The following is a 54,742-nucleotide window of genomic DNA, read 5'->3' as shown; positions in this document are numbered from 1 at the left end:
CGTTGCTGAGGGAGCGGGCCGCCCTGGTCGAGGCCTACCGGGCCCGGATCGCCACGCCGGACGAGCAGGCCCTCTACGACAGGCTGGTCGCCACGCAGAAGGCCCAGCACTACGCCTGGGAGCGGCTACGCGCGATGAGCCTCAGCCAGCGCGAGGTGGCGATGGCCTATTATCGCGGGGCCATGAACACCCGTTACCAGGACGCCGCAACGGCCGCGCACGCGCTGGTGGAGCGGCATGTCAGGACCGTCGCGGAGGCCGGCCGATCCGCCCGGGAGAGCCAAGCCAGCGCCGTCTCGACGACCATCGTCATCCTGGCCGTCATGCTGGTGGTCGGCCTGGGAGCCACGCTGTACGCGCTGCTCGGGGTCTCGCGGCCGATCACCGTGATGACCGACGCCATGCGGCGACTCGCGGGCGGCGACACGGATTCGGCGGTGCCCTATGCCGGGCGGCGGGACGAGATCGGCGCCATGGCGGCGGCCGTGCAGGTGTTCCGGCAGAACCTGATCCAGACCCGGACCCTGGAGGCCGAGGCGGCCGGCGCCCGCGCGGAGGCCGAGAATCAGCGCCGCCAGGGCCTGCGCGACCTCGCGGCGCGGTTCGAGGCGGCCATCGGCGGCATCGTCCGCACGGTCGCGGCGGCAGCGACGCAGCTCCAGGCGACCGCGCAAGCACTTACCGCGACGGCGGCCCGGACGGCGGACCGCTCCGGCGATGCGCGCACGGCCGCCGAAGAGGCCGCCGCCAACGTCAACACCGTGGCTGCGGCGGCCGAGGAACTCGGATCCTCGGTGGACGAGATCGGGCGTCAGGTGGTGGCCTCGGCGGACCTGGCGCAGGTCGCGGTCCGCGAGGCGGGGGTGACCACCGATCTGGTGCAGGCGCTGAGCAGCGGTGCCCGGTCGGTTCGGGAGGTGGTGACGCTGATCGCCGCGATCGCCGGGCAGACCAACCTGCTGGCCCTGAACGCGACGATCGAGGCGGCCCGGGCCGGCGAGGCCGGCAAGGGGTTCGCGGTGGTGGCCGCCGAGGTGAAGCAGCTCGCCGAGCAGACCGCGACGGCCACCGGGGAGATCAGCCGCCAGATCGACCAGATCCAGGGTTCGACCGACCACGCCGTCCGCGCCATCGACGGCATCGCCGGGCGGATCCGCGAGATCGACGCCACGGCGACCACGATCGCCAGCGCGGTGGCGCAGCAGGGGGCGGCCACGCAGGAGATCGTCCGCAACGTGGCCCAGGCGGCGGCCGGAACCGGCGCCGTCACGGTCAACATCACGGAGGTGGCGGGTGCGGCCGACGAGACTGGTGCGGCGGCCGGGCAGGTGCTGCGCGCGGCCTCCGAGATGGCCGAGCAGGCGGCCCGGCTGGGGAGCGAGGTGGAGCATTTTCTCGCCACGGTGCGGGCGGCCTGAAGCCTCCTCCCGATCGGTGGCTTTCGAACAGTCATGGTTTCGAAAGGTCTGTGACCTTTTGCGGGTGCAGGGCAGCGCCCTGCTGTCGGGCTTCGCCCGATCTGTCAGGACGTTGCCCTGACGACCCACCAAAGGGCGACGCCCTTTGGAAACCCAACACGCTCTACCGGAATCGGTATCAGGCCTCCCCGGCCTCGGTCCAAGCCCGCAGGCGCTCCAGCCACGCATCCGAGGCCAAAACCGCCACGCCCGGCAGGAGCGCGAGCGGCGTCACCCGCTCCACGCGGTCGCGCTCGCCGAGCCGCAGGCCGCCGCGGCGCGCGTAGAGTCGCAGGATGTCGGCGAGCCGGCCCTCCTCGGGGGGCTCGTTGCGGGCGACCGTCCGGATCTTCTCGACGATCTCGTCGGTGGTGCACTCGACGATCCCGTCCGTGCCGACGCGATGGTCGCGCAGGCCCTCCTCGTAGAGGAGCCGCAACGCCAGCAGCACCAGGGTCTCGTCCTTGCGCAGGCGCTCCGACACGATGTCGTGGCGCGGCGCGTCGGCGGCCGGGCTCAGCGACACCATCTGGTCGCGGTGGGAGACCGTCAGCGCGTAGCCGAGACACGCGAAGTAGTCGGTGAAGAACGGCGCGTAGTGCCGGGCGAGCTCGTAGGAGCGGCCGATATTCGGCGTGTCGGCGTAGATCACCTGCCCCTTCAGCAACACCTGAAGGGCGCGGCTGAGTTCCTCGGCATCCGGCGCCCGGGCGCCGGGGGGCGCGGGCTCGTCGCCGTCGATGATGGCGCGGAACCCCTCAAGCACCGGGACGCCGCTCCAGCAGGAAATCCGGGCAGTCGAGCCAGCCGTTGGCGACGCGCTCGGGCAGGCGCGTGAGGGCGTAGCGCGCGCCGAGTTGCGCGTCGAACAGCACGTCGATCTCGCGCAGGCGCTGGAACACGATGAAGTCGTCCACCGTCGCGATGGCGATCTGGGATCCGCGCAGCCGCAAAGCCTTGCCGAGCCGGGCTTCCACGAAGGCGCTCATGCTCTCCGGCGTCACGGTGGTGCGGCGGCGGAACTCCGCCTTGGCGGCCGCGAAGGCGTCGACCACGGGATCGTCCTCGATGTCGGGCAGGGGCTCCATGTCGATGGCGAGCTTGCGGGCCCGCGGCATCTGGAGATGCGCGTGGCCGATCGGCGGGCGCAGGAGCGAGACGTCGGCCGGCACCTCGGGGGCGATCTCGGCGGCGCCGACCGCGCGCAGCATGGCGGCGGCGCGCTCGACGCCGCCGGGATCCGGCCGGTCCATGACGTGGAGCGCCGCGGCGATCCGGCGCTCCAGGCGGGCCACCACGGCATCGACCGCGTCGAGGTGGTTGTCGAGCCCCTCGAACACCGTCAGGATCTGGGCGAGATCGGCCCGCACCGCCCGCTGGGCGGCGTCGAGATCGGGGCTGCGGCCCTCGCGGATCAGGCCCTCGGCCAGCGCCCGGACCGTGAGGGCGTCGCGCAACGCCCGGCCGGCCTCGCGCACCACGCTGGCGCGGAAGCGGAACGGGTTGAACCGGGTGTGCAGCGTCCGGTAATCGCTGATCAGGTGGCGCTCGACGAAATCCTCGAAGAACAGCCGGAAGGTCTTGGCCCGGTCGGGCTCGCGCAGGATGCGCTCCTCGACCTTGCGCATCCCGGCCGCGAGGCCGCGCACGTGGGCCAGGAAGGCGGCCGACGCCCGGGCGGCGTTCGCCAGGGCCTCCGAGCGGCTGCCGGGATCCGACAGGGCGCTCTCCAGACCGCCCAGCACCTCCAGCACGGCGCCGCCGTAGGAGCGGGTCTCGCCCCGTTCGAGCCGGGACAGTTCTTCCAGGAGGAGCCGCGCCTCGGGGTCGAACTCGACCACCGGCACGTAGCGCTCGCGGCGCTCGATCAGCCAGCCGGTATCGAGGAGGCGGCGGTAGAGGGCGGTGCGGCGTTCCGTGGGATCGGCTGAGATCGGCTCGTCGCCGCTGACCTCCGGATCGCTCCAGCCCGCCGCGAAGTCGCCGATCTCGGCGAGCAGTTCGGCCTTGCGCACCGGCTCGGCGCCGAGGACGCGCCGGTGCAGATGCAGCAGCAGGGCCGCGTTGAAGCCGCGGCTCGGGGAGGCCAGCGGCTTGAACAGCTCATCGGGCAGCTGCGCGAACAGCATGTTTTGGGACTCTCGCGGTCCGCGCAGCCGTGACCTTACTTCGCGCCGAGGAGCTCGACGTCGAAGATCAGGGTGGCGTTCGGCGGGATCACGCCGCCGGCGCCCCGGGCGCCGTAGCCGAGCTGCGGCGGGATGATGAGCGTGCGCTTGCCGCCGGTCTTCATGGTGGCGACGCCCTCGTCCCAGCCCTTGATCACCTGGCCGGCGCCGAGGGGGAACGAGAACGGCTGGTTGCGATCGCGGGACGAGTCGAACTTCTTGCCCTTCTTGCCGCCCTCATCGAGCCAGCCGGTATACTGGACGGTGACCTGCTGGCCGGGCTTCGGCTCGGGCCCGGTCCCGACGACCTCGTCCTGGTACTTCAGCCCGGAGGGCAGCGTGACGGTCTCGGCAGTGGCGGCAGTGCTCATGGCGATCAACGCGGCTCCGGCGATGAGGGACAGGCGAGGCATGGTTTCTCCCTGGAGCCGGCGCCGTTCGCGCCGGCCGTCGCCGCGCCTTCTAGCGACTCGCAAGGGTTGAGGCCAGGGCGGGGGCTGGTGTGGCGGCGCCGCGCGTTTCCCTCCCCCCGCAGAGGGGGGAGGGAGGGTTGCGGAACCCTTCGCGCTCGTCCTCGAACGAAGTTATGGGAATCCGGTAGCAGCCCCTGCGAGGGAGGGAGGGCGCGTGGCAAATCTCGACTGCCGGTTCCATCATAGGAACGATCGCCTTCACCCCGCCACCATCCCCGCGAGATACGCCACCAGCCGCCGGGCGACCTCGTCCTTGCCGAGGCGCGGCCAGGTCTCCACCGCGCCGTCCCGCTGGATCAGGTGGACCGTGTTCTCGGACCCACCCATGACACCGCCTTCCGCCGAGACGTCGTTGGCTACGATCAGGTCGCAACCCTTTCGGGCGATCTTGGCCCGGGCGTGGTCCAGCACCGCGTCGGTCTCCGCCGCGAAGCCCACCACCAGGGGCGGGCGCCCGACCGTCTTGCGGGCGATCGTGGCGAGGATGTCGGGGTTCTCGGCGAGGGCGAGCGGCGCCGGGCCGGTGCCGTCCTTCTTGATCTTCTTGGTGCCGGCCTCGAGCTCGGGGCGCCAATCCGCCACCGCGGCGGCGAAGATCGCGATGTCGGCCGGCAGCGCCGCCTCGACGGCGGCCATCATGTCCCGGGCGGTCTCCACCCGGATGACCGTGACGCCCGGCGGGTCCGGGATCGCCACCGGCCCGGAGACCAGCGTCACGGCGGCGCCGGCCTGCGCGGCGGCCCGCGCGATCGCGTGGCCCTGGCGGCCGGAGGAGCGGTTGGCGATGTAGCGCACCGGATCGATCGGCTCGTGGGTCGGGCCGGAGGTCACCAGCACCCGCCGGCCGGCGAGGGGGCGGCCGGCGCCCCCGCCCAGCATCCGCTCCAGGGCGTCGGCGATCTCGTGCGGCTCGGCCATCCGGCCGGGGCCGGTCTCGGGCTCCGCCATCCGGCCGGCATTGGGGCCGACGACGTGGACGCCGTCGCCCTCCAGGGTCGCGCGGTTGCGGCGGGTCGCCGGATGCGCCCACATCTGCACGTTCATGGCCGGCGCGATCAGGATCGGCAGGGTCGTGGCCAGCAGGATCGTGGTGGCGAGATCCGCCGCGTGGCCGCCCGCCATCCGGGCCATCAGGTTGGCGGTGGCGGGCGCCACCACCACGGCGTCGGCATGCCGGGCGAGCTTGATATGGCCGATCTCGGCTTCGCTGGCCCGGTCGAACAGGTCGGTATGGGCGCGCTCGCCGGCCAGCGCCGCGGCGGCGAGCGGCGTGACGAATTCCTGCGCGCCCTTGGTCAGGACCGGGCAGACGCTGGCGCCCCGCTCGCGCAGGCGCCGGATCAGGTCGAGGGCCTTGTAGGCCGCGATGCCCCCGCCGATGACGAGGAGGACGCGGCGCTCGGCGAGGGTCTCGTTCATGAGAGAAACCCTCTGCGCGCCGCGGCGCGCGCGTCAAGCGGGGGGCTCAGGCGGCCGCGGGGACCGCCGTCTTCAAGCCACCGAACCGGCGCTCCCGGCGCTGGAACTCCGCCATGGCCTCGGCGAGGTCCTCGGGGCCGAAATCGGGCCACATCCGCTCAGTGAAGTGCAGCTCGGCGTAGGCCGCCTCCCACAGCAGGAAGTCCGATAGGCGCTGCTCGCCCCCGGTGCGGATCAGCAGGTCGACCTCGACGGGGGAGCCGTGCATCTCGCCCGCCACCAGGGCCCCGAAATCCTCGCGCGTCACCGCCTCCTCGCTCTGGAGGCGCCGCGCCGCCGCGATGATCGCGTCCCGGGCGGAATAGTCGACGCAGATCCGCAGGTGCAGGCGGGTCCCCGCTTCGGTGGCGGCCTCCGCCGCAGCGATCGCCTCCGGGATGCCCGCCGGGAGCCGGTCGCGGCGGCCGACGACGGACAGACGCGTGCCGGTGCGGGCGAGCCGCTGTGTCTCGTTGCGCAGGTAGGAGCGCAGGAGCCGCATCAGGCCGCCGACCTCCTCGGCCGGGCGCTGCCAGTTGTCGGCCGAGAAGGCATAGAGGGTCAGCGTGCCGATGCCGAGATCCGGGCAGGCCTCGGCGGTCCGCCGGATCGCCTCGACGCCGCGGTGATGCCCGGCGAGCCGGGGCAGGCCGCGCTGCGTCGCCCAGCGCCCGTTGCCGTCCATGATGATCGCGGCGTGCAGGGCCTTCGGCGCCGCCTCACTGTGCATCGTATGGTCTCCCGGCCAGAGCGTATCGGTGGAGTTAATCGGGGCGGCATGAACAGTCTTGGAACGATTCAACAGTCTCACGCCGGTTTCGTGGCCGGATCGAGTCCGCGCCGGCCCGATTCCGGCCCGGGCTCGGCGGCCTCCGCGGCGTCGCGGACGACCTGCTCCAGCACGCCGAGATAGCCGATGAAGCGCTGGCGGCCGCTGGCGGTCAGCCGGCACACCGTCTGCGGACGGTTCTGCGCGAACCCCTTCTGGAGTGTCACGAAGTCCGCCTCGCTCAGAACCGCGAGGTGGCGGTTCAGGTTGCCGTCGGTCAGACCGCACAGGCGCTTCAGATCCGGGAAGGGCAGCCCCTTGGGGTGGGCCACCAGGGAGGTCAGCACGGAGAGCCGGGCCCGCTCGTGGATGATCCGGTCGAGCCCCTCGTAGGAGAAGCGGCCGTCGTCGCGATCAGAGGCCATCGTCGTAGGCCCCGGCGCCGTGGTGGATGATCGCAGCCAGCCAGGTCTGGCCGACCAGGAAGGGCAGCCCCATCGTCCAGGGGGAGAGGACGCGCGTCTCCGCCGAGAAGGCCAGCACGCCGAGGCCGGCGAGCAGGTACCACGCGCCCACGCCCTGGACGCCCCGGGGCAGGATGCGCGCCGAGGCGAACAGGCCGAGGCCGACCAGAACCTGCCAGAGGCCCGGCAGCATCCAGACCTCCTGGGGGGCGAACCGGGCGATCACCAGGGCGAGGCAGGCCCCGGCGCCGGCCGCCGGCAGGAAGACCTCGATGGCGTTCCACACCATGGCGTCGGCCAGGCCGGAATGCAGGCGGCGGGTCCGCCGCACCGCTTTGATGCCGATCATCGCGAAGGCCGCCAGCGCGGCCGCGACCCAGAGGCCGAAGAACAGGCCTGTCCGCACCGCCGGGTCACCGAGCCACAGGGCCTGACCCGCCGCGCAAGCCAGGGCGAGGCCACCGGTGGCTGCGACCGTCGCCGCGCCCACCCCGCGGAAGGTCGTGTCCCGGGCGATCTGCGAGCGGATCGCCACGATGTCGGCCAAGGCCTTGTCCAAGTCCTGCATGCGTTTCACGCCCCAGCCTACATCGTGCTTTGCGCCGCAAAGTAACGGCCCTTGCCATCCGTCGCAAGCCAATTCGATCGGCTCAACGCCCGATTTGCCAGATACGAAATTGGCTTTTCCGGCCATAAATTTCGTGAAGACTACCTAACGGTTGTATTCCGTTGAGTATCTTCATGAATGGCCGCAGCGCGACAGACATCCGCTCCGCCGCTTCGGGGGACGGCCCGGTGCGGGAAAAACTCCCGGCCCGGCAGGCTTTCTCGCGACGCCCGACAGGCCCATATTGGACTCATGCCCGCTCCGAAGAAATCGCGCTCCGTCTCGGCCTCGTCCGCCAAGGCGTCGAAGCCCGAGCTGAAGCCGCTCGATACCTATCTCGCCGCGTTGCTGAACCCGGCGCTCAACCGCAACCGGCCGCCGCCGATCGACGCGCCGCCCGAGCCGCCGGCCGAGACGCCTGCGCGTCCAGGCAAGCCCAAGGGGCGCGGCAAGGCCAGCGGCAACGACACCCGCAACGACACCGGCAAGCGCGGGACCTCGCAGGCCGCCACCCGCCGGGCGGAGATCGCGCGCGACGGCTTCGCGGAGGCGCCGCAGGCCGGCTTCGCCCTGGGCGACGCGGCCGATGTCGACCCGCGCCTCGCCCAGGCGCTCGGCCTGACCCCGCCCGAGGACGGCCCGGTGCCGGAGGGGGCCGACCTGCCCGATCCCGGCGGCGACGGCGGCGCCTCGGCCACGATCACGGCCCTCGAGCGGCTGCTCACCGAGGGCAACCCGCTGTTCAAGGATGGCCAGACCTGGGTTCCGCACCGGCCGGATCGGCCGCAGAAATCCGAGGGTGGCGTCCGGTTCACGCTGAAATCCGAGTTCACGCCGGCCGGCGACCAGCCGAAGGCCATCGCCGAACTGGTCGGCGGCGTGCAGGCCCATGAGCGCGACCAGGTGCTGCTCGGCGTCACCGGCTCCGGCAAGACCTTCACGATGGCCAAGATCATCGAGGAGACGCAGCGCCCGGCCCTGATCCTGGCGCCCAACAAGACGCTGGCCGCGCAGCTCTACGGGGAGTTCAAGGCGTTCTTCCCCGACAACGCGGTCGAGTACTTCGTTTCCTACTACGATTACTACCAGCCCGAAGCCTACGTCCCGCGCTCCGACACGTTCATCGAGAAGGAATCCTCGATCAACGAGCAGATCGACCGGATGCGCCACGCCGCCACCCGCGCCCTGCTGGAGCGGGACGACGTGATCATCGTCGCATCGGTCTCGTGCATCTACGGTATCGGCTCGGTCGAGACCTACACGGCGATGTCGTTCACGGTCTCGCTCGGCGAGCGGATCGAGCAGCGCCAGCTGATCGCCGATCTCGTGGCGCTCCAGTACAAGCGGATCCAGTCCGATTTCGCCCGCGGCACGTTCCGGGTGCGCGGCGACTCGATCGAGCTGTGGCCCGCCCACCTGGAGGATCGCGGCTGGCGGATCGGCCTGTTCGGCGACGAGGTCGAGAGCATCGTCGAGTTCGACCCGCTGACCGGCAAGACCCTCTCCGAATTGAAGTTCGTGAAGGTCTACGCCAACTCGCACTACGTGACGCCGCGGCCGACGCTGCAGCAGGCGATCAAGGGCATCAAGACCGAGCTGAAGGGCCGGATCGAGGAGCTCACCAAGATGGGCCGCCTGATCGAGGCGCAGCGCATCGACCAGCGCTGCACCTTCGACATCGAGATGATCGAGGCCACCGGCGCCTGCAACGGCATCGAGAACTATTCGCGCTACCTCACCGGCCGGAAGCCGGGCGAGCCGCCGCCGACACTGTTCGAGTATCTGCCCGACAACGCCCTGGTGTTCACCGACGAGAGCCACGTCACCGTGCCGCAGATCGGCGGCATGTACCGGGGCGACTTCCGCCGCAAGGCGACGCTCGCCGAATACGGCTTCCGGCTGCCCTCCTGCCTCGACAACCGCCCGCTGCGCTTCGAGGAGTGGGACGCGATGCGGCCGATGACGGTCCACGTCTCGGCGACGCCCGGCAAGTGGGAGATGGAACAGACCGGCGGCGTCTTCGCCGAGCAGGTGATCCGCCCGACCGGCCTCGTCGATCCGGTGATCGAGATCCGCCCGGCCCGCAGCCAGGTCGACGATCTGCTGGGCGAGGTCCGCGAAGTGGCGCAGGCCGGCTACCGGACACTCGTGACCACGCTCACCAAGCGCATGGCCGAGGATCTCACCGAATACCTGCACGAGAACAACGTCCGGGTGCGCTACATGCACTCCGACATCGACACGCTGGAGCGGATCGAGATCATCCGCGACCTGCGGCTCGGCGCCTTCGACGTGCTGATCGGCATCAACCTGCTGCGCGAGGGCCTCGACATCCCGGAATGCGCCCTGGTGGCGATCCTGGATGCCGACAAGGAGGGTTTCCTGCGCTCGGAGACCTCGCTGATCCAGACCATCGGCCGCGCTGCCCGCAACGCCGACGCGCGCTGCATCCTGTACGCGGACAACATCACCGGCTCGATGGAGCGGGCGATGGCCGAGACCGAGCGCCGCCGTGCCAAGCAGCTCGCCTACAACGAAGAGCACGGGATCACGCCGCAGAGCGTGAAGCGCGGCATCGCCGATATCCTCAGCAGCGTGTTCGAGCGCGACCACGTCCAGGTCGATACCGGGCTGGCCAAGGACGCCATCACGGTCGGCCACAACCTCAAGGCCGTGCTGGCCGATCTGGAGAAGCGGATGCGGGCGGCCGCCGCCGATCTCGACTTCGAGGAGGCGGCCCGCCTGCGCGACGAGCTCAAGCGGCTTCAGGCGACCGAGCTGCTGGTCTCCGACGATCCGATGGCCCGGCAGGGCGACGTCGAGCGCGAGGCCGGCAAGTTCGGCCGGAAGCCGCCGCGCGGGGGCAGCCGGATCGCCAAGCCCGACCTCGACAACATGGGGCCGGGGACGGATCGCGAGTTGCCGGTCGGCGGCCTCGCGCCGGCCTGGCAGGAGCGGCCGAAGCCGCGCTCGACGCAGGGGCTCGGCGGGCAGAAGCCCAAGTACAAGGGTGGCGGGGGACGGCGGCGGGGGTGATCGCCCGGCACGTCTCAGGCGGCTTCGTGGTCCCGGCGATAGCCCGATGCCACTTCGCCGGCATCCACGATCGCCTGCGCGATGCGGACGACGAGACCATTGCAGGCCTCGTCGTAGGCCTGCGAGTCCTTCTGGACCGCTGCCTCGACCAGGGTCCCAGCCTGCTCGCGCACGATCTCGCGGGCGGTGCGCAGCGCGTCGGCGTAGGGCTCGAACGGTCGGGGCATCGTTGCACTCCCGAGACGCCGGGTCTTCCGGCATCGGTAGGGGGCTGGAACGAGCGTCGCGGCAAAACTGTTCCCGGGCACGCTGAACCGCAGCGCCGCACCGACACCGATCAGATCCGGCTGTGAGACGAGTTCCCGATGGCTTCAGACCCGAACGCGCGCCCCACCCTCGACGACGACACCCTGGCCTTCGCGGCCCGCGTGTTCCAGTACGCCCGGATGGGCCACGCGGAGGAGTTGGCCGAGCTGTTCGGCCAGGGGCTTCCGGCGAACCTGCGCAACGACAAGGGTGACAGCCTGCTGATGCTCGCCGCCTATAACGGGCAAGCCGAGGCGGCCCGGGTGATCCTGGAGGCCGGCGGCGACCCGGAACTCGCCAACGATCGCGGCCAGACGCCCCTCGCCGGGGCGGCCTTCAAGAACGACCTCGCGATGGCGCGGCTGCTGCTCCAGCACGGGGCCGCGGTGGACGGGACCGGCGACGGCTCCCGCACCGCCCTCATGACGGCCGCGATGTTCGACCGGACCGAGATGGTCGACCTGCTGCTCCAGCACGGGGCCGACCCGAACCGGCGCGACGCCGCCGGCCAGAGCGCCGCCGACATGGCCCGGGCCATGGGCGCGCAGGCGACGCCGGGGCAGCTCGACGGGGCGGGGCGGTGTTAACGCACTTTGCCGAGCGTTGCAGCGTTAAGCCGACATGCACGGGCGCGACAGACGCCCCACCCGGGAGTAGAAGCTTGCCGCGATCCCTGAAAACTGCCGCACTGGCCTGCCTCGTGCAGATCGCGTCATGCGGCATAGCATCCGCCGCCGAGACCCCCTGGCCGGCCTTCGGCCACGATTCCAGCAACCGCAATTTTTCCGCGCTGGCCCAGATCGACCGGAGCAACGTCGCGCGGCTGCGTCCGGCGTGGCTCTTCCAGACCGGCATCACCGGCTACTTCCAGGCCCAGCCCCTGATGGTGGACGGGACGCTCTACCTCTCCACCACACAGAACAACGTCGCGGCCCTCGACGCGGGGACCGGCAAGCCGCTCTGGACCTACACGCACAAGCCGCGCACGGAGAAGATCTTCGGCCCGCCCTCGAACCGCGGGCTCGCGGTCGCCGGCGGTCTCGTCTTCGAGGCGACCATGGACGGGCGGCTGATCGCCCTGGATGCCAAGACCGGCAAGATCGTCTGGGACAAGGAGGCGGTCCGCCCGGAGGAGGGTGAGACCGAGACCGCCTCGGGGCTGGCAGCCACCCTCGGCGGCAAGCCCGTGCAGGGGTCGAGCCGGCTCGGCTTCAAGATGCCGCCGCTGGTCGCCGACGGGCTGGTGATCGTCGGCGTCACCGGGGCGGGCTACGGCCTCCATATCGAGGACGCGGCGGGCGGCCTCGACGGCGGCGCGGTGGTGGGGATCGAGGGCGGCTACGGCCGGCGCGGCTGGCTCGCCGCCTACGACGCGAAGACCGGCGCCGAGCGCTGGCGCTGGTACGTCACGCCCTCCGCGGGCTGGGAGGGCGGTTTCGTCGACAAGACCGCCGACGGCACGCCGCTTCACCGGGACATCCCGGCCGAGAAGGCGGCGGCGCCCGCCAACCGCGATGCGTGGCGGGTCGGCGGCGGCTCGCTCTGGATGACGCCGGCCTACGATGCCGATCTCGGCCTGATCTTCCTCGGCACCGGCAACCCGGCGCCGCAGAATTTCGGCCTCTCGCGGCCGGGCGACAACCTCTACACGATGTGCCTCGTGGCGCTGGACGTGAAGACCGGCCAGCTGCGCTGGTACTACCAGCAGGTGCCGCACGACGAGTGGGGCTACGACGTCGCCGCGCCGCCCTTCCTGCTCGACGGCCCGAACGGCACCAAGGCGGTGGCCTCGGCGAGCAAGACCGGCTGGATCTACGTCCACGACCGCGCGACCGGGAAGCTGCTGGAGCGCTCGGCGCCGCTCCTCGACCAGAAGAACCTGTTCGCGCCGCCGACCGCGCAGGGGACGGTGGTGGCGCCGGGCCCCCTCGGGGCGGTCTCGTGGCCGCCGACCGCGTACGACGGGCGGCTCGCCTACGTGCAGGTCCGCCACGGGGCGACGACCTACACGGTGAAGACCGTACCGGCCGCCGCGGGACGGCCGGAGATCCGCTACACCGAGACCAGTGAGGCGAAGGGCGAGCCGTCCTTCAGCACGCTGACCGCCGTCGACCTGACGAACGGCGGCACGATCGCGTGGTCGGTCCGCGCGGCGAGCCGGCTCTCGGGCGGCACGCTGGCGACCGCCGGAGGCCTCGTCTTCTCCGGCGAGGAGGACGGCCACCTCGACGCCCACGATGCGCGCGACGGAGCGGTGCTCTGGCGCTTCCAGTGCGGCGCGGGGATCAGCGGGCCGGCCATGACGTACGCGCTGGATGGTCGGCAGTACGTGGCGGTGGCGGCGGGCGGCGCCTCCTACACCAAGGCGTCGGGCTTCGGCACCGGCGACGCATTGCTGGTCTTCGCGCTGCCCGATTGACCATGGCCAAGCTTGACGGGAAGGGTTCCAGCCGGAGGCGGGGGCTCTTTCCGGACCATGACAGAGGCGCAGAGCGCGGACGCCGGGACCGGGCGGGCGGAAGCCCAGCCGACCGATCGCGGACCGCCGGTGATCCGCACCATCGCGATGCCGGCCGACACCAATCCGGCCGGCGACATCTTCGGCGGCTGGCTGATGGCCCAGATGGATCTGGCGGCCGGCAACGTCGCGGCCCGGCGGGCCCGGGGGCGCTGCGCCACCATCGCGGTCGATGCGATCACCTTCCACCACCCGGTCTTCGTGGGCGACGAGGTCAGCCTCTACGCGTGGCTGGTGAAGGTCGGGCGCTCGTCCCTGCGCATCCAGGTCGAGGTCTGGCGGCGCGAGCGGGCGAGCGAGGCGACCATGAAGGTCACGGAGGCGACCTTCACCTTCGTGGCGATCGGCGACGACCGGCGCCCGCGGCTGGTTCCGCCCGAGGCGGCCGGGGACTGATCACGACACGGGCGATGCACATCCGATCTGGGACCGCCTGATTGCAGAGTGGGCTGCGGCGGCGCTTGGCGAAAACCAAAACAATCGCCGCTTCCGCACGTTGGCCCGGATCGCGCATGATGTCGGTCAGTCCGGCTGTCGCAGCGGTGCCGATCCGCGGCGCACGTGGTCGGCGGCCGCACGTCCAGGGATCGGAACCACACGATGGCGCAGCGGTCGGGACACGACTTCAAGTTCGGCATCGAGGAGGAGTTCTTCCTGGCTGGCGCCCGCTCGCGGGGCGCGCCGCGCGCGTCGATCCAGGGTTTCCACGACGCGGCGAAACACCTGGGTTCGGTCGAGCGGGAACTCCTCGAGAATGAGGTCGAGATCTGTTCGGAGCCGACGGCGAGCGTCGACGCGGCGCGCGCGGCGCTGGGCGATCTGCGCGACAAGCTCCAGGCGACCGCCCGCGCGCACGGGCTCAAGCTGTTCGCCGCCGGGACGCACCCCACCGCCGTCTGGGCGGTGCAGAAGGAGACCGACAAACCGCGCTACCGCGGGATGATGGACGACCTCCAGATCACCGGGCGCCGCTCCGTGGTCGCCGGCCTGCACGTCCATGTCGAGGTGCCGCGCCCGGAGAAGCGGGTGGATATCATGCGGCGGATCTACCCGTTCCTGCCGCTGCTGCTCGCCCTCTCGACCTCCTCGCCGTTCTACGATCGCCGGCGCACCGGCCTGCACGGCTACCGGTTGCGGGCCTACGCCGAGCTGCCCCGCACCGGGCTCCCCGAGCTGTTCGACGACGAGGCCGATTACGCCCGCTATGTCCGGATCATGACCGCGGCCGGCGCCGTGCCCGATCCGACGTATTTCTGGTGGCACATCCGTCCGTCGATCCGATACCCGACCCTGGAGCTGCGCGTCGCCGACAGCTGCACGCGGCTGGACGACAGCCTGACCATCGCCCAGCTCTACCGCTGCCTCGTCCGTCTGCTCGACCGGCGCCCGGAGATCCATGCCGGCCTGACCGGCGCATCGCGGGGGTTCGTGATGGAGAACCTGTGGCGGGCCGAGCGCGACGGCACGGGCGCGTCGCTGATCGACGAGACGGCCGGGCGCGCCGTTCCCGTGACCGACGCCCTGGATGCCTTGCTCGACCTGATCGCCGAGGACGCGGCCGCGCTCGGCTGCACGGCGCAGATGGCGCACGCCGCGGTGATCGCCCGAAACGGATCGAGCGCGGCCGGCCAGCTCGCGGCCTACGCGACCGCCCGCGATGGCGGCGCCAGCGAGGGCGCGGCGTTGAAGGCGGTCATCGATTGGCTCGCCCGGGAGACGGCGCCCGTGGGCTGAGGGACCGACCGAGGGAGGCGAGCGGATCGCGTTAGATTCGGCTGTTCCCCTCAGCCCGCCGCGAGGGCGTAGCGCGTCCGCAGGCGCAGGCCGAACACCACCATCATGAACATGCAGCAGGTCGCGTTGTTGCCGTTCCACAGCACCGTCTCGAACGAGGCCGAGACCAGCCCGAGGAACCAGAGGCGCAAAAACAGCATCGTCTCCGCGTCGAGCCGGGCGCCGCCGGCCACGCGCTGCAGGTCGCGGACCGGCGCCAGCACGAAGGCCACCACGGTCAGCACCAGGAACGGCAGGCCGCCGATCAGCGCCGTGTCGAGATAGGCGTTATGGGCGTGGTCGACGGTGTTGACCCAGGTCAGCTCCTCGGAGCCGGCATACATGGTCCGCTCGGTCATCCAGAAGGCGCCGATCCCCCAGCCCCGCCAGGGGCGGATCAGGATGTTGTCGATGGCGAATTGCCAGATCTCGCTGCGGCCGGTGAAGGTCGCGTCGGTCAGCAGCGACCCGACCGCCTCCTGGATCGGCGGAATCAGCACCGATCCGATCGAGATCAGCGAGAACCCGACCACCGGGCCGAGCAAGAGCAGGCGCCGGGCGAAGCCGCCGGTCAGCACCTGGCAGAGCCCCGTCACGCCGAGGATCACCGGCAGCAGCAGGATCGCGGTCTTGGAGCCGCTCGCGAGCAGAAACCCGGACGCCAGCAGCACGATGGCCCAGCCGAGGAACCGGTTGGCGGCGGTGGCGACGTAGAGGCCGATGATCACCAGGATCACCATGGCGGCCCCGGCCTCGTTCTTCTGCGGGAAGATCCCGCGCCAGAGGCCCGGATGACTCGGATCGGAATTGACGTCGAAGGCCGAGTGGATGGCGAGGTTCGGCACGAAGGCCACCGCCAGATAGGAGGCGAGCACGATCACCAGGGCCGCCCCGGCGAGGCTGAGCGCCAGCTGCCGCGGGGAGCGGGCGACGATCAGCACGCCGGCGGAGAGCATCGCGGCGATCCCGAACAGCGCCAGCCGGCGCAGCGACAGGCTGGGCTCGATCGAGAGCAGCGTCGTCAGGCCGAGCCAGATTGCGCAGAGCAGGAGCGGCCGGGTCATCAGCGGCTGCAGGTGCCGGATGCCAATCCGGCGGATCGCCAGCGCCATGGCGGTGCCGGCCGCGAGGAACAGCACCTGTGTCAGCAGGCTGCCATCCTCGGAGGCCGCCAGGATCGACCGGTCGGACAGGTCCTTCAGCCAGACGTGGTTCCAGAGGAGGACGAAGACCGCCCCGTTGAGGAGCACGCGCACGACGTCCGGCACGTCGCGGCCCGCGCGGGCGTGCTGCCGTCCGTCAGCCGGGATGCCGATCGCCGCGTCTGCAGAAGCCATGTCGTTCCACCGCCGAGCCTGCGACCCGCGCGGTCCCACCAAGCGGCCGGGTGATCCCACCCATTCCCCTCATCCTGAGGTGCCCGCGTCAGCGGGCCTCGAAGGAGAGCTCCAGTTGGCCGCGCGCTCCCTGGGGATCTCCTTCGAGGCCTCCGCTGCGCTCCAGCACCTCAGGATGAGGGGGGTGGGTTAGACGTTGGTCGCCTCGTTAGGGACGGCGTGGTCAGCCGCAGACTTATCCTAGACCGATGCACGGTCCGCGCGATGGCAAATCAAACGTCACACCCAACGATCGCGCGATAACCTTGACGAAGGCCTGCTGCGCTCAGCGCCGCATCGTGTACTGCGAGCGGCCGGCGGACTGGCGCATCAGGAAGGAGGCCATCTCGGCGAGTTCCGGAGCCTTTGAGCGGAAGGTCACCGACAGAGCGAGCAGCGTGTCCTTGTGGTCGAGGCCGGGATAGAGCCGCTCCTGCACGGGCACGTGCTCGGCCCGCAGCTTCGCGGCGAGGCTCACCGTGTGCCGGGGCTTCACGACGGTATCGGCGTCGCCGGTCGCCAGGAAGGCGGGGGGCGAGAGCGGACCCACGAAGGTCCCCGGCTGGGTCGCCGCCAGATCGGGCGCCTTGCCGAACACCTTGATCGTGGTGTCCTGATCGAGCGGCAGGAAGTCGTAGGGGCCGGACAGGCCGGCCACCGCCTTGATCACCTTGGGATCGACCCCGGCCGCCGTGACGTAGCGCGGGTCGAGACCGAGCATCAGGGCGTTGTAGGCGCCGGCGGAATGGCCGGCCAGGACGATCCGGCGCGGGTCGCCACCGTAGGCCGCGATGTTGTCGCGCACCCAGGCGAGCGCCGCCGCCCCGTCCTCCAGGAAGCCCGGGAAAGCGGTCTCCGGATAGAGCCGGTAATCCGGCAGCACCGTGACGAAGCCCTGCGCGGCGAGCGCGTGGCCGACGAAGGCGTAATCGTCCTTCGCGCCGCTCTGCCAGGAGCCGCCGTAGAAGAACACCAGCACCGGCGCATTCTCGGCCCCCGCCGTGGGCACGTAGACATCGAGGCGGTGCCGGGGGCCTTCGCCGAAGGGCTGATCCTTCGCGGCGAGGCGTCCGCCGGGGTCGCGCGGGCCGATCGCGTCGAACAGCGCCAGCGGCGAGGCCGCGCTGAAGCCGAAGGCCGCGAGCCCGAGGCACAGGAGGCTGGCCAGCGCGGTGAGGAGTCGTGTCATATCCCATCCGGTTATCGCGACCGGGCCATACGGCACCGCTCTCGGGGCGGATTGATGACGGCGGCGCGGCAAAGCGCGAAAAATCAGGTCCGCAGCACGATGCAGGCGCCGCCGACCTTCCGGATGCGGCCGCACAGGTCGTCGGCGGCCTGCCGGCTCTGGGCCGGGATGCGGATCCGGTAGAACGCCCGGGTGCCGCGGTTGCGCAGGCGCGTGCCGATGATCATCGGCCGCACCTCGCCGATCACCCCCGCATAGGCGCTGCGCGCGCGGTTGAAGCTCTGGAGCGCCAGGGACTTGGAGAAATTGCCCGCGAGCTGGATGCCCCAGGGCGCGGCCGGCCCCTCGTTCGGACCCAATGCGAAGCGATCGCCGCGGGACGGGATGCGCAGGCTGGCGGTGACCTGAAGGCAGGTCTGCGGCGGCGTCGGCTTGGCGTCCGGCTTCGCCTCCTTGGCGTCCTTTGCCTCTTTGGCGTCCTTCACCTCGGACTTGGCGGGCGCACCGCCCTCCGGAAACTCGATCGCCTTGGCGGGGCCGGTCCGCCAGTCCTCGGCCGGCCGGCCCGTGATGGCGGCCACGTAGGCGCGGGTTTCCTCGGGCAACCCGCCATCGCCCGCGAGCCACTTGCTCACCCGGCCGGCGCCGCCGTTATAGGCCGCCGCCGCGAGGCCGAGATTGCCGAACTGGTTCTTCAGATCGGCTAGCAGATGGGCGGCGTGCGGGATCGCCTGCTCGGGGTCGAACGGGTCGAGGAGCCCGCGCTCCCGCGCGGTGCCGGGCATGAACTGCGCGACGCCCTGCGCGCCCGCCGGGCTCACCACGCCGACGCGGAAACTGCTCTCGCGCCAGATCAGGCGCGTCAGGAACGGGATGGGCAGGTTCCGGGCCTTGGCGGATTCGTCGATCAGGCGGCAGAGCGCCTGCTCCACGGTCTCGGTCGCCCCCTCGGACGGGACGGCCAGGGCCGGACGCGCCGCGACGAGCAGGAGGATGAGGAGCGCGGCGCGGCGCAGGCGTGAGCTGTTCACACCGGCGTTGTAGCGACCTTCGGTTGCGGATCCATTGATCCTGGTTGCCGCACGGTGCTCGATGATGTGGCCCCGTCGAGTCGCTGACGCGGCGTGTTCCTGTGCCGGATCCCGGATCGGGTTCCGCTTCGCTTCACCCGTCCCGGAAAGGGTGCGGTGAAGGATCGGGCCAACCCTGTCCTGGGCGCATGCAGCGCCGGCGGAATGCGTCCCGGACTCAGCACGAAGAGCGCCGCGCGGCGGCTCCGTCATGGTCCCGCGCCGTCGGCCGCCCAGGCCGGGGCGTCCTCGCCCAGACGGCGGGCCGCCCGCGACCAGCGCATCGGAGCATCCGCCACCTCCACCGGCGCCTGCAACCGCCGGGCCGGTCCCCACGCGGTCGCCTCGATGACGGGCGCGAGATCCTCCGGCCCGGCGGCCGGGCAGGGCGGTTCGGGCTCAGCGGGACCGGCCTCGACCAGCAGGGCCGCCGTGCGCGCGAGGGAGAGCCGCGCCGCGCCGCCGGCCCCGTCGCTGAGCCGGCGCGCCAGCAGCCGCAGGACCGCGGCCGCCATCATGTAGCCGGTGGCGTGATCGAGGGCCTGGACCGGCAGGGGCACCGGCTTGGCGGCCTGCTGCCTCACCTGACCGGCCTGCGCGATGCCGGTGCTCATCTGCACGAGGCTGTCGAAGCCGCGTCGTCCGGCCCAGGGGCCGGTCCAGCCATAGGCATCGAGGCAGACCTCGACGAGCCCCGGCGCCAGGGCCCGCCGGGCCTGCGCACCGTATCCGAGCCCGTCCAGGGCCCCGGGCCGATAGCCGTGGACCAGCACGTCGGCCCCCGCGAGCAGCGCCTCGAACGTCGCCCGGTCGGCGTCTTGGCGCAGGTCGAGCCGGGCGCAGGTCTTGCCGAGGGTCACCTCCGGCTCGATCGGGGCCTCGTTCCAGTCGGGCGGGTCGATCCGCAGCACATCCGCGCCGAAGCCCGCGAGGAACCGCGTCGCCACCGGCCCGGCGAGCACCCGCGTCAGGTCGAGCACCCGCAGGCCGGCGAGCGGTCGCCCGGGCCGGGGGGCCCAGCCCGAGCCCGTCCCGCCGCCGCTCGGACCGACATGGACCAGCGGCTCGGCCGCCACCGCGCGGCCCTGCGGATGCGCCGCCCAATCGGCGAGCCCGCGCATCTCGGCCGCGCAGCCGCCCTCGGCCAGGATCGCTTCCTCCAGCTCACCCTTGGCCCAGCCCGACACGGCCCGCGCCATGCCGGCGCGATCGATCTGCGGCCCGAGCACGCGCTCGGCCGCCGCCCGGTGGTGCGGGGCGTTGGTGTGCAGGCGGATCCAACCGTCCCGGGTCTCGTAATCGCCTGCGACCGGATCCCAGGGATCGGGCATGCGCCACCCTTCGGGCCGCAGCGACCAAGCGAACCAGAACGACGCGAGCCGCCGGTCCACGGTGACGGGGCCCGCCAACCCCGCGACCTCGGCGAGTGCCAGCGCGGCCGCCCCGACCGAGCCGGCCGCGAGGTCGCTGACCGCGAAGGCGGAGGGCAGGGCGCCGGTGCCGGTGATCTGCAGATGGGCGAGCGCGTCGTGCGGCCCGTCGAGCGCCTGCCAGATCCGGGCTGCGAAGGCGTGGGCGCCAGCGGTCATGCCGATCTCCCGTGCAGTCCGCCGACCTCGGGCGGAGCTTCGTCGCAGCAGGATAGACTAGGGCCGCCGGCCGGGCGCGCTATAAGGAGCCGCATGATGGTGGATGAATCCCAGCCGCTCCTCGCCGTCGAGGACCTGTCGGTCGCCTTCCGCTCGCGGGAGAGCGAGACCCGGGCGGTCGATCGTATCGGCTTCACCATCCGGCGCGGCGAGACCGTGGCGCTGGTCGGCGAATCGGGATCGGGCAAGTCGGTGACGGCGCTCGCGATCCTGCGGCTCCTCGACGGGGCCGCGCACCAGGAGGGGCGGATCCTGTTCAAGGGTCGCGACCTCGCGGGCCTGCCCGAACGCGCCATGCGCGACGTGCGCGGCGCCGACATCACCATGGTGTTCCAGGAACCCATGACCTCGCTGAACCCGCTCCACACGATCGAGCGGCAGATCGGCGAGGTGCTGGGCCTCCATCGCGGGCTGACCGGCAAGGCGGCCAAGCGCCGGATCCTCGAACTCCTCAGCCTCGTGGGCCTGCGCGACGCGGAGAGCCGCATGGGCGCCTATCCGCACGAGCTCTCCGGCGGCCAGCGCCAGCGGGTGATGATCGCCATGGCGCTCGCCTGCGAGCCGGACCTGCTGGTCGCCGACGAGCCGACCACGGCGCTCGACGTCACCGTCCAGGCGCAGATCCTGGCGCTGCTCGCCGACCTGCAGAAGCGGCTCGGCATGGCGATGCTGTTCATCACCCACGATCTCGGCATCGTCGAGCGGATCGCCGACCGGGTCTGCGTGATGCTGAAAGGCAAGATCGTGGAGGCCGGAGAGACCCGGGCGGTCTTCGCGAACCCGCAGCACGAATACACACGCCGCCTGATCGCCTCGGAGCCGAAGGGCCGCGCCAACCCGATCCCGCCCGATGCCGCGCCTCTGCTCGAGGCTGGACCGCTGAAGGTCTGGTTCCCCCTGAAGGCGGGCCTGCTCCGGCGGGTCGTCGGCCACGTGAAGGCGGTGGATGGGGTCTCGCTCCGGGTCCGCGCCGGGGAGACCGTGGGGGTCGTCGGCGAATCCGGCTCCGGCAAGACGACGCTCGGCCTCGCCCTCCTTCGGTTGACGGCCTCCGAGGGGCCGATCGTGTTCCTCGGCAAGGCGATCGACGGCTTCGGCGTGGCGCAGATGCGGCCCCTGCGGAAGGACATGCAGGTGGTCTTCCAGGATCCCTACGGCTCGCTGTCGCCGCGCATGTCGGTGGCCGACATCGTGGCCGAGGGGCTGGTGGTGCAGGGCGCCGTGCGCTCCCGGGCCGAGCGCCGGGCCGTGGTTTCCAAAGCACTCGCCGATGTCGGGCTCGATCCCGCCGCGATGGACCGCTACCCGCACGAATTCTCCGGCGGCCAGCGCCAGCGGATCGCCATCGCCCGGGCCATCGTGCTGAACCCGCGCTTCGTCGTGCTCGACGAGCCGACCTCGGCGCTCGACCGCTCGGTCCAGGCGCAGATCGTGACCCTGCTGCGCGACCTCCAGCGGGAGCGCGGGCTGGCCTACCTGTTCATCAGCCACGACCTGAAGGTGGTTCGGGCGCTCGCCAACTACGTGATGGTGATGCAGAACGGCCGGGTGGTCGAGGAAGGCCCGGCCGAGACGATCTTCTCCGATCCGCAGACGGCCTACACCCGCGCCCTGTTCAAAGCGGCTTTCGCCCTCGACAGCGACGCCGCGGCCGAGCTGGAGCCCGCCTGACCGTGCCGCGCGCGCTGCTCATCGTCCTCGATTCCGTCGGCATCGGCGGGGCACCGGATGCCGAAGCCTACGGCGATGCCGGCTCCGACACCCTCGGGCACATCGCGGAGCATTGCGCGACCGGGCGCGGTGACCGGGCGGGCCTGCGCGCCGGACCGTTGCGCCTGCCGCACCTCGCCGCCCTCGGCCTGGGGCTGGCGGCGGCCGGCGCCTCGGGCCGGATCCCGCCCGGTCTCGCGCCCGCGGGCGAGCCGGAGGGGACCTACGGCCACGCCGTGGAGCGCGCCGCCGGCAAGGACACGCCGTCGGGCCACTGGGAAATCACCGGCCTGCCCCTGTCGCAGCCCTGGGGCCACTTCCCCGAGACGCGGCCGGCCTTCCCGCCCGAACTCACGCAGGCCCTCATCGCCGAAGGTAGCCTGCCAGGGATCCTCGGGGATCGCCAAGCGAACGGCGTCGCCATCATCGACGAACTCGGGGCCGAGCACATCCGAACGGGTGAGCCGATCTGCTACACCTCGGCCGACAGCGTGTTCCAGATCGCCGCCCACGAGGACGCGTTCGGCCTGGAGCGGCTCTACGACCTCTGCCGCATCGCGCGGCGCCTGTGCGATCCCTACCGGGTCTGCCGGGTGATCGCCCGACCCTTCGCGGGCTCGGCGGAGGCGGGCTTCCGCCGCACGAGCAACCGCAAGGACTTCGCGGTCGAGCCCCCCGGCCGCACCCTGCTCGACCGTGCCGAGGCGGCGGGCCGCAGCATTGTGAGCGTCGGCAAGATCGGCGACATCTTCGCCCACCGGGCCACGGGGCGCGAGATCAAGCCGGGCCCGAACGCCGCCTGCCTCCAGGCGGGGCTCGACGCCCTGAAGGATCTGCCGGACGGCGGCCTTATCTTCGTCAACCTCGTGGATTTCGACACCGAGTACGGCCACCGCCGGGACGTGCCGGGCTACGCCGCCGAGCTCGAAACGTTCGATGCCCGGGTTCCGGAGATCCGGGCGGCGCTCCGCCCCGGCGACCTCGCGCTCGTCACCGCCGACCACGGCAACGACCCGACCTGGACCGGGACCGACCATACCCGCGAGCAGGTCCCGGTCCTGGCCTTCGGCCCCGGTGTCGCCGGCCGCTCCATCGGCCGGCGGGACAGTTTTGCGGATCTCGGCGCCACTGTGGCGGCCCATCTGGGCCTGCCCTGGGACGGCGCCGGACACCCCTTCCTGTAGGAGGACCTATGCGGGACGACGACGACCGGCCGCGCAAGGCCGTCGCGCACGAGATCGGCCAGCCGCTCGATACCCTGTCGCTTGCGGACCTCGACGAGCGGATCGCGCTCCTGCGGGCGGAGATCGCCCGGATCGAGGCGGCGCGGGCCGCCAAGCAGGCGGCGCAGGGGGCGGCCGACGCCTTCTTCAAGCGGAGCTGAGGCTTGGACCGGACCGACACGCTGGCGGCCCTGCGGCGCGGCGACCTCGCCGGCGCCCGGGAATTGCGTCTGCCCGACGGGCTGGCCGAGGTTCCCCGGGAGGTTTTTGCGCTCGCCGACACGCTGGAGGTTCTGGACCTCGGCCGGGGCCGCCTGACAGACCTGCCGGCGGATCTCGGCCGGCTGCGCCATCTGCGGGTGCTGTTCGCCTCGGGCAATCCGTTCCCGCGCCTGCCGCCGGTGCTGGGTGACTGCCCAAGCTTGAGTCAGCTCGGCTTCCGCGGCTGCGGCATCGAAGCGGTGTCGGCGGACTCGCTGCCGCGCGACCTGCGCTGGCTGACGCTCACCGACAACCGGATCGAGACCCTACCGGCAGCCCTCGGGGAGCGGCCGCTGCTGCAGAAGCTGATGCTGGCCGGCAATCGGATCGCGGCCCTGCCCGACAGCCTGTCGGCGGCCGGCAACCTCGAACTGATCCGGCTCGCCTGCAACCGCATCGACACCCTTCCGGGGTGGCTGACGCACCTGCCGCGCCTCGCCTGGATCGCCTATGCGGGCAATCCCGCCGAGCCCGCGACGGAACCGGCTCCGGCGGCGCGGGTGCCGTGGGCCGAGCTCGAGGTCGGCGACCTGCTCGGGGAGGGGGCCTCGGGCCGGGTCCACCGGGCGGTCTGGCGCGGGCAGGCCGTGGCGCTAAAGCTATTCAAGGGCGCGATGACCAGCGACGGCCTGCCGGCGCGCGAGATGGAAGCCTGCCTCGCCGCCGGCACGCATCCGGCGCTGACCGGGGCGCTCGGTCGGCTCGACGGCCATCCCGATGGCGCCGAAGGGCTGCTGCTCCGGCTCTTGCCGCCGGACTGGCGCGTGCTCGCCGGGCCGCCGAGCCTCGCGAGCTGCAGCCGGGACATCTACGCCCCGGATTTCCGGCTCGATCCGGCGCGAACCCTGCGGATCGCGCGATCGGTGACGGAGGCGGTGGCGCACCTGCACGGGCGCAGCCTGATCCACGGCGACGTCTACGCGCACAACACGCTCTGGGAGGCCGGGACCGGCGCGGCCGTGCTCAGCGATTTCGGCGCCGCCTCGGCCCTGCCGGGGGGGCCGGACGGCGCGGCGCTGGCGCGGATCGAGGTCCGAGCCGTCGGGATCCTGCTCGGCGAGTTGATCGACCGTTGCGATACGCCGCCCGCCGAGCTGCGATCCCTGGAGCAAGCCTGCATGCAGCCCGACCCGGCCCGGCGGCCGGCCCTGGCGGAGGTGGCCGCCGCGCTGGGGCGGATGACGGCCTGAGTTCAGCCGCCGTCGCGACCGTGCAGGCGCCTCAGTCCGGGATGTCGGCCTGCCGGCGCGCCACCACGGCGAACAGGTCGCTCAGCGCGGCGAGGCTTGCGGCCTGGAGCTGGGCGGCGGGCACCACCGCGCCGTCCGGTCCGGGCAGGTCCCGCGTCGCGGTCGTGGAGGCCACGACGGTCGGACGGAAGCCGAGGTTGAAGGCGCTGCGGGCGGTCGAGTTCACGCACATATGCGTCATGAAGCCCGCCAGCACGACGTCCTTCACGCCCGCCACCTCCAGCCGCGCCTGGAGGTCGGTGCCCACGAAGGAGCTCGGATAGGCCTTGGTGATCACCGGCTCGTCGCCCTGGGGCGCCACCTCGGGGCTGATCTGGCCGATCGGCGCGGTGACGTCGTAGGGCGAGCCGGGCCCGGCATCGTGGCGAATATGGAAGACCGGGATGCCGGCCTGCCGCGCCCGGGCCAGCAGATCCGCCGCCTCGCGGATCGCAGGCTCGACGCCGTCGAGGCGCATGACGCCCTCGCGATAGGTCTGCTGCAGGTCGATGAGCACGAGCGCCGAGCCCTTCAGGCCGGCCGGCTCCGGGCTGAGGCCCGAGAGGCCGCGCAGGGTTGCGAGTTCGGACATTCGGCGTCTCCCCGGGCGCCGCTCGGGAACGGCGGCGACCCTTGCGTTCGCGCCGGATGCTACACCGCGCCGATGGATCGGCACCACCCGCCAAAGGTGTATTGCGCGCCCGGCCGGCGTATCGCGTCGCCTTACCGCCCCGGCACCCCCGGATCGATCGCCGGAAGCTCGTTCGCCGGGAGGCCCGCGCCGGCCTGGGCCTGCGCGCCGCCCGCGCCGCGGGCGCGGTTGGCCAGCGCCACCGTCAGGCGCTCGGCGGTCTCGGGCTGCATCACCGCCAGGACCTCGGCCATCTTGCGCGGGTTCATGGCCAGCACGATCGGCACCAGCACCTCGTGGCCGAGCCGGTCGAACACCCGGGCGGCGTCCTTCGGCTTCATCGCCTCGTACATCGTGACGATGTTCTTGAGCCCCTGCTTCTCGGCCTCCTCCTTCGCCTTGGCGACCGTCTCGACCTTGTCCTCGGCCTTCTTGAGGTCGCCGAGCCCGGTTTCGAGCTTCCGCTCGGCCTCGCCGAGCATCTTCTCGCGCAGATCCAGCTCCTCGTTCTTCTGGCGCAGGGCGTCGCGCCGGGCGCCGAGCTTCTCGAGGAGCAGGCGCTCGGTCGGCGGCGATTGCTCCCCTTGCGCGGCCGGCGGAGCCTCCGGGGGCTTTTCGGGCGCCTTCCCGGCCGGCGGCTCCGCAGACGCGGACTTTTCCTCCTTGGCGCCGACCGATCCGGTGGTGACGGGGTCGGGGATGTCGAAGCCGGTGCGGGCCCGGGCCACCGCCCGCCCGAAATCCGGCAGCGCGCCGCTCTCCGGAAGGCCGGCCTGCAGGAGGCTCAGCAGCTTGAGCACGAGGAGCCCGCCGGCCGCCAGGGCCACGGCGTCGACGAGGCGCAGCCGCTTCTGCCGCACCGGCTTGGGACGCGCGCTGCGCAAAGCCGCGCCGGCGCGGCGCAGCTTCTCCTCGGGATCCGGCTTCGGCGGCGGGATCTTCGGGGCCTTGACGCCGGTCACGCGGCGCGGGCCCGGACGCGGGCCAAGGCGCGCTCGCTCATGGCGAGCGCCGCCGCGGCGGCAGCCCCGAGGCGCTCCCCGTTCGGGCTCGCGGGCTCGGGCCGAGGCCGCGCCGGCTCGGGCGCCGACGCTGCGACGGGCGCCGGCTCGACCCGGGCGGGTTCGACCCGGGTCGGCTCGACGCGGGCCGGCACCGCGCGCATCTGCGCCACGATGGCGCCGATCCGGGCCACCACCGTCTCGCCGGCCTCGACCTGCTCGGTCAGTTCGGCGGTGCGGACGCTGGCGGCTTCCAGGCGGGCGTTGAGGGTGCGGTCGGACTCGTCGATCGCGGCGCGCAGGCCCGCGATGGCCCGCTCGGCGGTGCCGGTGGCCACCATCAGGTCGCCGATCGTCTGCCTGAGCGCCGCCTCATCGCCCTTCATCTGGCCGATCCGGCGCGACAGCCGCAGGGAGGTGACGATGGTGGCCGCCAGCAGGACCGCCACCAGGATGTCGGCCGCGAGGGTGACGAAGAGACTCATGCCGGAACCCTCACGCGCTAATTGTCCGACCGGTTGTTCATGGAGGCCTCGTAGGCCTGGATCGTCGTGCGCGAGCGGCGCAGCGGCCTAGTGACCTGCACGGCGATGTGGCCGTCGACCCGGCCGATCCGCCCCTGCGTCAGCGCCCAGTCGCCGCAGCGCACGGTGATCAGGTCCGAGGGCTTGGCGTCGAACATCAGCGTCTCGCCGACCTTCAGGCCCATGACCTGCTTGAGCGGCAGCATCATCTCGTGCAGCACTGCCTCCATGGTCACGTCGGCCTGCCAGATCTCGGTGGCGAGATGGCCCTCCCAGACGTGGTCGCGGCCGAGCTTCTCGCCCATGAAGCTCTGGGTGAGCAGTTCCCGGATCGGCTCGATCGTCGCGTAGGGGAACAGGATCTGCAGCATGCCGCCGCGCCCGTCGACGTCGAGGCGCAGGCTGATCAGGATCGCGGCGTTGCCCGGACGGGTGATCGTGGCGAAGCGCGGGTTGGTCTCGATCCGGTCGATCCCGAAGCTCACCGGCGAGAGCGGCTGGAACGACATCTCCAGATCGCCCAGCACGATCTCCACGAGGCGGCGCACCAGCGTCATCTCGATGGCGGTGAACGGGCGCCCGTCGAGGCGGCTCGACGTGCCGCCGCGCTTGCCGCCGAGCAGCAGGTCGAAGGTCGCGTAGGCGAGGTTGGAATCGACCGTGACGAGGCCGGAATTCTCCCATTGCTCGGCCCGGAACACGCCCAGCAAGGTCGGCAGCGGGATCGCGTTCAGGTAATCGCCGAAGCGCACCGAGGTGATGTTGTCGAGGGTCACCTCGACGTTGTCCTGGAACAGGTTGCGCAGGGAGGTCGACAGCAACCGGATCATCCGGTCGAAGACGATCTCCAGCATCGGCAGGCGTTCGTACTGGACGACGCCCGAATCGACGATGGCCTGCACGCCCCCGGCCCCCGAGGCCGAGAGCTCGCGCATGGAGAAGCCGAGGACGCCGTCGATCTCGTCCTGGTTCAGCACCCGGTCGTTGCCGGCGAGTTCGGGGAGGTTGTCGCTCTCCCCGTCCTCGATCATCGTCGCCCATTCGGCGGCGACGTCACCCGCGTTGCGCGTGGTCCCCTGCTCGGCGAGCGCCGCGCCCCATTCCTCGGCCAGCGAGGAATCGCCGCCCTCGGCGCCCTGCTCCAGCAGGGCCGCGGACCAGTCGTCTTCGGGGAGTTCGTCCTCGGGATCCATCAGGCGCGCGCCGGAACAGTGACGGGATGGGACAGGCTCACTGGACGATCACGTCCTTGAACAGCACGGCCTCGACCCGGGCCGGATAGAGGGCGATGTTGACCCGGCGCAGCAGCTCCTCGCGCAGCCGGAACAGACCCACCGAGCCGGTGAGGTCGCTGGGGCGCAGCTCGCGCATGTAGACCTGCAGGGCGTCCTCGACGCGCGGCATGAGCGGCTTCACCTCGTCCTCGACCTTGGCGTCCTTCAGTTCGAGGGTGAGCCGGACCTTGGCGTACTTGGCCTTGTCCTGCGGCAGGTCCGGGCTGAGATTCAGCAGCATCTCGCGGACATCGACGAACACCACCGGCTTCTTGCCGTCCGGGCCGGCCTTGTCGCCGCCGCCGCCATGCCCGCCGCCGTGCCCGCCGCCATGAGAATCGGCTGCGGCCTCCGCGCTGTCGCCGTGGCCGCCGCCACGCCCCAGCATCAGGAAGGCGCCCCCGCCGCCGCCGAGCACCAGGATCGCGGCGGCCACGATGATCATGAGCTTCTTCTTGCCCTTCGGGGCGGCGTCGGCTCCGGCGTCGCCCTCCTCGGCAGAGGCCTTCTTGGGCGTCTTGGCCATGGAATAATGCTCTCTCGCCGATATCCGCGTTCGGGTACGCCCCGATATCGAAGCATCACGGTTAACGCGCCGTTAAGCCGGCAATTCCTGCCGGGCGAGGTTTGCCGCGGCGCATCCGCGACCGCCCGACAGGGCAAACGGGTCCTCGCTCAAGTCACTCAAATTGCTCGCAAAAACGGCCTCGATACCGGTGGCACGGCGCATGCTGAATGGATCGTTGCCGTCACCGCGGCGGCGAGTCCCAGAGTTCACGATGCAGAATGCCCTCTTCATCGGCGTGTCGAGCCAGATGGCGCTCCAGCGCGAGCTGGACGTGATCGCCAACAACATGGCGAACGTCTCGACCAACGGGTTCAAGGCCCGCAGCAGCCGCTTCCAGGAATACCTGATGCCGGTGGCGAGCGCGGATTCCTTCGCGCGTCCGGATCGGCGCCTGTCCTACGTGATCGATCAGGGCACCACCCTCGACCTCGGCCAGGGCCCGATCGAGCAGACCGGCAACCCGCTCAACGTCGCCATCAAGGGCGCGGCTTTCATCGCGGTGCAGACGCCGCAGGGCGAGCGCTACACCCGCAACGGCGCCTTCGAGATCAATCCGCAGGGCACCCTGGTGACCAGCGACGGCTACCCCGTGGCGGGCGACGGCGGCCCGATCACGATCAACGCGCAGGAGACCGGGCTCGCCATCGGCACCGACGGCACGGTCTCGACCAATCTCGGCATCCGCGGCCGGATCAAGCTCGTCACCTTCGACAACCCGCAGGCGCTCACCAATGAGGGCGGCAACCTCTACGCCGCGCAGGAGGCCGGTCGCCCGGCCGGACTCGAAGGGCGTCTCGAATCCGGGGCACTGGAGCGCTCCAACGTCCGGCCGGTGATCGAGATGACCCGGCTAATGGACGTCAACCGCACCTACACGATGGTGTCGAGCATGATCTCGCGCCTCGACGATCTGCGGGGCTCGGCGATCAGCCGCCTCGCCAACGTCGCATAAGGGGGGCTTCGAGCGATGCGCGCCCTCTACTCCGCCGCCACCGGCATGGCGGCCCAGGAACTGAACGTCCAGGTCATCTCCAACAACATCGCGAACCTGCGTACCACCGGCTACAAGCGCCAGCAGGTGCACTTCCAGGATCTGCTCTACCAGAACCTGCGCCGGGCCGGCTCCTCGACCTCCGAGCAGAACACGCAGCTCCCGGCGGGGCTGGCGATCGGCTCGGGCGTGAAGACGACCTCGACCGCCCGGGTGATGTCGCAGGGTACGCTCACCTCGACCGAGAAGGATTACGACGTCGCCATCCGCGGCGAGGGCTTCTACCGGGTGACGATGCCGGACGGCCGCACCGGCTACACGCGGGACGGCTCCTTCGACCTCTCGGCCTCGGGCCAGCTCGTCACCCGCGACGGCTACCTGCTCGATCCGGCCATCACCGTGCCGCAGACCGCCACCTCGGTGACGATCAGCGCGACGGGCGCCGTGCAGGCGACGCTGCCGGGCCAGACGGCCCCCCAGGCGCTCGGCCAGTTCCAGCTCTCGCGCTTCATCAACAAGGTCGGCCTGGAATCGATCGGCGACAACCTGTTCGTCGAGACCGCCGCCTCCGGCCCGGCGATCAGCGCGCTACCGGGCTCGGAGGGCTTCGGCAACCTCCAGCAGAGCTACCTCGAAGAGGCCAACGTGAACGCCGTGACGGAGATCTCGTCCCTGATCGCGGCGCAGCGGGCCTACGAGATGAACTCGAAGGTCGTCACCGCCGCCGACCAGATGCTCTCCACCGCCTCGCAGATGTTCCGCAGCTAAGCGCGCCGCCGAGAGTCCCGACGATGTATGCCGGTCCGCATCCCGATTCCGCCTTCGAGCCTTCCGTCCTGCCGCTGGTCAGCACCACGGCGGACGAGAGCGACCTCAGCCCGATCGTCCGTCGGCACCGCCCGCGGGTCGCCCCCCTCGGCATGGCGGTGGTGCTCCGCACCGTGCTGGCCGTGCTGGCCTTCGCGACGCTCGGCGCGCTGGCGATTCCCGCCATGGCGCGTGCCGAGGGCCTGCGCCTGCGCGGCGATGTCACCGCCCGCGGCGACGTGCTCACGCTGGCCGACCTCGTGGAGGGCGCGCCGGACGGCCTCGCCGGGCGGCCGCTGTTCCGCGCGCCGGCCCTCGGGGCGACCGGGACGATCCAGAGCCGCCGGATCGTCGAGGCCGCCACAGCCCTCGGCCTCGCCGGCCTGGAGACCGGCGGCCGGATGCAGATCGCCGTCCAGCGCGCCGCCCGCCGCATCGGGCCGCCCGAGATCGAGGCTGCGCTCAAGCGCGGGCTGGAGACCGGCTACGGCCTCGCCCCGGCCAACGTCGCGATCCGCTTCGACGGCGAGGGCCCGACCCTGCTGGCCCCGGCCGATCTAGCGGGCCAGGCGACGGCCCTCGACCTGACCTACGATCCGCGCTCCCGCCGGGTGGCCGGCCTCGTCAGCATCGGCGAGCGGCAGGCTTCCCTGCGCGTCACCGGAATCGTCCTCGAGATGCGCGACGTGGCGGTGCTCACCCGCTCCCTCGAGCGCGGCGAGACGATGAAGGCGGGCGATTTCAGCCTCGAGCGCCGGCCGCGCGACGCCGTGCCGGCGGATGCCCAGGCGAGCGCGGGGGCGGTCGGCGAGGTCGCCCAGCATACGCTCGCGGCCGGCACGGTGCTCCGGGTCAGCGACACCGCCCCGCCCGAACTCGTCGCCCGGGGCGAGAGCGTGACCATCGTGTACGAGACACCCAGCATCAGCCTCGCGATGCGCGGCCTCGCCAACCAGGGCGGCCGCCTCGGCGCCGTGGTCAACGTCGTCAACACCGCCTCCCAGAAGGTCCTGCAGGCGACCGTGATCGGCCCCGGCCGGGTCTCGGTCGGGCCCGGCCCTGCGCCGCAGCAGCAGGCCTCCGCCACCGCCCCGCTCCAGGCGACCGCCTCGTTGCGCTGATCGCCCGCTCCGCCCGTGTTCGAGAGTATCCCGATGGCCCACCGCACCGCCCTGAAGCCGCTCGCCGCCGTGCTGATCACGGCCGCGCTCGGCGCCTGCAACACCGCGGACCGGCTCTCGCAGGTCGGCGCCACGCCGGCCCTGTCGGCGATCGAGGACCCGACCACGCAGCCCGGCTACAAGCCGGTGCGGATGCCGATGCCCGACGTGCAGCCGGTCTCCTACGCGCCGAACTCGCTCTGGCGCACCGGCTCGCGCGCCTTCTTCAAGGACCAGCGCGCCGCCCGGCTCGGCGACATCCTGACCGTGAAGGTCAACGTCACCGATCAGGCCAACATCAGCAACGAGACCAAGCGGAGCCGGGCCAACACCGAGAGCTTCGGCCTGCCGAACGCCCTGGGGCTGGAGAACAACGCGGTCGGCAAGTCCTTCGGCGTCGGCAGCACGGCGCTGCTCGCCGCCACCTCGGCGACCGCCAACGACGGCGCCGGCTCGGTCCAGCGGGCCGAGACCGTGACCACGAACGTCGCCGCGGTGGTCACGCAGGTGCTGCCCAACGGCAACCTCGTGGTCGAGGGCAAGCAGGAGATCCGGGTCAATTTCGAGATCCGCGAGATGGTGGTGGCCGGCGTGGTCCGCCCGGAGGACATCGAATCCGACAACACAATCGACTCGGCCAAGATCGCCCAGGCCCGCATCGCCTATGGCGGGCGGGGACAGATCACCGACGTGCAGCAGCCGCGCTACGGCCAGCAGATCGTGGATATCCTGCTGCCGTTCTGAGGCGGTGATTCGGTTGGCGCATGAACCGGCAGGCATGGAAGAGGCGTGCGGAAGATCACCTCCGCGCGGCGCGGGCGCTTCTGACAACCGGTCATTTCAGTGACGCCTATTATCTGGCGGGCCTTGCGGTCGAATGCGCGCTCAAGGCGCGGATCGCGCGCTCGTTCCGGAGCGGGACATGGCCGCTTCGGCAATTTGCCAATGACATCCACACCCACGACCTGTCGAAACTCGTCGTGCTCGCCGAACTGCGCGACCAGCGGCAGATCGACGAAGCGCAAGATCCTTCGTTTCGCGGGGCTTGGGATCTCGTCGCAAAATGGAGAGTCGAGGCTCGCTACGCCGAGTGGTCACGGCAGGAGGCGCACGATATGGTCGACGCCGTCGTGCGGCGCCCCTCCGGTGTGATGCCATGGATAAGACGTCACTGGTAGACGAAGACATCGAAATCGGCCGCCGCTTCGTCGCCGCACTGGAACGGGCCGGCCTGCCGGTCGCTGCGGCGATGTGGTTCAGGGAGTTCTCCTATGAAACCTGGATGCTCGGGATCGCGAGCCCCAACGTTCAGGTTCATGGTCCTCTGTCAGTCATGAGATTCGCGGACGCAGTTCGTCAGGACGGCTTTTCTGACTGCATCGACCGTGACGCCCTATTCTTTTTCAATACATCGCAGCAGGCTCTCGACGATCTGTCGTCTCTGCCGAGAACGCTGACGGAAGGTGTCCGGGAAGTCTGGAGCTTTCGGCTGAATCATATCGACATCGACAAGGCGTTCTTCTTCCATCTGGCCCTCGACCGGCGCCCGTCTGACGTGGCGCCGAGCCCTCCGGGTCAGAAGCGGAAGGGCATTCCGCGCAAACGCGTGGCCTAAATTCTGGCACCTTCCGGCGCCCTCAACCCGCCTCCTCCGGCTCCGGCCCGCGCGTGACGTCGAGGCCCGAGCCGGCGCCCTCGGGCGGGCCGACCTTCACCGGGGTACCGGTGCGGGCGGCCTCGTAGATCGCCTCCATCAGCACCTGGTCCTGCAAACCCTCCTCGCCGGGGGTGCGCGGGCGCAGGTTCTCCTGAACGCAGCGGGAGAAGTGGTCCATCTCCAGGGCGAACTGGTTCTTCGGGCTCAGGATGCGCTCGTCCCGGGCCGCGTTCTTGCCGTCCCGGTGGCCCACGAACAGCCGCTGGCCCTGGTAGGCGAAGGCGTTCTGCAGATCGATCGCGGCATTGCTCGTGTGCAGCGTCAGGCTGCGGGCCTCGTAGACGCCGTAGCTCGACTGGCACTGCGCGATCACCCCCGAGGGGAAGCGCAGCGTGAAGCTCACCGTCTCCTCGACCTCGCGGTATTTCGGATCGTCGGGCGGCGAGTGGATCTGCGCCTGAATCTGGTCCGGCTCCTCGCCGAGCACCGCGCGGGTCGTGTTGAGGCAGTAGAGGCCGATGTCCGGCAGCGAGCCGCCCCCGGCCAGCGCCTTGCGCAGGCGCCACTGCTCCGGCAGGCCGGTGGTCTGGCCGTTGAAGGCCTGGATCAGCTTCGGCTTGCCGAATTCGCCAGTGCGGGCGAGCCGGATCACCGCGCGGTTGTGCGGCTCGTACTGGCAGCGATAGGCGATCATCAGCTTGACGTTGGCCTTGGCGCAGGCCGCGATCATGTCGCGACATTCCTGCGAGGAGACCGCCATCGGCTTCTCGCAGAGCACCTGCTTGCCGGCCGCCGCGGCCGCCAGGACGTTGTCGCGGTGCACGCCGTTCGGCGTCACCACGTAGACCGCGTGAACGTCCGGATTGGCCTTCAGCCGATCCCATTCGTCGTAGCCGTAGACCGCATCCTCGGGCAGGCCGTACTGGCGCGCCACGAGCTTGGCCTTGTCGGGGGAGCCCGACATCACCGCGGCGAGCCGCGAGCGCTTGGCTTCGCCGAAGGCGGGAAGGATCTCGTCGAGACTTAGGCGCCCGAGACCGACGACGCAGTAGCCCACGCGCTGGCCCGGAGGCTGCGGGGCGGGGGTCGGGGCCGGCGGACGGTCGCCCGAGCCCCGCCAGTTCGGGAACATCACCCGACCGCCCTGGACCGCGCCGGTATCGGCCGGGACCGCGGGCGGTGCCGGCGGGGCCGCCTGGGCGCCGTTGCCTCCGATCGCCGCGCCTGCCAGGGCACTGCCCGCGGCCAGCAGGGTGCGTCGAGAGAGCCGTGTGTCGTCGTCCGCCATGGGCCTCGCCGTGTCGCTGATCAGTGGGGCGCCGCCGGGGGAGGGGCCGTCCGCCCCATCAACGCCGCCGGCACCGGGCCGTTTCCGGACTCGTCCGGTCGCATCGTCACGCCGGGGGCGGCGGATCCGGGGCCTCGACCTCGCCGCGGCGCTGCAACTGGAGGGCGACGAACCAGCACAGGCAAGCCCAGGCGGCGCCGATGCACCAGCCGGCCAGCACGTCGCTCGGCCAGTGGACGCCGAGATAGATCCGGCTGATCCCGACGAGCAGGGTTATGGTCACACCCAGGCCGAGCAGCAGCGCCTTCGCGGGCCGGTTCCGCTCCACCCGCGCCACCAGGGTGGCGAGCGTCAGGTAGGCGATGGCCGACATGGTGGCGTGGCCGCTGGGGAAGCTCGCGGTGAACACCTCCATGCCGTGCGGCACGAGGTCCGGCCGCGGCCGCTGGTAGAACAGCTTCAGCACCGTGGAGACCAGTTCGCCGCTGCCGACGGCGGCGAGCACGTAGAGGCCGATCCTTCGACGGCCGGAGACCGCTAGATAGGCCGCCACCGCGCAGGTCAGGAACAGGACCGTGAAGACGCTGCCGAGGCCGGTGATGTCGCGCATCGTCTCCTCGAGCCAGGGTGGCCCGATCGGGTCGGAGAGATCGGCGGGGTTGCGCAGGGCGAGCAGGATGCGGCGATCGAGGGCCGCCGTCGAGCCCTCGCCGACCTCGTGGGCGAGGTAGAAGAACCCGTAGCCGAGGATGCTGAGGCCGAGGAGCGCCACGAGGGGGCCGACCTCGTTGAGGCGCAGCCGCAGCCACACGGCCGTGGCGGGCTCGATCAGGCGGTTGTGCCGCAGGGTGCCGGGGACCTTCACGGCGCGGTCTCCGGGCGACGGGCGATCGGACGGTCGGCTCGGTATCGCCCCTGCGGCTTTAGGATGAGGCGTGGGTCCCCTCTCCCGAGCGGGAGGGGTCTGCGTTCGCAGAAAGCCGGGTAAGGGACGACAACGTTCCGGAAAAGGCTCGGTCTGAACGCCCGTTGATGACGCGCTCCATCCGGTGAGTTCTCCTCCCTCACCCATACCCTCTCCCGCACGGGAGAGGGGGCCTGTCGCGCGCTGTCACTGGCGCGGAAGACCTGCGAAGGGCGGCAAACATCGTCGGAGCGCGAGGCAGGGACCATCACGCGTTCTCCCCGAAGGGCAGCCGGGCGACGTCCTCCCACGGCCCCCTCAGATAACGCCACAGCAGCGTCGCCGGGGCCGTGAAGCGGAACGGCGCGAAGCCCGCCTGGAGGTCGGCGTGGAGCGCCCGCGCCGTCACGGGGTCGACCTTGTTCTGCACCGTCACGTGCGGGCGCCAGCCCTGCCGGTCCTGCGCGGTGAGATACGGCTCGAACGTCTTCGCGAGGCGGCTGCGGAACCCCGCCAGGGCCTCCGATTCGAGGGCGTAGGCGACGCCGCGGCCGGTGAAGCGGATTCCCGTCACCGCGACCTCCGGGGGCGGCAGCGTCCGGGCGAGGGCCGTGATGGCCTCGATGACGCCGCGCTCCCGGTCCCCCGGCAGGTGGTGGAACAGGGTCGCGTGGGCCGGGATGAAGTTCAACGTGTCCGGGAAATACCGGCGCCGCTCGCCGTCGAAGCGGGCGAAGGTCGGCGCGTCGAAGGCGAGGGTGAGGATCAGGGGGGCTGCGTCTTGCATCCCGCCGAGATGGCGCCCGCGGCCCTCAGGTCCAGTACAGCACCCGCGCCGCCGGCAGGTCCCGGGCGAGGCAGGCGGTGAGATGGCCGCGCATCGCCTGCATCAGCGGCTTCGGGAAGACGTGCTTCACCGAGCCGAACTTGGTGCGCTTCTCCACGCGCTCGGCCTCGTCGAGGGGCAGGTCCGAGCCCGGATACCAGCCGCGCAGCACCGCCTTCGAGCCAGGGGTGAAGCGGTGCGTGATGAGTTCCACGGTCAGGTCGAGATCGGGCGCGCCGGCGAGCACGTCGGCGGCGTCGCGGATCAGCCCGGCATAGGCTGCTTCCCAGTCCGGCACCGGCAGGATGGGCGCGATCGTCAGCCCCACGGGGTAACCCGCCCGCGCCATCTGGCCGAGCGCGGAGAGCCGCGCGTCGAGGGTGTCGGTGCCGCCCTCGTAGCGGGCCGCCGGCCGGGCGTTGACCGAGAACCGGATGCGCGTGCGCCGATTGTGCGGCAGGTCGAGGAGTGGTCCGACCGCGGCGAACTTGGTGGTGAAGCGCAGCTGCACCGGTGCGTCCCAGGCCCCGAAATGCCGGATCGCCGCCGAGAGCGAGCCGGTGAGGTGCTCGATCCCCAGCGGATCGGTGTAGCAGGAGGCCTCGAAGGTGGTCCCCTCCTGCGCCCGCTCGGCCGAGGCCGAAGTCACGGCGCCGCGACCGGCATAGGATTCGAGATTGCCGAGGATCGCGTCGAGATTGGCGTAGGCCCGGGTCACCGGCGGCCCCTGGAGCGAGCCCGCGAGGTAGCAGTACTGGCAATGGGCCGGGCAGCCCTCGGCGAGGTCGAAGCGCCAGTCGGCCGAGGGCGGGATCGGCTGGAGCCGCAGCTTCGTCGGCGGCGCCACCGTGAGCGCGAGGGTCGCCTTGGCGGCCGTGTAGGCGCGGCGCGGGTCCGGTTCGCGCGGGCTCGGCAGGCGGTTGGCCGACAGGCGCTCGACGGCCAGGCCCAGCGCCTCGGCGCACGCCAGCATCGCCCGGCCGTGTTCGTGCTCCAGCGCCGCCGGCGTCACCAGGACCCGGCGCGGACGCCACAGGCGGGACGGGCGTGATGCTTCGACCGGCGGGTCGACGGGATCTTCGAAGGCCAGGGCGGGGGCGGACGACATCCCTGTCGAACGCGCAGCCGCACGGAGCGGGTCCGCCCTAGTCGCCCGGGCGCGGTGCGGCTAAAGCACCGCCATGTCTGCAGGCAGGGAGAGCGTTCATGTCGGCCGTGACGGCTGGTTGTTTCTCATCGGGGGGACCAACCGCGTCCTGGACCGCTATCGCGGCGGCCTGCGGCACTGGCTCCTGCTGCGGAGCTGGGCGCGGCTGATCCGGGCCCGCGCCCGGCGCGCGGAGCGCCTGGGCATCCGCTGCCTCCACGTGATCGTGCCGGAGAAGCTGTCGGTCTATGACGACCGGACCGACGGCCTGCGCTACGATCCGGCCAAGGCCTCGACCCGCCGCCTCGCGCGGCTCCTGGCACGCAACCCCTCCTATCTCGATCTACTGGCTCCGCTCCGGGCCGCCCGGAACGGGCCGGTGCCGCTCTACCTGCGCACCGACACGCACTGGACCGCGCAGGGCTGCCTGCTGGCCTATCGCGCGATCATGCGGGTGCTCGGGGCCGTCCCGCCCGCCGATATCGGCGCCCGCCCGCGGATCGTCTCGGACGAGCTGATGGATCTCGGCGAGAAGCTGCGCGAGCGGCCGCGGGAACACATCGAGCGGTTCGGGCTGCAGCGCGACTCACGCCGGGTCGAGACCGGGCCGCTTCTCGCCGCCTACGAGGCGGAGGGGCGCGACCGGGAGGTGCATGTCGGCGCGCATGTCGTCTACCGGAACGATGCGCCGACCGCCGATCCGCGCCGCCTCGTCCTGTTCGGCGATTCCTGCGCGCATTTCGACCCGTTCATGCTGACCGGGCTCCTCGCCGAGAGCTTCTGCGAGGTTCACTTCATCTGGTCGGCGGGCCTCGACTGGCCCTACATCGAGCGCGTGCGCCCCGACATCCTGCTGTTCGAAGTGGCGGAGCGGTTCCTGGCGCGCCTGCCGAAGGACGATTTCGACGTCGCGGTCGCGGGCCAGCGCGGGACGGGCGGGCGCCTCGCGCAGATCCGGCAGCGTGGCCTGAAGCCGCGGACGGCGCCCGATCAGTAGATCGCCGTGTCCATGGGGGTGAAGTCGCCGATGCTGGCCGCTTGGTACTTGGCGAAGGATTCCGGCGCGCAGGCGATGCCGATCATCAGGACCAGGAGGGTGACGAGGCAGGCCAGCGTCGCCGTGACCACGTCCGCGTGGCGTCTCAGAGCGTGGATCACCAGGCATCCGAACGTGAACAGGGCCGCCTCAGCGACGGGCACCAGCGCGAACGACATCACTCACCTCCAACGCGATTCCGCGCGACCGATCCGTCCGGTCGCGACTGACGATGGAGAAGAGATGACGGATTTTGCTGCACTGCAACAGAAGGGCGCGTGCAAGCCTGCCTTGCGCAGGAATCGCGGGCCGGCGGGAACGCATCGCGCAGGGGACGATGCACACCGGCGTCTTCCCGCAAACGCCGCGCGACCCATCTGAGCCTGGGATCGTTCGCGGACGGGATACGACGATGGGCCTTCTGGTAGACGGCGTCTGGCGCGACCAGTGGTACGACACCGCCTCCACGGGCGGCCGCTTCGAGCGGAAGGCCTCGAGCTTCCGCAACTGGGTCACGGCCGATGGATCGCCCGGGCCGTCGGGGGAGGGCGGTTTTCCCGCGGAGCCCGGCCGCTACCACCTCTACGTCTCGCTGGCCTGCCCCTGGGCCCACCGCACCCTGATCGGCCGCGCCCTCAAAGGCTTGGAGGACGCGATCGGCGTCTCGGTGGTCGATCCGCATATGGGCGCGGAGGGCTGGGTGTTCGGCGACACGCCGGGCGCGACGCCGGACCCGATCCACGGCGCACGGCGCCTGTACGAGGTCTATCTGGCGGCCGAGCCGACCTATACAGGCCGCGTGACGGTGCCGGTGCTCTGGGACCGGCAGCGCGCCACCATCGTGTCGAACGAATCCGCCGAGATCCTGCGGATGCTGAACGGCGCCTTCGGCGGCTCCGGGCCCGACCTCTATCCCGAGGACCTGCGGCCTGAGATCGACGCGCTGAACGCCCGCATCTACGACCGGGTGAACAACGGCGTCTACAAGGCGGGCTTCGCCACCGCGCAGGCGGCCTACGCCGATGCCTTCGAGGCCCTGTTCGCGGAACTCGATACCCTGGAGGCGCGCCTCGATCGCGGCCGCTACCTCTGCGGCGAAAGGCTGACCGAGGCGGATGTCCGCCTGTTCACCACGCTGGTGCGGTTCGACGCGGTCTATGTCGGTCACTTCAAGTGCAACAGGCGCCGGATCGCGGACTACCCCAACCTGTCGAACTACCTGCGCGACCTCTACGCGCTCCCGGGGGTCGCGCCGACCGTGAACCTCACGCACATCAAGCGGCACTATTACGAGAGCCACCCGACCATCAATCCGACCGGGATCGTGCCGCTGGGGCCGGAGCTCGACTTCTCCGCGCCGAACGACCGGGCCCTGCGATTCACAAGTTAAGGCCGGCGGCCCGACGGCCGTCCGCGAGACCGTGGCCCTCGACGGCCGGCGCGCGGGGCCTAGTTCGGCCTGCAATCGGAGGATGCCCCAAACGCCATGACGACAAGCCTGCGCCTCGCCCTGTTCTGCGCCCTCGTCGGCCTGCCCGCCTCCGCGCACGCCCAGGCGGCGCTGCGACTGGAGGGGACCTGCGAGAAGCTCGTCATCGGCACGCAGGATCTGAGCGCGTCCTGCAGCCCGGTCCTCACCAACGCGGTCAGCCGCAACCGCACGAGCTTCGACTTCACCACCGCGGACGGTCAGACCCTCAGCTTCAGCGGCAACGGCGCCCAGCAGGAGGCCACCGAGGAGACCGATCCGCTGCAGCCGATCAACGTCGTGACCATCGGCAAGGACGCCGCCCCGACCCTGGCGATCGGCGCCTGCCGGTTCTCCACACCGGAACCGGGGCGCACGGCGATCACCTGCGAGGCGAGCGCGGCCGACGGGCGCCCCTTCGCGGGGACCTTCGTGACCGCCGCCAAGGCCGCCGCGGGCACGCCGGCCGCCGCACCGACACGCTGAGGAGGACGGCGAGTCCGGACTGGTCAGACGGCCTCGGAAGCCCCATTTAAGCGGCTCCAGCAAAAAGGTTCCGAAGCCAGACCGATGCTCAACGACACCCTCGCCGGAGGCACGCCGCCGGCCAGCGACACCGGCTCCCTGATCAAGGACACGACCACTGCGAGCTTCCGCCAGGATGTGATCGCCGAGTCGATGCACCGGCCCGTTCTGGTCGACTTCTGGGCGCCCTGGTGCGGGCCCTGCAAGCAGCTCACGCCGGTGCTGGAGAAGGTCGTCAAGGAGGCCGCGGGCGCCGTCGCCCTGGTCAAGATGAACATCGACGAGCACCCCTCGATCGCGGGCCAGCTCGGCATCCAGTCGATTCCCGCGGTCATCGTCTTCCAGAAGGGCCAGCCGGTCGACGGCTTCATGGGCGCGGTGCCGGAGAGCCAGATCAAGGAGCTGATCGGGCGCGTGGCCGGGCCGGTCCAGGATCCGATCGAGGCCGCACTCGCCGACGCGACGGCCTTGATCGAGGAGGGCGACCTCGCGGGTGCCTCCGAAATCTACGCTGCGATCCTGGAGCAGCAGCCCGACAACGTCCCGGCCCTGGCCGGCCTCGCCAAGATGCAGCTCGATGCCGGCGAGGTCGAGAACGCCAAGCAGGTCCTGGCGATGGTGCCGGAGGCCAAGGCCAACGACCCGGCGCTCGCCGGCATCCGCGCCGCCCTGGAGCTGGCCGAGCAGGCCGCCTCGCTGGGCGACCTCGCGGGCCTGCAGCGGGCGGTGGAGGCCGATCCGGACGCCCATCAGGCCCGGTTCGACCTCGCCCTGGCGCTGGCCGCCCGGGGCGAGCGCGGACAGGCGGTCGATCAGCTGATCGAGCTGCGCAAGCGCGACAAGGACTGGAACGAGGACGGCGCGCGCAAGCAGCTCCTGCAATTCTTCGAGGCCTGGGGCGTGATGGATCCCGACACGATCCGCGGGCGACGCAAGCTTTCGGCGCTCCTGTTCTCCTAAGGCGCCGGCTCGCGTCCCGCGCCACCCGTCACAGCGCTCTCCGCCCAACCGGGCCCCGGTTCGGCGTGAGAGAGCGCGGCAAAGCAAGGCCCTGGGACGGCAGCCCGATCGCACGGCGATCGGGCGCCATCCTGGCCCCTCTGGGAGGCGCCATGAGCACCCATGCGAGCTACAAGGGCCCGGCGGATTGCCCCGCGGTGATCCCGGTCTTCCCCCTGTCGGGGGCGCTGCTGCTGCCGCGGGGGCAGATGCCGCTGAACATCTTCGAGCCCCGCTATCTGGCGATGATCGACGACGCGATGCGGACCGACCGGGTCATCGGGATGATCCAGCCCGACCCGGAGGGCTCGGGCGCCGCGAACCCGAAGCTCTACCGCGTGGGCTGCGCCGGCCGCATCACGCAATATGCCGAGACCGGCGACGGCCGCTACTTGGTCTCGCTCACCGGAATCAGCCGCTTCCGGGTCGAGAGCGAGCTGGCCTCCACCAGTCTGTATCGGCGCTGCCACGTCTCCTACGACACCTTCGCGGTGGACTTCGAACCCCGGGCGGGCGAGGAGCATGTCGACCGCGCGGGCGTGCTGAAGGCCTTGCGCGACTTCGTGGAGTCGAACGACCTGAAGGTGGACTGGGCGGGGATCGACGAAGCGCCCGACGAGGCGCTGGTCAACGCCCTCTGCATGATGAGCCCGTTCGGCGTCCGCGAGAAGCAGGCGATGCTGGAGGCGCCCGACCTGAAGACCCGGGCGGAGATCCTGATCGCGGTCACCCAGATGGAACTGATTCGCGGCGCCGGCCCCGAATCGACGATGCAGTAGGTTTCACGCACGATGAGCAACGAGCTGACAGCCCCCGTCGAGGCGACCCGCGTCGACCCGAAGCTCCTGGAGATCCTGGTCTGCCCTCTGACCAAGGGCACGCTGGAATACGATTCCGCCCGCCAGGAGCTGATCAGCCGCTCCGCCAAGCTCGCCTACCCGATCCGCGACGGCATCCCGATCATGCTGCCGGAAGAGGCCCGGCCGCTGGATTGAGGGCGTCGGGCATTTGCCAAGGGAAAAGGGCGGCTGCCGGCGCCTCTCCCTCCCCCCTCTGCGGGGGAGGGGACGCACGGCGACGTCGCATCGCCCCAGTGCCGATCGGTGAGGCGGACCCCGCCAAGCAGCCCTCGAATTTCAGATCCGATCCGACCGCCTGAGCCCAAGCAACGCTCTGTGCCCCTCCAGGATATGGCCAAGCATCGGATCGCCACGGGTCGACTTTCCGGCCCGATCTGACTATAAGGTCTGATCTCGCCGGACATCTCCGGCGGCCATCATCTTACCGTGTCGCGCGTTCAGCGCGGAGTCATCCTCGATCGACGATTCTGCGTGCTGCCCCGCGCGGCACCTGAACCGCTGAAAGACGAACCCCGCATGCTCAAGTCCATCGCCCTCGCGGCCCTCGCCGCCGGCCTGTCCCTGCCGATCTGTGCCGCCGCGTTCGCGGAACCCGGCACGCATAACGGCACGTGGGCGGTGGAACTGGTGACCGAGAGCGGCCTGTGCAGCGCCCGCTACAATTACGCCCTCGCCATCCGCGAAGGGCAGGTGCAGCTCGTCTCCGGCAGTGCCGGCGTCCGGGTGAACGGGCATGTCGGGGCCGACGGCCTCGTGGGCCTGAGCGTCAGCAACGGGACGGCGACCGGCACCGGGACCGGCCGCCTGCTGGCCGGAACCGGCGCGGGCACCTGGAAGGTTTCGTCGCTCTGCTCCGGCCACTGGACCGCGCGGCGCAGCAACACGCGCACCGCGCAGGCCGAGTAAGTCCGCTCAGGCCGCCGCGGCGAGCCAGTTGCGCGCGTCTTCGAGACGGGCGCGCTCGAACACCTTGATCTGCGTCGGCGAGACGAAGTTGAAGGTCTCGGCCAGGGCCTTCAGCCAGGGCGCGTCGGTGACGAGGGCGACGTGGCTGATGCTCTTCATCATCGAGATGCCGAAGCGCGGGTCCTTGAAGAAGGCCGCGGGCTCCATGCCCTCGAAGGCGCGGATATCCTCGAGCAGCTTGATCTTGCCGCCCTTGTCGAGGTCGGCCTTCATGGCGGTCATCGCCGCGTTCATCTCCTCGTCGGTGATCTTCCCGTCGACCACGATCTCGGCGACATTCGAATCCGGCGTCTTGGTGTAGGTCAGCACTGATCGCTCCTCCGGGAATCGCCCGCGCCCCGGAGCCGGTCTCCGGCCCGGGGTCCGCGGCCCGTGTAGACGAGTCTCCTACAAAAAGCTCTGGGGGTCGACATCGATCGCGACCCGGACATTGCCGCGCACCTTCGGCCCCCGGGCGAGCCAAGCCCGCAGGTAGCCCTGGAGATCGACGTTGCGCTCGGTCTTCACCAGCAGCCGGAAGCGGTAGCGCCCCCGCACCAGGGCGAGCGGCGCCTCGGCGGGGCCGAGCACCATCACGCCCTCCGGCGGATCGGCGGCGCGGGCCAGCGCCTGCCCGTGCGCCTCCGCGACGGCGCGGTCGCTCGCCGAGACGATCAGCGCCGCGAGCCGGCCGAAGGGCGGCAGGCCGGCCGCCTCGCGGGCCTGGATCTCCTCCTGGTAGAACCGCTCGGCATCCCCCGACAGCAGCGCCGCGATCACCGGATGGTCCGGCTGATAGGTCTGAACCAGTGCCCGGCCGGGCTTCTCGCCGCGCCCGGCCCGACCGGTAACCTGTTGCAGCAACTGGAAAGTGCGCTCCGCCGCCCGGGGATCACCCGAAGTCAGGCCGATATCGGCGTCGAGCACGCCCACCAGCGTCAGGAACGGAAAATTGTGGCCCTTCGCCACGAGCTGCGTGCCGATCACGACATCGCATTCCCCGGCCGCCACGGCGTCGAGCTCCTGCCGCAGGCGCTCGGCCCCCCCCGGAAAATCGCTCGACAGCACGACGATGCGCCGGCCCGGAAACACCTCGGCCGCCTCCTCGGCGATCCGCTCGACCCCCGGGCCGCAGGCGGTGAGATTGTCGAAGGTGCCGCACTCGGTGCAGGCCTCGGGCCGGCGCTCGGCGTAGCCGCATTGGTGGCAGACGAGGGCCCGACGGAAGCGGTGCTCCACCAGCCAGGTCGAGCAGTTCTTGCACTGGTACCGATGGCCGCAGGCCCGGCACAGGGTCAGGGGCGCATAGCCCCGCCGGTTGAGGAACAGCAGCGCCTGCTCGCCGCGCTCCAGGGTGTGCTTGACCGCGTTGACCAGCGGCGGGCTGAGGAAGCGTCCGCGCTCGGGCTGGTCCCGGCGCATGTCGATCGCCGCGATGTCGGGCATCTTCCGGCCGCCGAAGCGCTCGGGCAGCAGCACGTACCGGTAGCGCTCCCGCGCGGCGTTCACCCGCGTCTCGATGGCCGGCGTCGCCGAGGTCAGCACCACCGGGCAGCCTTCCAGGCGCCCGCGCACCACCGCCATGTCGCGGGCGTGGTAGTGGACGCCGTCCTCCTGCTTGTAGGCGGTCTCGTGTTCCTCATCGACCACGATCAGGCCGAGGCGCGCGAAGGGCAGGAACAGGGCCGAGCGGGCGCCGACCACCACGAGCGCCTCCCCCTCGGCGACGGCGGCGCGCAGCCGCTCGCGCCGCTTGCCGCCGATTCCGGAATGCCACGCCGCCGGCCGCACCCCGAAGCGCGCCGCGAACCGGTCGAGGAACTGCGCGGTGAGCGCGATCTCGGGCATCAGGATCAGGGCCTGGAGCCCCGCCCGGATGCAGGCCGCCACCGCCTCGAAATAGACCTCGGTCTTGCCCGAGCCCGTGACGCCCTCAAGCAGGACCGGCCGGAGGTCGGCGGCCGCCGCTGCCTCGCCGGGAGGCTGGTGCCAGGGGAAGCCCTTCAGCAGCTCATCGACGGCCCCGCCCTGCGCGGGGGAGAGCGGCGTCCGCGGGAAGTCGGGATCGGGCCGCGGGGCGACCGGCTCGGGCTCGACCGCGACGGTCTCCAGGACGCCGTCGTCGATCAGCCCGTCTACCACGGAGGCGGAGACGCCGGCCTCCTTGGCGAGGGCGCTCTTGCCGCGCAGGGCGCCGTCGGCGGCGACCGCCAGGACCTTGGTGCGAGCGGCGGTCGGCCGGGACGGGGGCTTGTCGGTGATGCGGACCGCGACCCGGATCGTCTCGGCGGCGTTGGCCTCGTCGGGCAGGCGCAGCACCATGGACAGGGCCGAGCCCTTCGGAGCCAGGGTGTAGCGGGCGATCCAGTCGACGAGGCTGCGCAGCGGCTCCGACAGGGGCGGATAGGGCAGGCGGCCCGTCACCGGCCGCAGGTTCGAGCCGCCGGCGGTCTCGGCGAGCCCCCAGACGACGCCGACGATCTCGCGCGGGCCGAGGGGCACCTGGACCACGTCGCCCGCCGCGAGGTCCAGCCCTACCGGGACCACGTAGCTGTAGGGCGTGTCGAGGGCGAGCGGGATCAGGATCTCGGCGACAGACGGCATCAGGGCGTTTCGGCGGCTCCGTTCCGGGTCTGTACCATACAGCATTGTCCCGATAGGTGGTTTCCGGCTTTCGGAAGAAAGACGATGCACACCCAAGCTGTGGCTTCAGCGCGTCCGAAGGCCGGGCACCAGCGGCAGGGCGGCAAGGCTCAGGGCCGCCATCGCCCAGAAGGCCTTCGCCCCGAAGGCGCCGAAGAGCCAGCCCGAGGCCAGCGTCGCGAGCACGCCGGACAGGCCGAGGCCGAGGGTCCCGTAGAGGGCGAGCGCGGTGGCGCGCCGCTCCGGCGGCGTGGTCTCCTCGATCAGGCCGAGGCAGGCGAGGTGCAGGAGCGCGAAGCTCAACCCGTGCAGCGCCTCGGCGGCGGCGAGGGCCGGCACCCAGACGGTCGCGCCCAGCACCGCCCAGCGGAGCGCGCCCGCGCAGGCCGCCGCCGCGATGCCGGCCGGGAGGCCGATCCGCGCCAGGAGGGGCGGCCCGACCAGCAGGAAGACGAGGACCTCGGCCGCGACCGAGACCGACCAGAGCAGGCCCGCGACCCCGGCCGGGATCCCGGCCGAGCGCCACAGGATCATCGCGAAGCCGTCGTGCAGGGCATGCGCGCCGATCACCAGGGCGGCGGCCAGCACCGTGCGGCGGAAGCGCGGGAGCGCGACGAGTACGGCGAATCCCCGCCAGGGCGGTTCGACGGTTGCCGATTGGGTCCGGCGGGTCGGCAGGGCGAGGGATGCCGCGGAGGCGGCGAGGAACAGGACGCCGCTGGCCCATAGGGCCGCCGGGAGGCCGAGGGCCGCGATCAGCCAGCCCGCCGTCGCGGACGCCGCGATGAAGGCCGCCGAGCCGGCGGCGCGGACCCAGCCGTACTGGAAGGCCGCGCCGCCGCGCGCGGCGGCGAGGGCCAGCGCGTCGGCGAGCGGGGCGGGGGCAGCGGTGCCCGCCGCGTAGAGCAGGCCCGGCCCGATCAGCTGCGCGAACCCGGCACCGGGCAGGTGAGCCAGGACCGCGAGGCCCGCCACGGCGAGGCTCGCCGCCAGGATGGGGCGGGCCGCCTGCCGCCGGTCGGCCCAGGACCCGGCCAGGGGGCCGACGACGAGGCGCAGAGCACCCGCGGCAGCGAGCAGGAGTCCGATCGCGCCGGGGTCGAGGCCGCGGGCCGCCAGGAAACCCGGCAGGATCGGCGAGAGGACACCGTAGGCTCCGTAGAGCGTGCCATAGAGAATGAGGAAGCGGGCTAGGCCGCCCCTCCACCCTGCGCTGATCGTGTCCGCCCCCATCGGCGGAGCGTAGCACCGGTGCGGGCCCCGGCGTCAGGGCCGAAACGAATCCGTCAGCAGGGGCGGCGAACCGCGAAGCGGTAGCGGCGCCCCTGCGCGTCCAGCAACTCGCTGTCGGGACTTTCCTGCCAGACGACCTCGTCCTCGGGCCCTGCCGCATCGGTCAGGGTCGCCCCGCGGACGATGTCGAGGCTGAGGCCGAACCCGTAATTCGTGGCGGTCGCGTCGGTGATCGCGGCCGTGATGTCGGCCTCGTCGGGCAGGCAGGCGAACAGGACGCCATCGGCGATGGCGAGGGTGTAGGTTTGCACGGTTGGGCTCCAGCGGATTCCAAGGCATGGACCAGCATGCGAGCGCCCGAACCTAGGCATCGCGGCCAGGATGTGAACCCTCCCGATCGCGATGCTGCATTGCACCATTTCGTGAGGCCTGCGCCCCGCCGGTGCCGAAATCGCTTCTTCAGCGGCCCAGATGGGCGTCGAAGAACCGCGCCATCTCGCCGAACGCCTCCTTGGTTTCGGGCGCATCGGGCGTGAACAGGTACTGGGCGTGGGACATCCCCTCGAACACCTGGAGCGAGGCCTCGATCCCGGCCGCGCGCAGCTTCCGGTGGGTCCGCACGGTGTTCGACAGGAACAGGTCCCGGGTGCCGGTGAGCAGGAGCGCGGGGGGCAAGCCGGTGAAGTCGCCGTAGATGGGGGAGAGCTGCGGATCCTTCAGGTCGCGGCCGGCGGCGTAGAGCTTGGCGGCCGGCGTCAGGTAGCCGGAATAGCTGACGAGGACGTTGTCGATCCATTCGTTGGTCCGGTAGCTGTCGCCGGTCTCGGTCATGTCGGACCAGGGCGTGCCGAGGCCGATGGCGGCCGGCAGCGCGAGACCCTCGGCTTTGGCGCGGAGCATCAGGGCCAGGGTCATGCCGCCGCCGGTCGAGGTGCCGAACACCGCCATGTTCTGGGGCTTCTGCATGGTCTGCATGGCGCGCCAGACCGCGGTCGCGTCGTCCATGGCGGCGGGGTAGGGGGCGTCGGGCGGCATCCGGTAATCCACCGCGATCACCTTGAAGCCGCCGAGGCCGGCCATCAGGATCGCCTCCAGCGTGCCGGCCTCGCCGGGATTGTAGACGTAGCCGCCCCCGTGGATGTTCAGGAGCAGCCGGTTGCGGTTGGCCTCGGGCATCTGCCGGGGCTGGATCACGAAGGCCTTCACGCCGCCGATCACCGCGGGCTCGCTGGTGACGCCGAGTTTTTCGCGCAGGGCGGGGAGGGCGGCGGCCCCCGCGGCGGCGAGCTTGTCGACCAGCGCCTTCCAGGCCGCGGCGTCCGGCGGGTTCGCGTTCCAGGCCGGCACCCGGTAGGGCGCCGCCACGGCCGTGCGGAATTGCGGGCTCACCGTATCGGGCACCGGCACGACCTTGGCCGGGACCGTCCGCGGACCCGGCGCGGCATTGGCCGCCCCGATCTCGGCTTCCAGTTGCGCGAACGGGCGATCGGCCCCGGCTGCGGGCGCGGATGAGGGCGCCGGGGAGGGCGCGGCCTGCCCGAAGGCCGCATGGGTGCCGCAGGCGATCAACAGCAGCGCGGACAGGCTCAGGCGCATCTCGGTTCCTCCAGCGGCAGCCCGGTCTGCGAACCCCGTCTCGGCGGGCGCCGGCTGCGCGTGGACGGAGGGTATGGGACGGATCGCGCCGGACCAGGGGTCGGGATGACGTTCGCGGCCGCGCGTTCAGGCGTCGAGGCGCGGAAGCGTGGCCGGATTCGGCGGCTCGACCACAAGGGTCGCCGGCACCATCCCATCGCCCGACAGCGCGTCGGCGATCGCCTCCGGCGCGATCGGGTCCCCCGCCGCGGGGCCGGCGGGGTCCGGCGTGATCCGGGCGGTCTCGCGCCGCGGACCGGTCTCGGCGTCGGCGGCGTGCTCGTCGGCGACGCCGGCCACGGCCTCGGGGGCGATCAGGCCGATCGCGGCGGCGTGCTCGGCCATGGCGACGCTATCGGCGGCCAGCACCAAACTCGACCCCGCCCGGGCGACGGCGTCGGCCAAGCGCACGATCTCCTCGATGCGGGTCGCATTCCGCGACACGTTGCGGATGTAGACCGCGAGCACCCGCCCGGGATTCTCCTCGACGATCTGCGCGTAGACCTCCGGATCGTGCTGGCCGCTGTCGCCGATCAGCACGAAAGGCAGGTCGCGGTAGAGATCGAGCATGTGCCGGATCAGCGCCTGCTTGTGATCGGTCGCCCGGCGCGGGAGCGGATGCGTCCAGGACAGGCCCCATTCCCGCAGGAACAGCACAGGCCCCGCCGGGATGCCGTGCCGCTGGAAGAATTCCGACAGCATCTCGTAGAGGCCCCAGGGCGCCCGGGAGACGTAGAGCATCGGGTTGCCCTCCGTACCGCCCGCGCCCGCATGCAGGGCCCGGTACAGGGCGGCGACGCCCGGAAAGGCGACCCGGCTCTCGGCATCCTCCACGAACAGCCGCCAGAGCATCTTCAGCTTGTTGGCGACGCCGGTGCGCATCACCGTGTCGTCGATGTCGCTCACCACGACGCAGCGGCAATGCTCGGGCGGGATGAACACCGCGCCCTCCGCCGGGATTGGCGGCTCGCTCTCGAGGACGAGGTTCACCGCATGCCATGCCCCGGGCTCGGCCGGGGGGCTCGACGGATGCAGGTGCACGCGGAAGTAGCCGTCTTGGTCGGTCTCGACCTGAACCGCGGCCCCGCCGAACCGGGCGGAGACACTGGCCCCCGCCACCGTCCGCCGGGCGATGCGGCGGCGCAGATCGCGCCACTGCGCCCGGAGGGAGTCCGGATCCTCCCCCGGGGTCCCGGGGGACTGGCGAAACACCCGGCCGATCAGGAAGATCGCCTCCCGCGAGCCGTAGCCGCGATAGGGCTCGACCACGAGGCCGCCGCGGCCCTTGCCGCCATGCCCCTGCGCCCGGCGCACCGGCCGGACGAGGACGCGCAGCGCCTTGCCGGCGCCCCTGCGCACGCGGGAGGCCACCCGAGTCGCCACGGCGGCGGTCGATCAGGCCTGGGGAAGCTCGGGGCTGAGCCCCAGGACGTCGAGGCCCTCCTCCAGCAGGTCGCCGGCATCGGGCGAGCCCAGCAGCTCCTTCACGGCGCCGTCCCCCGCGGCCTCGCGTTCCCGGGCGAAGCGGACCGCCTCGCCCCACTCCTCCGGCTCCATGTCGCCGCGGCCGATATAGAGGAGCGCCAGCAGCTCCGCGCGGGCATCGTCGTCCAGCCCGCCGATCATGCCGCGGACCTCCTCCTCCGTGGCGTCGTCGGTGCCGGAGATCAGGACGTCGGTGGAGCCGTCGTCGATCGGGTTCGAGCCCGAATCCGGATCGGTGTTGCCCTCCTTCACCTCGATGGCCCGCAGCCGCATGACGATGTCGGTGACGGTTTCGACGGCGATATCCATGCGCTGTTCTCCGGACGCTGAAACGGGGGGCCCGCGGGGCCCTCAAGCCGCGACAACGGGCGAGCGGGCGCCGGGTTCGCCCCATCACCATCGAACCTGGCCCTTTGAACCTGGCCCGTCGAACCTGGCCCGTCGAACCTGGCCCGTCGAACCATGTCCATCGAACGGTGCATGCGTGGTTCGCGCCCCTTCCCGGCCCGATGGCCGTGCGTTAGAGCCTGGGAGACTTCTTCGATGACCGGACAAACCTGGCGATAGACGTGGTTTTTCAGAAGACTGCCGGCCCATCGCCCGCCGATACCGTCGATCTCCAAGCCTATCACTGCAGGTCCAGGCGCGCGCTTGCGGTGCTCCCGGCCCTCGGCGCCCTGGCGGCCGGCGCGCTGTTCGCGCCGGACCCCGCGGCGGCGCGGTCCGCGGGCTTCGAGGGCAGCGCGCCGAGCTGCTACGTCACCGGGGGCGGCGGCCTTGAGATCTGCCGGGACGGCTCGGAGGCCGAGGGCGTGCTGATCGCGCCCGCGCCCTGCGCCTTCGTGCGCGGCGTGCAGATCCTGAGGCTCCCCCGCACCGAGGCGCCCGGGCCGATCCAGGCCGTGTTCCAGGGCCAGACCCCGGCCGCATCCGGCCGCGAGGAGCCCTGCCCGGAGCGGCGCGCCACGGACAGCCGCGACGGCGGGTCCCTGCGCACGGGCCGCACCTTCGAGGCGCTGGTGACGACGCTGCCGCCGTCGGCCGACCGGTTCTGGGTCGATCTGCCCGAGGTCCGCGCGCGGTCCCGCGGCTGGTCGGAGCCGACACCCGCCGCCGAGGGGATCGGCCCGCGCGACCCGATCGCCATCGCCGGCCGCGACTGGGCGGGCGAGGCCTATAGCTACGTCTTCCTGCTCGGGCAGGAGCGGGTGGGCGTGGCCGCCACGTCGGATGACGCGAAGCCGTCGGGACGGCGCGGGCGGCGTCGGGCCGAGCCGGACGAGGCGGGACCGGGGCCGGCCGACGTCCGGCGCCGGGTCCAGATCGAGGCCCGCACCCTCGACTTCCAGAGCTTCGAGATCCGCACCCGCGCCGCGGACGGCTACGGGCTCGCCTGGACGCCGTTCGAGCCCAAGGGCGGCACGAAGGCCGGCCGCGGGCGGAGCGATCCACCCAACCCCGCGCCGGTGATCGACGAGGCCGGCAAGCCGGTGGCCTCGGCCTGCACGGCGCCGGCCTTCGAGACGCACGGCCTCGCCGGCTCGATCAGCATCGTCGATCGCACCTATCACTACGTCTATACCGACGTGCTGCCGGAGGATTGCGGCCTCGCCCCCGAGAAGCGGCGCACCGCACTCTACCTGCGCACCGCCCAGGACTTGGCCGGCCCGAAGGTCTGGTCCGTCGCAAAGAAGCTCGCCGGGCCGCTGCCGCCGGGGAGCCTCGTGCGGGTGGCCCGCGCCAAGGGGATGCAGCGCTGGGCGGTGTCCTACACCTGCCAGCGTCCGGCCAACGCGCCGGGCGGCCCGGTGGCCGATATCTGCCTGCAATACACCGCCGACCTGAACCTCGACGGGATCGGCGCCCTCAAGCTCTACGCCGATCCGGTGGAGGCGGGCCGCTCGCCGGCCTATCTCGGCCTGCGCTCGGGCGGCGACGGCAGCGGCCGCTTCGACCGGAGCGCCCATTTCTGGATGACGGACGCGGAAGGGAACCTCGACACGCCGTCGATCTATCCCAACAAGGCCGGCTTCCTGACCTGGCTCGACCGGCTCGCCCCGACCGCCTCGGGCCGCGACACGTCGAGCCTCTACGGCCGCCCGGTCTACTGGGCGACGTGGACGGTCCGGCGGATCGGCGCGCAATAAGCGGCGCGAGCCGCTATATGGACGGCTGAATCGCCGTTTGAGGCGGGCCTGACGGAACCGATGGATACCGAAATCGACCTGTGGTTCGCCGCGAGCATCGTGGTGATCTCGCTCCTGCTCTCGGCCTTCTTCGCGGGGGCCGAGACCGCGTTCACGGCCGCCTCACGGGCGCGGATGCACGCCCTGGAACAGGCGGGCGATCCGCGCGCCGCGATCGTCAACCGCATCCTGGCGATCCGCGAGCGCTTCATCGGCGCCATGCTGATCGGCTACAACATCGTGGCGATCGGCGCCTCGGCCTTCACCACGAGCGTGCTGACCGCCCTGTTCGGCAAGAGCGGCGTGATCTACGCCACCGTCGGCATGTCGGTGCTGGTCATCGTCTTCGCCGAGGTGCTGCCGAAGACGCTCGCGATCTCCAAACCGGACCAGACCGCCCTGGTCACGGCCCGCCCGGTCGCCTTCGCGGTGGCCGTCATGGGACCGCTGGCGATCGCCATCGAGCAGCTGGTGCGGCTGATGCTGAAGCCCTTCGGCGTCACCATCGGGGCGCACCAATCGATCCTCACCGCCGCCGAGGAGCTGCGCGGGCAGGTGGCGCTGATGCACCGGGAGGGCGGCGTCGCCAAGGCCGAGCGCGACATGCTGGGCGGCCTCCTCGACCTGTCGGACCTGACGGTCTCGGACGTGATGGTCCACCGCACCAAGATGCGGGCGATCGACGCCGACCAGCCCTCCGAGGACATCGTGCGGGCGGTGCTCTCCTCGCCCTACACGCGGATGCCCCTGTGGCGCGGCACGCCGGAGAACATCGTCGGTGTGCTTCACGCCAAGGATCTGCTGCGGGCGCTCGACGCCGCGGGGGGCGACGCCTCGGGCCTCAAGGTCGAGGCGCTGGCGCTGGAGACGTGGTTCGTGCCCGGCACGACCTCGCTGCGCGCCCAGCTCAAGGCATTCCTGACCAAGAAGACCCACTTCGCCCTGGTGGTCGACGAGTACGGCGAGGTGATGGGGTTGGTGACCCTGGAGGACATCCTGGAAGAGATCGTCGGCGAGATCGCCGACGAGCACGACGTCACGGTCACCGGGGTGCGGCCGCAGGGGGACGGCTCGGTCAACGTCGACGGCGGCGTGCCGATCCGCGACCTCAACCGGGCGATGGACTGGAACCTGCCCGACGACGAGGCCACCACCATCGCGGGCCTCGTGATCCACGAGGCCCGGACCATCCCCGACCAGGGCACGGCCTTCAACTTCCACGGCTTCCGCTTCCAGGTGATCCGGAAGGCCAAGAACCGGATCACGACCCTGCGGATCACGCCGCTGGCCGCGACGGGGGTGCAGGCGAGCACGGCGGAGCCGCAGCGCGGCGCGGTGTGAGGGCGCCGCGCCGGCTCGAACCCATTACCCCGGCATCGCCTCCAGACCCTCGGCGCGGATCCAGTCGCGGGTCCGGTCCAACGCCCGGCCGAGGCGATCGAACAGGGCGTCGATCTCGTCCGGAGCGATGATCAGCGGCGGGCAGACGGCGACGCGGTCGCCGGCCAGCGCCCGCACGATCAGCCCCTCGCCCTGCGCGAAGGCCACGCAGCGGGCCGCGATGCCCTTCTTCGGGTCGTATTGCCGCTTGCTCGCCTTGTCGGCGACGATCTCCAGGCCGCCGATCAGCCCGATGCCGTTGGCCTCCCCGACGATGTCGTGCTCGGTGAGCGCCGCGAGGCGGCGCTGGAAGTGCGGCGCCTTCTCGGCCGCGCCCTCGATGATCCGGTCGCGCCGATAGATCTCGATCGCCTTCAGCGCCACCGCGGCGGCAACCGGGTGGCCGGAATAGGTGGTGCCGTGGCCGAAGGTGCCGAGCTTCTCGCTCTGTCCGATCAGGGCCTCGTAGAGCGGCTCGTCGATGCTGACGCCGCCGAGGGGCATGTAGGCCGAGGTCAGCGCCTTGGCGAAGGAGATCGAGTCCGGCCGGACGCCGAGCGCCTCGCTGCCGAACCACGTGCCGCACCGGCCGAAGCCGCAGATCACCTCGTCGGCGATCAGCCGGACGTCGTACTTCGCCAGCACAGCCTGGATCGCGGCAAAATAGCCCCGGGGCGGCACGATCGCCCCGCCCGCGCCCATCACCGGCTCGGCGATGAAGGCCGCCACCGTCTCGGGGCCTTCGCGCAGGATGGTCTCCTCCAGCTCGGCGGCGAGCCGGGCCGAATAGGCCTCCTCGCTCTCCCCCGGCTCGGCGCCCCGGTAATGATGGG

The 54,742-nt window shown here is 71.5% G+C and carries 55 protein-coding genes (2 of these 55 only partly in view); 25 read left to right on the top strand and 30 right to left on the bottom strand.

The annotated features are described in order from the left end of the window. A protein-coding gene (locus AAHG09_RS04550) for a methyl-accepting chemotaxis protein (protein WP_342105675.1) crosses the window boundary here: on the top strand, positions 1-1,418 show its 3' portion. The gene continues 259 nt to the left of window position 1, outside the view; the window shows 1,418 of its 1,677 coding nt (coding positions 260-1,677); the start codon falls outside the window, past its left edge; the stop codon is at positions 1,416-1,418. A gap of 178 nt (positions 1,419-1,596) precedes the next feature. Here the strand turns inward: AAHG09_RS04550 and AAHG09_RS04545 are convergent, their stop codons facing one another. From AAHG09_RS04545 to AAHG09_RS04515, 7 genes are all read right to left on the bottom strand, one after another. Then, positions 1,597-2,223: a DUF4194 domain-containing protein gene (locus AAHG09_RS04545; protein WP_244006529.1), complete on the bottom strand. Its 627-nt coding sequence runs from the start codon at positions 2,221-2,223 to the stop codon at positions 1,597-1,599. Continuing rightward, positions 2,216-3,586 (bottom strand): Wadjet anti-phage system protein JetA family protein, encoded by a 1,371-nt coding sequence (locus AAHG09_RS04540; RefSeq protein WP_342105674.1) that lies wholly within the window; start codon positions 3,584-3,586, stop codon positions 2,216-2,218. Before AAHG09_RS04540 ends, AAHG09_RS04545 begins: the two co-directional genes overlap by 8 nt. 35 nt (positions 3,587-3,621) lie before the next feature. After that, a complete protein-coding gene (locus AAHG09_RS04535; protein ID WP_342105673.1) occupies positions 3,622-4,038 on the bottom strand; it encodes an FKBP-type peptidyl-prolyl cis-trans isomerase in 417 nt (138 codons plus the stop codon). A gap of 258 nt (positions 4,039-4,296) precedes the next feature. Further along, a complete protein-coding gene (gene coaBC, locus AAHG09_RS04530) occupies positions 4,297-5,517 on the bottom strand; it encodes a bifunctional phosphopantothenoylcysteine decarboxylase/phosphopantothenate--cysteine ligase CoaBC (protein WP_342105671.1) in 1,221 nt (406 codons plus the stop codon). Between the two features lie 46 nt (positions 5,518-5,563). Next, positions 5,564-6,286 carry a di-trans,poly-cis-decaprenylcistransferase gene (locus AAHG09_RS04525; RefSeq protein WP_342105670.1) on the bottom strand — a complete coding sequence of 241 codons (723 nt, stop codon included), beginning with the start codon at positions 6,284-6,286 and terminating at the stop codon, positions 5,564-5,566. Positions 6,287-6,363: 77 nt separating this feature from the next. Continuing rightward, positions 6,364-6,750, bottom strand: a complete 387-nt coding sequence (locus tag AAHG09_RS04520) for a transcriptional regulator (RefSeq protein ID WP_342105669.1) — start codon at positions 6,748-6,750, stop codon at positions 6,364-6,366. After that, the gene (locus AAHG09_RS04515) at positions 6,740-7,357 is read right to left on the bottom strand and encodes a hypothetical protein (protein ID WP_342106203.1); all 618 of its coding nucleotides are present in this window, start codon (positions 7,355-7,357) and stop codon (positions 6,740-6,742) included. Before AAHG09_RS04515 ends, AAHG09_RS04520 begins: the two co-directional genes overlap by 11 nt. A gap of 291 nt (positions 7,358-7,648) precedes the next feature. Here AAHG09_RS04515 and uvrB point away from each other — a divergent pair, with 291 nt between their 5' ends. Then, a complete protein-coding gene (gene uvrB, locus AAHG09_RS04510; protein ID WP_342105668.1) occupies positions 7,649-10,432 on the top strand; it encodes an excinuclease ABC subunit UvrB in 2,784 nt (927 codons plus the stop codon). Between the two features lie 14 nt (positions 10,433-10,446). On the opposite strand, the gene AAHG09_RS04505 is transcribed toward uvrB, so the two are convergent. Further along, the gene (locus AAHG09_RS04505; RefSeq protein WP_342105666.1) at positions 10,447-10,659 is read right to left on the bottom strand and encodes a hypothetical protein; all 213 of its coding nucleotides are present in this window, start codon (positions 10,657-10,659) and stop codon (positions 10,447-10,449) included. 138 nt (positions 10,660-10,797) lie between these two features. On the opposite strand from AAHG09_RS04505, the gene AAHG09_RS04500 reads away from it, so the two are divergent. The 4 genes from AAHG09_RS04500 (at position 10,798) to AAHG09_RS04485 (ending at position 14,990) form a co-directional block, all read left to right on the top strand. Then, entirely contained in the window at positions 10,798-11,325 is a 528-nt protein-coding gene (locus AAHG09_RS04500) for an ankyrin repeat domain-containing protein (RefSeq protein WP_342105665.1), read from the top strand. A gap of 113 nt (positions 11,326-11,438) precedes the next feature. Beyond that, positions 11,439-13,157, top strand: coding sequence for a pyrroloquinoline quinone-dependent dehydrogenase (locus AAHG09_RS04495; protein ID WP_342106202.1), 1,719 nt, complete (start codon positions 11,439-11,441; stop codon positions 13,155-13,157). Between the two features lie 57 nt (positions 13,158-13,214). After that, entirely contained in the window at positions 13,215-13,652 is a 438-nt protein-coding gene (locus AAHG09_RS04490) for an acyl-CoA thioesterase (protein WP_342105663.1), read from the top strand. 204 nt (positions 13,653-13,856) lie between these two features. Beyond that, positions 13,857-14,990 (top strand): carboxylate-amine ligase, encoded by a 1,134-nt coding sequence (locus AAHG09_RS04485; RefSeq protein WP_342105661.1) that lies wholly within the window; start codon positions 13,857-13,859, stop codon positions 14,988-14,990. 50 nt (positions 14,991-15,040) lie between these two features. On the opposite strand, the gene AAHG09_RS04480 is transcribed toward AAHG09_RS04485, so the two are convergent. The 4 genes from AAHG09_RS04480 to AAHG09_RS04465 all read right to left on the bottom strand — a co-directional run bounded on the left by AAHG09_RS04480 (position 15,041) and on the right by AAHG09_RS04465 (position 20,253). Beyond that, entirely contained in the window at positions 15,041-16,366 is a 1,326-nt protein-coding gene (locus AAHG09_RS04480) for an O-antigen ligase family protein (protein ID WP_342105659.1), read from the bottom strand. A gap of 325 nt (positions 16,367-16,691) precedes the next feature. Then, positions 16,692-17,594 (bottom strand): alpha/beta hydrolase, encoded by a 903-nt coding sequence (locus AAHG09_RS04475; RefSeq protein WP_342105658.1) that lies wholly within the window; start codon positions 17,592-17,594, stop codon positions 16,692-16,694. Between the two features lie 83 nt (positions 17,595-17,677). Beyond that, positions 17,678-18,625, bottom strand: coding sequence for a lytic transglycosylase domain-containing protein (locus AAHG09_RS04470; RefSeq protein ID WP_412759987.1), 948 nt, complete (start codon positions 18,623-18,625; stop codon positions 17,678-17,680). A 248-nt stretch (positions 18,626-18,873) separates the two neighbouring features. Beyond that, on the bottom strand, positions 18,874-20,253 hold the full coding sequence (locus tag AAHG09_RS04465; RefSeq protein ID WP_342105657.1) for a CoA transferase: 1,380 nt from the start codon (positions 20,251-20,253) through the stop codon (positions 18,874-18,876). 93 nt (positions 20,254-20,346) lie between these two features. On the opposite strand from AAHG09_RS04465, the gene AAHG09_RS04460 reads away from it, so the two are divergent. The 4 genes from AAHG09_RS04460 to AAHG09_RS04445 are packed head-to-tail and all read left to right on the top strand — an operon-like array spanning position 20,347 to position 24,697. Next, complete coding sequence (locus AAHG09_RS04460) at positions 20,347-21,984, top strand: ABC transporter ATP-binding protein (RefSeq protein ID WP_412759986.1); 1,638 nt, start codon at positions 20,347-20,349, stop codon at positions 21,982-21,984. 2 nt (positions 21,985-21,986) lie between these two features. After that, positions 21,987-23,207 (top strand): phosphopentomutase, encoded by a 1,221-nt coding sequence (locus AAHG09_RS04455; protein ID WP_342105655.1) that lies wholly within the window; start codon positions 21,987-21,989, stop codon positions 23,205-23,207. Positions 23,208-23,215: 8 nt separating this feature from the next. After that, complete coding sequence (locus AAHG09_RS04450) at positions 23,216-23,407, top strand: DUF1192 domain-containing protein (RefSeq protein WP_342105654.1); 192 nt, start codon at positions 23,216-23,218, stop codon at positions 23,405-23,407. A gap of 3 nt (positions 23,408-23,410) precedes the next feature. After that, positions 23,411-24,697 (top strand): leucine-rich repeat-containing protein kinase family protein, encoded by a 1,287-nt coding sequence (locus AAHG09_RS04445; protein ID WP_342105653.1) that lies wholly within the window; start codon positions 23,411-23,413, stop codon positions 24,695-24,697. 31 nt (positions 24,698-24,728) lie between these two features. On the opposite strand, the gene AAHG09_RS04440 is transcribed toward AAHG09_RS04445, so the two are convergent. From AAHG09_RS04440 to fliL, 5 genes are all read right to left on the bottom strand, one after another. Further along, the gene (locus AAHG09_RS04440) at positions 24,729-25,328 is read right to left on the bottom strand and encodes a cysteine hydrolase family protein (protein WP_342105652.1); all 600 of its coding nucleotides are present in this window, start codon (positions 25,326-25,328) and stop codon (positions 24,729-24,731) included. 131 nt (positions 25,329-25,459) lie between these two features. Further along, positions 25,460-26,329 carry a MotE family protein gene (locus tag AAHG09_RS04435; protein ID WP_412759985.1) on the bottom strand — a complete coding sequence of 290 codons (870 nt, stop codon included), beginning with the start codon at positions 26,327-26,329 and terminating at the stop codon, positions 25,460-25,462. Next, positions 26,326-26,853, bottom strand: a complete 528-nt coding sequence (locus AAHG09_RS04430; RefSeq protein ID WP_342105651.1) for a DUF6468 domain-containing protein — start codon at positions 26,851-26,853, stop codon at positions 26,326-26,328. The genes AAHG09_RS04435 and AAHG09_RS04430 overlap by 4 nt, the downstream gene beginning before the upstream one ends. 17 nt (positions 26,854-26,870) lie before the next feature. After that, complete coding sequence (gene fliM / locus AAHG09_RS04425; protein ID WP_342106197.1) at positions 26,871-28,088, bottom strand: flagellar motor switch protein FliM; 1,218 nt, start codon at positions 28,086-28,088, stop codon at positions 26,871-26,873. Between the two features lie 34 nt (positions 28,089-28,122). After that, a complete protein-coding gene (fliL, locus tag AAHG09_RS04420; RefSeq protein ID WP_342105650.1) occupies positions 28,123-28,692 on the bottom strand; it encodes a flagellar basal body-associated protein FliL in 570 nt (189 codons plus the stop codon). 253 nt (positions 28,693-28,945) lie between these two features. Here fliL and flgF point away from each other — a divergent pair, with 253 nt between their 5' ends. Genes flgF through AAHG09_RS04390 form a run of 6 tightly spaced genes read left to right on the top strand, consistent with a single transcriptional unit; the run spans position 28,946 to position 33,307 of the window. Next, positions 28,946-29,686 carry a flagellar basal-body rod protein FlgF gene (gene flgF / locus AAHG09_RS04415; RefSeq protein WP_342105649.1) on the top strand — a complete coding sequence of 247 codons (741 nt, stop codon included), beginning with the start codon at positions 28,946-28,948 and terminating at the stop codon, positions 29,684-29,686. Positions 29,687-29,701: 15 nt separating this feature from the next. Then, the gene (gene flgG, locus AAHG09_RS04410) at positions 29,702-30,493 is read left to right on the top strand and encodes a flagellar basal-body rod protein FlgG (protein ID WP_342105648.1); all 792 of its coding nucleotides are present in this window, start codon (positions 29,702-29,704) and stop codon (positions 30,491-30,493) included. A 23-nt stretch (positions 30,494-30,516) separates the two neighbouring features. Continuing rightward, positions 30,517-31,653 (top strand): flagellar basal body P-ring formation chaperone FlgA, encoded by a 1,137-nt coding sequence (flgA, locus tag AAHG09_RS04405; RefSeq protein WP_342105647.1) that lies wholly within the window; start codon positions 30,517-30,519, stop codon positions 31,651-31,653. Between the two features lie 33 nt (positions 31,654-31,686). Continuing rightward, positions 31,687-32,436 carry a flagellar basal body L-ring protein FlgH gene (gene flgH, locus AAHG09_RS04400; RefSeq protein WP_342105646.1) on the top strand — a complete coding sequence of 250 codons (750 nt, stop codon included), beginning with the start codon at positions 31,687-31,689 and terminating at the stop codon, positions 32,434-32,436. A gap of 20 nt (positions 32,437-32,456) precedes the next feature. Further along, positions 32,457-32,870 (top strand): HEPN domain-containing protein, encoded by a 414-nt coding sequence (locus tag AAHG09_RS04395; protein WP_342105645.1) that lies wholly within the window; start codon positions 32,457-32,459, stop codon positions 32,868-32,870. Continuing rightward, entirely contained in the window at positions 32,849-33,307 is a 459-nt protein-coding gene (locus AAHG09_RS04390) for a hypothetical protein (protein WP_342105644.1), read from the top strand. The genes AAHG09_RS04395 and AAHG09_RS04390 overlap by 22 nt, the downstream gene beginning before the upstream one ends. 22 nt (positions 33,308-33,329) lie before the next feature. On the opposite strand, the gene AAHG09_RS04385 is transcribed toward AAHG09_RS04390, so the two are convergent. From AAHG09_RS04385 to AAHG09_RS04370, 4 genes are all read right to left on the bottom strand, one after another. Then, on the bottom strand, positions 33,330-34,637 hold the full coding sequence (locus AAHG09_RS04385; protein WP_342105643.1) for a Gfo/Idh/MocA family protein: 1,308 nt from the start codon (positions 34,635-34,637) through the stop codon (positions 33,330-33,332). Between the two features lie 106 nt (positions 34,638-34,743). After that, positions 34,744-35,502: a phosphatase PAP2 family protein gene (locus AAHG09_RS04380; protein WP_342105642.1), complete on the bottom strand. Its 759-nt coding sequence runs from the start codon at positions 35,500-35,502 to the stop codon at positions 34,744-34,746. A gap of 307 nt (positions 35,503-35,809) precedes the next feature. Beyond that, positions 35,810-36,328, bottom strand: coding sequence for a 2'-5' RNA ligase family protein (locus AAHG09_RS04375; protein WP_342105641.1), 519 nt, complete (start codon positions 36,326-36,328; stop codon positions 35,810-35,812). A 25-nt stretch (positions 36,329-36,353) separates the two neighbouring features. After that, positions 36,354-37,475 carry an SPL family radical SAM protein gene (locus tag AAHG09_RS04370; RefSeq protein WP_342105640.1) on the bottom strand — a complete coding sequence of 374 codons (1,122 nt, stop codon included), beginning with the start codon at positions 37,473-37,475 and terminating at the stop codon, positions 36,354-36,356. A 73-nt stretch (positions 37,476-37,548) separates the two neighbouring features. Here AAHG09_RS04370 and AAHG09_RS04365 point away from each other — a divergent pair, with 73 nt between their 5' ends. After that, positions 37,549-38,511, top strand: a complete 963-nt coding sequence (locus AAHG09_RS04365) for an alginate O-acetyltransferase AlgX-related protein (protein ID WP_342105639.1) — start codon at positions 37,549-37,551, stop codon at positions 38,509-38,511. On the opposite strand, the gene AAHG09_RS04360 is transcribed toward AAHG09_RS04365, so the two are convergent. Continuing rightward, positions 38,505-38,729: a hypothetical protein gene (locus AAHG09_RS04360; protein ID WP_342105638.1), complete on the bottom strand. Its 225-nt coding sequence runs from the start codon at positions 38,727-38,729 to the stop codon at positions 38,505-38,507. The genes AAHG09_RS04365 and AAHG09_RS04360 overlap by 7 nt on opposite strands. 233 nt (positions 38,730-38,962) lie before the next feature. Between AAHG09_RS04360 and AAHG09_RS04355 the strand changes: the two genes are divergently transcribed. The 6 genes from AAHG09_RS04355 to AAHG09_RS04330 all read left to right on the top strand — a co-directional run bounded on the left by AAHG09_RS04355 (position 38,963) and on the right by AAHG09_RS04330 (position 43,308). Then, positions 38,963-39,940, top strand: coding sequence for a glutathione S-transferase family protein (locus AAHG09_RS04355; RefSeq protein WP_342105636.1), 978 nt, complete (start codon positions 38,963-38,965; stop codon positions 39,938-39,940). Positions 39,941-40,036: 96 nt separating this feature from the next. Next, positions 40,037-40,504, top strand: coding sequence for a hypothetical protein (locus AAHG09_RS04350; protein ID WP_342105635.1), 468 nt, complete (start codon positions 40,037-40,039; stop codon positions 40,502-40,504). Between the two features lie 84 nt (positions 40,505-40,588). Beyond that, positions 40,589-41,503 carry a thioredoxin gene (trxA, locus tag AAHG09_RS04345; protein ID WP_342105634.1) on the top strand — a complete coding sequence of 305 codons (915 nt, stop codon included), beginning with the start codon at positions 40,589-40,591 and terminating at the stop codon, positions 41,501-41,503. Between the two features lie 152 nt (positions 41,504-41,655). Continuing rightward, positions 41,656-42,321, top strand: a complete 666-nt coding sequence (locus AAHG09_RS04340) for an LON peptidase substrate-binding domain-containing protein (RefSeq protein WP_342105633.1) — start codon at positions 41,656-41,658, stop codon at positions 42,319-42,321. 12 nt (positions 42,322-42,333) lie between these two features. Continuing rightward, on the top strand, positions 42,334-42,537 hold the full coding sequence (locus tag AAHG09_RS04335) for a Trm112 family protein (RefSeq protein WP_342105632.1): 204 nt from the start codon (positions 42,334-42,336) through the stop codon (positions 42,535-42,537). Positions 42,538-42,918: 381 nt separating this feature from the next. Continuing rightward, a complete protein-coding gene (locus tag AAHG09_RS04330) occupies positions 42,919-43,308 on the top strand; it encodes a hypothetical protein (protein ID WP_342105631.1) in 390 nt (129 codons plus the stop codon). 6 nt (positions 43,309-43,314) lie between these two features. Here AAHG09_RS04330 and AAHG09_RS04325 read toward each other — a convergent pair whose 3' ends face one another. The 7 genes from AAHG09_RS04325 to AAHG09_RS04295 all read right to left on the bottom strand — a co-directional run bounded on the left by AAHG09_RS04325 (position 43,315) and on the right by AAHG09_RS04295 (position 50,652). Beyond that, a complete protein-coding gene (locus AAHG09_RS04325) occupies positions 43,315-43,677 on the bottom strand; it encodes a SpoIIAA family protein (RefSeq protein WP_091719129.1) in 363 nt (120 codons plus the stop codon). Between the two features lie 78 nt (positions 43,678-43,755). After that, positions 43,756-45,951 carry a primosomal protein N' gene (locus AAHG09_RS04320; protein WP_342105630.1) on the bottom strand — a complete coding sequence of 732 codons (2,196 nt, stop codon included), beginning with the start codon at positions 45,949-45,951 and terminating at the stop codon, positions 43,756-43,758. A gap of 105 nt (positions 45,952-46,056) precedes the next feature. Beyond that, positions 46,057-47,223, bottom strand: a complete 1,167-nt coding sequence (locus AAHG09_RS04315; RefSeq protein ID WP_342105629.1) for an MFS transporter — start codon at positions 47,221-47,223, stop codon at positions 46,057-46,059. A gap of 53 nt (positions 47,224-47,276) precedes the next feature. Next, positions 47,277-47,534: a hypothetical protein gene (locus tag AAHG09_RS04310; protein ID WP_342105628.1), complete on the bottom strand. Its 258-nt coding sequence runs from the start codon at positions 47,532-47,534 to the stop codon at positions 47,277-47,279. 148 nt (positions 47,535-47,682) lie between these two features. Beyond that, positions 47,683-48,819, bottom strand: a complete 1,137-nt coding sequence (locus AAHG09_RS04305; protein ID WP_342105626.1) for an alpha/beta hydrolase — start codon at positions 48,817-48,819, stop codon at positions 47,683-47,685. Between the two features lie 126 nt (positions 48,820-48,945). Next, positions 48,946-49,764 carry an App1 family protein gene (locus AAHG09_RS31885; protein ID WP_412759999.1) on the bottom strand — a complete coding sequence of 273 codons (819 nt, stop codon included), beginning with the start codon at positions 49,762-49,764 and terminating at the stop codon, positions 48,946-48,948. 489 nt (positions 49,765-50,253) lie between these two features. Beyond that, positions 50,254-50,652, bottom strand: a complete 399-nt coding sequence (locus AAHG09_RS04295) for a DUF3775 domain-containing protein (RefSeq protein ID WP_342105625.1) — start codon at positions 50,650-50,652, stop codon at positions 50,254-50,256. A gap of 347 nt (positions 50,653-50,999) precedes the next feature. On the opposite strand from AAHG09_RS04295, the gene AAHG09_RS04290 reads away from it, so the two are divergent. Further along, positions 51,000-52,490: a hypothetical protein gene (locus tag AAHG09_RS04290; protein WP_342105624.1), complete on the top strand. Its 1,491-nt coding sequence runs from the start codon at positions 51,000-51,002 to the stop codon at positions 52,488-52,490. Positions 52,491-52,550: 60 nt separating this feature from the next. Further along, the gene (locus AAHG09_RS04285) at positions 52,551-53,870 is read left to right on the top strand and encodes an HlyC/CorC family transporter (protein ID WP_342105623.1); all 1,320 of its coding nucleotides are present in this window, start codon (positions 52,551-52,553) and stop codon (positions 53,868-53,870) included. Between the two features lie 24 nt (positions 53,871-53,894). Here the strand turns inward: AAHG09_RS04285 and AAHG09_RS04280 are convergent, their stop codons facing one another. Beyond that, positions 53,895-54,742, bottom strand: partial view of an aminotransferase gene (locus tag AAHG09_RS04280; RefSeq protein WP_342105621.1) — the 3' portion only. 541 nt of this gene lie beyond the right edge of the window; only the last 848 of its 1,389 coding nucleotides appear in the window; its start codon lies beyond the right edge, outside the window; its stop codon occupies positions 53,895-53,897.

Source organism: Methylobacterium guangdongense (genome assembly GCF_038442355.1).
Lineage (GTDB): Bacteria > Pseudomonadota > Alphaproteobacteria > Rhizobiales > Beijerinckiaceae > Methylobacterium > Methylobacterium guangdongense.
This window is presented reverse-complemented; position numbering and strand designations above follow the sequence as displayed.

What these genes read in the sequence shown, in the direction of transcription:
- AAHG09_RS04540 (WP_342105674.1), bottom strand. Translation starts at nt 3,586, where the DNA reads ATGCTGTTCGCGCAGCTGCCCGATGAGCTGTTCAAGCCGCTGGCCTCC.
- AAHG09_RS04535 (WP_342105673.1), bottom strand. Translation starts at nt 4,038, where the DNA reads ATGCCTCGCCTGTCCCTCATCGCCGGAGCCGCGTTGATCGCCATGAGC.
- coaBC (WP_342105671.1), bottom strand. Translation starts at nt 5,517, where the DNA reads ATGAACGAGACCCTCGCCGAGCGCCGCGTCCTCCTCGTCATCGGCGGG.
- AAHG09_RS04525 (WP_342105670.1), bottom strand. Translation starts at nt 6,286, where the DNA reads ATGCACAGTGAGGCGGCGCCGAAGGCCCTGCACGCCGCGATCATCATG.
- AAHG09_RS04520 (WP_342105669.1), bottom strand. Translation starts at nt 6,750, where the DNA reads ATGGCCTCTGATCGCGACGACGGCCGCTTCTCCTACGAGGGGCTCGAC.
- AAHG09_RS04515 (WP_342106203.1), bottom strand. Translation starts at nt 7,357, where the DNA reads ATGCAGGACTTGGACAAGGCCTTGGCCGACATCGTGGCGATCCGCTCG.
- uvrB (WP_342105668.1), top strand. Translation starts at nt 7,649, where the DNA reads ATGCCCGCTCCGAAGAAATCGCGCTCCGTCTCGGCCTCGTCCGCCAAG.
- AAHG09_RS04505 (WP_342105666.1), bottom strand. Translation starts at nt 10,659, where the DNA reads ATGCCCCGACCGTTCGAGCCCTACGCCGACGCGCTGCGCACCGCCCGC.
- AAHG09_RS04500 (WP_342105665.1), top strand. Translation starts at nt 10,798, where the DNA reads ATGGCTTCAGACCCGAACGCGCGCCCCACCCTCGACGACGACACCCTG.
- AAHG09_RS04490 (WP_342105663.1), top strand. Translation starts at nt 13,215, where the DNA reads ATGACAGAGGCGCAGAGCGCGGACGCCGGGACCGGGCGGGCGGAAGCC.
- AAHG09_RS04485 (WP_342105661.1), top strand. Translation starts at nt 13,857, where the DNA reads ATGGCGCAGCGGTCGGGACACGACTTCAAGTTCGGCATCGAGGAGGAG.
- AAHG09_RS04480 (WP_342105659.1), bottom strand. Translation starts at nt 16,366, where the DNA reads ATGGCTTCTGCAGACGCGGCGATCGGCATCCCGGCTGACGGACGGCAG.
- AAHG09_RS04475 (WP_342105658.1), bottom strand. Translation starts at nt 17,594, where the DNA reads ATGACACGACTCCTCACCGCGCTGGCCAGCCTCCTGTGCCTCGGGCTC.
- AAHG09_RS04465 (WP_342105657.1), bottom strand. Translation starts at nt 20,253, where the DNA reads ATGACCGCTGGCGCCCACGCCTTCGCAGCCCGGATCTGGCAGGCGCTC.
- AAHG09_RS04460 (WP_412759986.1), top strand. Translation starts at nt 20,347, where the DNA reads ATGATGGTGGATGAATCCCAGCCGCTCCTCGCCGTCGAGGACCTGTCG.
- AAHG09_RS04450 (WP_342105654.1), top strand. Translation starts at nt 23,216, where the DNA reads ATGCGGGACGACGACGACCGGCCGCGCAAGGCCGTCGCGCACGAGATC.
- AAHG09_RS04440 (WP_342105652.1), bottom strand. Translation starts at nt 25,328, where the DNA reads ATGTCCGAACTCGCAACCCTGCGCGGCCTCTCGGGCCTCAGCCCGGAG.
- AAHG09_RS04430 (WP_342105651.1), bottom strand. Translation starts at nt 26,853, where the DNA reads ATGAGTCTCTTCGTCACCCTCGCGGCCGACATCCTGGTGGCGGTCCTG.
- fliL (WP_342105650.1), bottom strand. Translation starts at nt 28,692, where the DNA reads ATGGCCAAGACGCCCAAGAAGGCCTCTGCCGAGGAGGGCGACGCCGGA.
- flgF (WP_342105649.1), top strand. Translation starts at nt 28,946, where the DNA reads ATGCAGAATGCCCTCTTCATCGGCGTGTCGAGCCAGATGGCGCTCCAG.
- flgG (WP_342105648.1), top strand. Translation starts at nt 29,702, where the DNA reads ATGCGCGCCCTCTACTCCGCCGCCACCGGCATGGCGGCCCAGGAACTG.
- flgA (WP_342105647.1), top strand. Translation starts at nt 30,517, where the DNA reads ATGTATGCCGGTCCGCATCCCGATTCCGCCTTCGAGCCTTCCGTCCTG.
- flgH (WP_342105646.1), top strand. Translation starts at nt 31,687, where the DNA reads ATGGCCCACCGCACCGCCCTGAAGCCGCTCGCCGCCGTGCTGATCACG.
- AAHG09_RS04395 (WP_342105645.1), top strand. Translation starts at nt 32,457, where the DNA reads ATGAACCGGCAGGCATGGAAGAGGCGTGCGGAAGATCACCTCCGCGCG.
- AAHG09_RS04390 (WP_342105644.1), top strand. Translation starts at nt 32,849, where the DNA reads ATGGATAAGACGTCACTGGTAGACGAAGACATCGAAATCGGCCGCCGC.
- AAHG09_RS04385 (WP_342105643.1), bottom strand. Translation starts at nt 34,637, where the DNA reads ATGGCGGACGACGACACACGGCTCTCTCGACGCACCCTGCTGGCCGCG.
- AAHG09_RS04375 (WP_342105641.1), bottom strand. Translation starts at nt 36,328, where the DNA reads ATGCAAGACGCAGCCCCCCTGATCCTCACCCTCGCCTTCGACGCGCCG.
- AAHG09_RS04370 (WP_342105640.1), bottom strand. Translation starts at nt 37,475, where the DNA reads ATGTCGTCCGCCCCCGCCCTGGCCTTCGAAGATCCCGTCGACCCGCCG.
- AAHG09_RS04365 (WP_342105639.1), top strand. Translation starts at nt 37,549, where the DNA reads ATGTCTGCAGGCAGGGAGAGCGTTCATGTCGGCCGTGACGGCTGGTTG.
- AAHG09_RS04360 (WP_342105638.1), bottom strand. Translation starts at nt 38,729, where the DNA reads ATGTCGTTCGCGCTGGTGCCCGTCGCTGAGGCGGCCCTGTTCACGTTC.
- AAHG09_RS04355 (WP_342105636.1), top strand. Translation starts at nt 38,963, where the DNA reads ATGGGCCTTCTGGTAGACGGCGTCTGGCGCGACCAGTGGTACGACACC.
- AAHG09_RS04350 (WP_342105635.1), top strand. Translation starts at nt 40,037, where the DNA reads ATGACGACAAGCCTGCGCCTCGCCCTGTTCTGCGCCCTCGTCGGCCTG.
- trxA (WP_342105634.1), top strand. Translation starts at nt 40,589, where the DNA reads ATGCTCAACGACACCCTCGCCGGAGGCACGCCGCCGGCCAGCGACACC.
- AAHG09_RS04340 (WP_342105633.1), top strand. Translation starts at nt 41,656, where the DNA reads ATGAGCACCCATGCGAGCTACAAGGGCCCGGCGGATTGCCCCGCGGTG.
- AAHG09_RS04335 (WP_342105632.1), top strand. Translation starts at nt 42,334, where the DNA reads ATGAGCAACGAGCTGACAGCCCCCGTCGAGGCGACCCGCGTCGACCCG.
- AAHG09_RS04330 (WP_342105631.1), top strand. Translation starts at nt 42,919, where the DNA reads ATGCTCAAGTCCATCGCCCTCGCGGCCCTCGCCGCCGGCCTGTCCCTG.
- AAHG09_RS04320 (WP_342105630.1), bottom strand. Translation starts at nt 45,951, where the DNA reads ATGCCGTCTGTCGCCGAGATCCTGATCCCGCTCGCCCTCGACACGCCC.
- AAHG09_RS04315 (WP_342105629.1), bottom strand. Translation starts at nt 47,223, where the DNA reads ATGGGGGCGGACACGATCAGCGCAGGGTGGAGGGGCGGCCTAGCCCGC.
- AAHG09_RS04305 (WP_342105626.1), bottom strand. Translation starts at nt 48,819, where the DNA reads ATGCGCCTGAGCCTGTCCGCGCTGCTGTTGATCGCCTGCGGCACCCAT.
- AAHG09_RS04295 (WP_342105625.1), bottom strand. Translation starts at nt 50,652, where the DNA reads ATGGATATCGCCGTCGAAACCGTCACCGACATCGTCATGCGGCTGCGG.
- AAHG09_RS04285 (WP_342105623.1), top strand. Translation starts at nt 52,551, where the DNA reads ATGGATACCGAAATCGACCTGTGGTTCGCCGCGAGCATCGTGGTGATC.